General features: G+C 65.0%; 49 protein-coding genes and 1 pseudogene (1 of these 50 running past the window's edge). 21 read left to right on the top strand and 29 right to left on the bottom strand.

What is annotated here, in order from left to right:
• Together OB2597_RS01405 and OB2597_RS22785 are read left to right on the top strand one after the other, a co-directional pair.
• Positions 1–891, top strand: an 891-nt coding sequence (locus tag OB2597_RS01405; protein WP_009803715.1) for an IS30 family transposase, incomplete at its 5' end; no start/stop codon positions are given.
• A 67-nt stretch (positions 892–958) separates the two neighbouring features.
• Positions 959–1,081: pseudogene (locus OB2597_RS22785) on the top strand (IS30 family transposase); the annotation flags it as partial.
• 130 nt (positions 1,082–1,211) lie between these two features.
• On the opposite strand, the gene OB2597_RS01410 reads toward OB2597_RS22785, so the two are convergent.
• A complete protein-coding gene (locus OB2597_RS01410; RefSeq protein ID WP_009803716.1) occupies positions 1,212–3,281 on the bottom strand; it encodes a hydantoinase/oxoprolinase family protein in 2,070 nt (689 codons plus the stop codon).
• 12 nt (positions 3,282–3,293) lie between these two features.
• Entirely contained in the window at positions 3,294–4,928 is a 1,635-nt protein-coding gene (locus OB2597_RS01415; RefSeq protein WP_009803717.1) for a hydantoinase B/oxoprolinase family protein, read from the bottom strand.
• Between the two features lie 143 nt (positions 4,929–5,071).
• On the opposite strand from OB2597_RS01415, the gene OB2597_RS01420 reads away from it, so the two are divergent.
• The gene (locus OB2597_RS01420) at positions 5,072–5,830 is read left to right on the top strand and encodes an IclR family transcriptional regulator (RefSeq protein ID WP_009803718.1); all 759 of its coding nucleotides are present in this window, start codon (positions 5,072–5,074) and stop codon (positions 5,828–5,830) included.
• 17 nt (positions 5,831–5,847) lie between these two features.
• On the opposite strand, the gene OB2597_RS01425 is transcribed toward OB2597_RS01420, so the two are convergent.
• From OB2597_RS01425 to dctP, 6 genes are all read right to left on the bottom strand, one after another.
• Positions 5,848–7,146, bottom strand: a complete 1,299-nt coding sequence (locus tag OB2597_RS01425; RefSeq protein ID WP_009803719.1) for an aminotransferase class III-fold pyridoxal phosphate-dependent enzyme — start codon at positions 7,144–7,146, stop codon at positions 5,848–5,850.
• A complete protein-coding gene (locus tag OB2597_RS01430) occupies positions 7,143–8,765 on the bottom strand; it encodes a hydantoinase B/oxoprolinase family protein (RefSeq protein ID WP_009803720.1) in 1,623 nt (540 codons plus the stop codon). The genes OB2597_RS01425 and OB2597_RS01430 overlap by 4 nt, the downstream gene beginning before the upstream one ends.
• The gene (locus OB2597_RS01435; RefSeq protein WP_009803721.1) at positions 8,762–10,768 is read right to left on the bottom strand and encodes a hydantoinase/oxoprolinase family protein; all 2,007 of its coding nucleotides are present in this window, start codon (positions 10,766–10,768) and stop codon (positions 8,762–8,764) included. Before OB2597_RS01435 ends, OB2597_RS01430 begins: the two co-directional genes overlap by 4 nt.
• 30 nt (positions 10,769–10,798) lie before the next feature.
• The gene (locus tag OB2597_RS01440; RefSeq protein ID WP_009803722.1) at positions 10,799–12,115 is read right to left on the bottom strand and encodes a TRAP transporter large permease; all 1,317 of its coding nucleotides are present in this window, start codon (positions 12,113–12,115) and stop codon (positions 10,799–10,801) included.
• On the bottom strand, positions 12,108–12,617 hold the full coding sequence (locus OB2597_RS20775) for a TRAP transporter small permease subunit (protein WP_161601020.1): 510 nt from the start codon (positions 12,615–12,617) through the stop codon (positions 12,108–12,110). The genes OB2597_RS01440 and OB2597_RS20775 overlap by 8 nt, the downstream gene beginning before the upstream one ends.
• Positions 12,618–12,681: 64 nt before the next feature.
• Positions 12,682–13,701 carry a TRAP transporter substrate-binding protein DctP gene (dctP, locus tag OB2597_RS01450; RefSeq protein WP_009803724.1) on the bottom strand — a complete coding sequence of 340 codons (1,020 nt, stop codon included), beginning with the start codon at positions 13,699–13,701 and terminating at the stop codon, positions 12,682–12,684.
• A 338-nt stretch (positions 13,702–14,039) separates the two neighbouring features.
• On the opposite strand from dctP, the gene OB2597_RS01455 reads away from it, so the two are divergent.
• Positions 14,040–15,362: an aspartate aminotransferase family protein gene (locus OB2597_RS01455; RefSeq protein WP_009803725.1), complete on the top strand. Its 1,323-nt coding sequence runs from the start codon at positions 14,040–14,042 to the stop codon at positions 15,360–15,362.
• A 114-nt stretch (positions 15,363–15,476) separates the two neighbouring features.
• On the opposite strand, the gene OB2597_RS01460 is transcribed toward OB2597_RS01455, so the two are convergent.
• Genes OB2597_RS01460 through OB2597_RS01475 form a run of 4 tightly spaced genes read right to left on the bottom strand, consistent with a single transcriptional unit; the run spans position 15,477 to position 19,236 of the window.
• A complete protein-coding gene (locus OB2597_RS01460) occupies positions 15,477–15,878 on the bottom strand; it encodes a PaaI family thioesterase (RefSeq protein WP_009803726.1) in 402 nt (133 codons plus the stop codon).
• Positions 15,868–16,674 (bottom strand): IclR family transcriptional regulator, encoded by an 807-nt coding sequence (locus OB2597_RS01465; RefSeq protein WP_009803727.1) that lies wholly within the window; start codon positions 16,672–16,674, stop codon positions 15,868–15,870. Before OB2597_RS01465 ends, OB2597_RS01460 begins: the two co-directional genes overlap by 11 nt.
• Complete coding sequence (locus tag OB2597_RS01470) at positions 16,664–17,650, bottom strand: winged helix-turn-helix transcriptional regulator (RefSeq protein WP_148234640.1); 987 nt, start codon at positions 17,648–17,650, stop codon at positions 16,664–16,666. The genes OB2597_RS01465 and OB2597_RS01470 overlap by 11 nt, the downstream gene beginning before the upstream one ends.
• A 50-nt stretch (positions 17,651–17,700) precedes the next feature.
• Positions 17,701–19,236: a carotenoid oxygenase family protein gene (locus OB2597_RS01475; protein ID WP_009803729.1), complete on the bottom strand. Its 1,536-nt coding sequence runs from the start codon at positions 19,234–19,236 to the stop codon at positions 17,701–17,703.
• A 245-nt stretch (positions 19,237–19,481) separates the two neighbouring features.
• Here OB2597_RS01475 and OB2597_RS01480 point away from each other — a divergent pair, with 245 nt between their 5' ends.
• From OB2597_RS01480 to OB2597_RS01520, 9 genes are all read left to right on the top strand, one after another.
• Positions 19,482–20,204: an alpha/beta fold hydrolase gene (locus OB2597_RS01480; protein ID WP_009803730.1), complete on the top strand. Its 723-nt coding sequence runs from the start codon at positions 19,482–19,484 to the stop codon at positions 20,202–20,204.
• The gene (locus OB2597_RS01485) at positions 20,201–21,163 is read left to right on the top strand and encodes an NAD(P)H-dependent flavin oxidoreductase (RefSeq protein ID WP_009803731.1); all 963 of its coding nucleotides are present in this window, start codon (positions 20,201–20,203) and stop codon (positions 21,161–21,163) included. Before OB2597_RS01480 ends, OB2597_RS01485 begins: the two co-directional genes overlap by 4 nt.
• The gene (locus OB2597_RS01490) at positions 21,160–22,863 is read left to right on the top strand and encodes a class I adenylate-forming enzyme family protein (RefSeq protein WP_009803732.1); all 1,704 of its coding nucleotides are present in this window, start codon (positions 21,160–21,162) and stop codon (positions 22,861–22,863) included. The genes OB2597_RS01485 and OB2597_RS01490 overlap by 4 nt, the downstream gene beginning before the upstream one ends.
• Positions 22,856–24,094: an acetyl-CoA acetyltransferase gene (locus tag OB2597_RS01495; protein WP_009803733.1), complete on the top strand. Its 1,239-nt coding sequence runs from the start codon at positions 22,856–22,858 to the stop codon at positions 24,092–24,094. The genes OB2597_RS01490 and OB2597_RS01495 overlap by 8 nt, the downstream gene beginning before the upstream one ends.
• 65 nt (positions 24,095–24,159) lie before the next feature.
• Positions 24,160–25,167 (top strand): TRAP transporter substrate-binding protein, encoded by a 1,008-nt coding sequence (locus tag OB2597_RS01500; RefSeq protein WP_009803734.1) that lies wholly within the window; start codon positions 24,160–24,162, stop codon positions 25,165–25,167.
• 76 nt (positions 25,168–25,243) lie between these two features.
• Positions 25,244–25,744, top strand: coding sequence for a TRAP transporter small permease subunit (locus OB2597_RS01505; protein WP_009803735.1), 501 nt, complete (start codon positions 25,244–25,246; stop codon positions 25,742–25,744).
• Positions 25,745–25,747: 3 nt separating this feature from the next.
• A complete protein-coding gene (locus tag OB2597_RS01510) occupies positions 25,748–27,061 on the top strand; it encodes a TRAP transporter large permease (protein ID WP_009803736.1) in 1,314 nt (437 codons plus the stop codon).
• A gap of 334 nt (positions 27,062–27,395) precedes the next feature.
• The gene (locus OB2597_RS01515) at positions 27,396–28,550 is read left to right on the top strand and encodes an iron-containing alcohol dehydrogenase (RefSeq protein WP_009803737.1); all 1,155 of its coding nucleotides are present in this window, start codon (positions 27,396–27,398) and stop codon (positions 28,548–28,550) included.
• A complete protein-coding gene (locus tag OB2597_RS01520; protein WP_009803738.1) occupies positions 28,550–28,987 on the top strand; it encodes an acyl-CoA thioesterase in 438 nt (145 codons plus the stop codon). Before OB2597_RS01515 ends, OB2597_RS01520 begins: the two co-directional genes overlap by 1 nt.
• Here OB2597_RS01520 and OB2597_RS01525 read toward each other — a convergent pair.
• The 4 genes from OB2597_RS01525 to OB2597_RS01540 are packed head-to-tail and all read right to left on the bottom strand — an operon-like array spanning position 28,984 to position 32,793.
• On the bottom strand, positions 28,984–29,742 hold the full coding sequence (locus OB2597_RS01525) for an SDR family NAD(P)-dependent oxidoreductase (RefSeq protein WP_009803739.1): 759 nt from the start codon (positions 29,740–29,742) through the stop codon (positions 28,984–28,986). The two genes, OB2597_RS01520 and OB2597_RS01525, sit on opposite strands and share 4 nt — an antisense overlap.
• A 3-nt stretch (positions 29,743–29,745) precedes the next feature.
• Positions 29,746–31,257, bottom strand: coding sequence for a tripartite tricarboxylate transporter permease (locus OB2597_RS01530; protein ID WP_009803740.1), 1,512 nt, complete (start codon positions 31,255–31,257; stop codon positions 29,746–29,748).
• Between the two features lie 3 nt (positions 31,258–31,260).
• Positions 31,261–31,743, bottom strand: coding sequence for a tripartite tricarboxylate transporter TctB family protein (locus OB2597_RS01535; RefSeq protein ID WP_009803741.1), 483 nt, complete (start codon positions 31,741–31,743; stop codon positions 31,261–31,263).
• A 60-nt stretch (positions 31,744–31,803) separates the two neighbouring features.
• Positions 31,804–32,793 carry a Bug family tripartite tricarboxylate transporter substrate binding protein gene (locus OB2597_RS01540; RefSeq protein WP_009803742.1) on the bottom strand — a complete coding sequence of 330 codons (990 nt, stop codon included), beginning with the start codon at positions 32,791–32,793 and terminating at the stop codon, positions 31,804–31,806.
• A 139-nt stretch (positions 32,794–32,932) separates the two neighbouring features.
• On the opposite strand from OB2597_RS01540, the gene OB2597_RS01545 reads away from it, so the two are divergent.
• Both OB2597_RS01545 and OB2597_RS01550 read left to right on the top strand, forming a co-directional pair.
• Positions 32,933–33,655, top strand: coding sequence for a GntR family transcriptional regulator (locus OB2597_RS01545; protein WP_009803743.1), 723 nt, complete (start codon positions 32,933–32,935; stop codon positions 33,653–33,655).
• Positions 33,656–33,662: 7 nt separating this feature from the next.
• Complete coding sequence (locus OB2597_RS01550) at positions 33,663–34,535, top strand: isocitrate lyase/PEP mutase family protein (RefSeq protein WP_009803744.1); 873 nt, start codon at positions 33,663–33,665, stop codon at positions 34,533–34,535.
• Positions 34,536–34,670: 135 nt separating this feature from the next.
• Here the strand turns inward: OB2597_RS01550 and hisD are convergent, their stop codons facing one another.
• From hisD to OB2597_RS01570, 4 genes are read right to left on the bottom strand one after another with little or no spacing between them, the layout of a single operon-like run.
• Positions 34,671–35,981 (bottom strand): histidinol dehydrogenase, encoded by a 1,311-nt coding sequence (hisD, locus tag OB2597_RS01555; RefSeq protein WP_009803745.1) that lies wholly within the window; start codon positions 35,979–35,981, stop codon positions 34,671–34,673.
• A 26-nt stretch (positions 35,982–36,007) separates the two neighbouring features.
• Positions 36,008–36,994: an ABC transporter permease gene (locus OB2597_RS01560; protein ID WP_009803746.1), complete on the bottom strand. Its 987-nt coding sequence runs from the start codon at positions 36,992–36,994 to the stop codon at positions 36,008–36,010.
• Positions 36,991–38,589: a sugar ABC transporter ATP-binding protein gene (locus tag OB2597_RS01565; RefSeq protein ID WP_009803747.1), complete on the bottom strand. Its 1,599-nt coding sequence runs from the start codon at positions 38,587–38,589 to the stop codon at positions 36,991–36,993. The genes OB2597_RS01560 and OB2597_RS01565 overlap by 4 nt, the downstream gene beginning before the upstream one ends.
• Before the next feature lie 4 nt (positions 38,590–38,593).
• Positions 38,594–39,700 (bottom strand): sugar ABC transporter substrate-binding protein, encoded by a 1,107-nt coding sequence (locus OB2597_RS01570; RefSeq protein ID WP_009803748.1) that lies wholly within the window; start codon positions 39,698–39,700, stop codon positions 38,594–38,596.
• A 175-nt stretch (positions 39,701–39,875) separates the two neighbouring features.
• Here OB2597_RS01570 and OB2597_RS01575 point away from each other — a divergent pair, with 175 nt between their 5' ends.
• Complete coding sequence (locus OB2597_RS01575) at positions 39,876–40,874, top strand: LacI family DNA-binding transcriptional regulator (protein WP_238529693.1); 999 nt, start codon at positions 39,876–39,878, stop codon at positions 40,872–40,874.
• Between the two features lie 6 nt (positions 40,875–40,880).
• Here OB2597_RS01575 and OB2597_RS01580 read toward each other — a convergent pair whose 3' ends face one another.
• Both OB2597_RS01580 and OB2597_RS01585 read right to left on the bottom strand, forming a co-directional pair.
• Entirely contained in the window at positions 40,881–42,653 is a 1,773-nt protein-coding gene (locus OB2597_RS01580) for a hydantoinase B/oxoprolinase family protein (RefSeq protein WP_040608907.1), read from the bottom strand.
• A gap of 5 nt (positions 42,654–42,658) precedes the next feature.
• Positions 42,659–44,716 (bottom strand): hydantoinase/oxoprolinase family protein, encoded by a 2,058-nt coding sequence (locus tag OB2597_RS01585; protein WP_009803751.1) that lies wholly within the window; start codon positions 44,714–44,716, stop codon positions 42,659–42,661.
• A gap of 138 nt (positions 44,717–44,854) precedes the next feature.
• Here OB2597_RS01585 and leuC point away from each other — a divergent pair, with 138 nt between their 5' ends.
• From leuC to OB2597_RS01600, 3 genes are read left to right on the top strand one after another with little or no spacing between them, the layout of a single operon-like run.
• Positions 44,855–46,258 (top strand): 3-isopropylmalate dehydratase large subunit, encoded by a 1,404-nt coding sequence (leuC, locus tag OB2597_RS01590; protein WP_009803752.1) that lies wholly within the window; start codon positions 44,855–44,857, stop codon positions 46,256–46,258.
• Positions 46,258–46,884 carry a 3-isopropylmalate dehydratase small subunit gene (gene leuD, locus OB2597_RS01595; protein WP_009803753.1) on the top strand — a complete coding sequence of 209 codons (627 nt, stop codon included), beginning with the start codon at positions 46,258–46,260 and terminating at the stop codon, positions 46,882–46,884. Before leuC ends, leuD begins: the two co-directional genes overlap by 1 nt.
• Positions 46,881–47,849 carry a 3-hydroxyacyl-CoA dehydrogenase NAD-binding domain-containing protein gene (locus OB2597_RS01600; RefSeq protein ID WP_009803754.1) on the top strand — a complete coding sequence of 323 codons (969 nt, stop codon included), beginning with the start codon at positions 46,881–46,883 and terminating at the stop codon, positions 47,847–47,849. The genes leuD and OB2597_RS01600 overlap by 4 nt, the downstream gene beginning before the upstream one ends.
• A gap of 3 nt (positions 47,850–47,852) precedes the next feature.
• Here OB2597_RS01600 and OB2597_RS01605 read toward each other — a convergent pair whose 3' ends face one another.
• Entirely contained in the window at positions 47,853–49,589 is a 1,737-nt protein-coding gene (locus OB2597_RS01605; protein ID WP_084658514.1) for a thiamine pyrophosphate-requiring protein, read from the bottom strand.
• Positions 49,590–49,813: 224 nt separating this feature from the next.
• Here OB2597_RS01605 and OB2597_RS01610 point away from each other — a divergent pair, with 224 nt between their 5' ends.
• Complete coding sequence (locus OB2597_RS01610; RefSeq protein WP_040608890.1) at positions 49,814–50,764, top strand: TAXI family TRAP transporter solute-binding subunit; 951 nt, start codon at positions 49,814–49,816, stop codon at positions 50,762–50,764.
• Between the two features lie 61 nt (positions 50,765–50,825).
• Here OB2597_RS01610 and OB2597_RS01615 read toward each other — a convergent pair whose 3' ends face one another.
• The 6 genes from OB2597_RS01615 to OB2597_RS01640 form a co-directional block, all read right to left on the bottom strand.
• On the bottom strand, positions 50,826–52,763 hold the full coding sequence (locus tag OB2597_RS01615; protein WP_009803757.1) for a TRAP transporter permease: 1,938 nt from the start codon (positions 52,761–52,763) through the stop codon (positions 50,826–50,828).
• An 83-nt stretch (positions 52,764–52,846) separates the two neighbouring features.
• On the bottom strand, positions 52,847–54,028 hold the full coding sequence (locus OB2597_RS01620; protein ID WP_009803758.1) for an ABC transporter substrate-binding protein: 1,182 nt from the start codon (positions 54,026–54,028) through the stop codon (positions 52,847–52,849).
• A gap of 22 nt (positions 54,029–54,050) precedes the next feature.
• Positions 54,051–54,779 carry an ABC transporter ATP-binding protein gene (locus tag OB2597_RS01625; protein ID WP_009803759.1) on the bottom strand — a complete coding sequence of 243 codons (729 nt, stop codon included), beginning with the start codon at positions 54,777–54,779 and terminating at the stop codon, positions 54,051–54,053.
• The gene (locus OB2597_RS01630; RefSeq protein WP_009803760.1) at positions 54,772–55,545 is read right to left on the bottom strand and encodes an ABC transporter ATP-binding protein; all 774 of its coding nucleotides are present in this window, start codon (positions 55,543–55,545) and stop codon (positions 54,772–54,774) included. Before OB2597_RS01630 ends, OB2597_RS01625 begins: the two co-directional genes overlap by 8 nt.
• A complete protein-coding gene (locus OB2597_RS01635; protein WP_009803761.1) occupies positions 55,542–56,465 on the bottom strand; it encodes a branched-chain amino acid ABC transporter permease in 924 nt (307 codons plus the stop codon). Before OB2597_RS01635 ends, OB2597_RS01630 begins: the two co-directional genes overlap by 4 nt.
• Before the next feature lies 1 nt (position 56,466).
• Positions 56,467–57,384, bottom strand: coding sequence for a branched-chain amino acid ABC transporter permease (locus OB2597_RS01640; protein WP_009803762.1), 918 nt, complete (start codon positions 57,382–57,384; stop codon positions 56,467–56,469).
• A 278-nt stretch (positions 57,385–57,662) separates the two neighbouring features.
• Here OB2597_RS01640 and OB2597_RS01645 point away from each other — a divergent pair, with 278 nt between their 5' ends.
• Positions 57,663–57,671, top strand: the 5' portion of a protein-coding gene (locus OB2597_RS01645) for an FAD-dependent oxidoreductase (protein ID WP_009803763.1). The gene runs 1,197 nt beyond the window's last position; the window shows 9 of its 1,206 coding nt (coding positions 1–9); its start codon is at positions 57,663–57,665; its stop codon lies beyond the right edge, outside the window.

Consider the following 57,671-nt stretch of genomic DNA (forward strand, 5'->3'; position numbering starts at 1 on the left):
CGGTCGAGCGTGTATCGCGAGATCAAGCGCAACCGCTTTGCCGACGATGAGCTGCCGTATCTGAACGGCTACTATGGCATGGTCGCGCAGAAGGCCGCCCGCGACCGGCGGGCCAGGCGACGCAAGCTCATCCGGTTTCCGGAGCTGCGGAAAGCGGTGATAGCTCAGATGATGGAGGGTTGGTCGCCAGAGCAGATCGCCGGTCGCCTCCAGTTTGAAGGCCGGAGACCGCGCGTCAGCGACGAGACGATCTACACCTACGTCTTCGGCCCCGACGGCCAGTCGGCAGAACTGGCACGCCACCTGCCCAGCCGTCGCAAGAAGCGGCAGCCGCGATACGCTCGCAGGCCGAGTGGCCTTGTTTTCCCGCCGGACCGCTCGATCCATCAGCGCCCCGATCACGTGAAAATCCGCGAGACGTTCGGCGAATGGGAGGGTGACCTGATGATCTTCGAACGCGCCCAGGGCAATGCCAACATCGCCTCTCTGGTCGAACGCAAAACCCGCTTTGCCGTCTTGTTCCGCAACAACGAAAGGAGCACGACACATCTGATGAACCGGCTGATGACGGTCATGGAACCCCTGCCCCAGCCTGCCCGCCGCTCGATCACTTTTGACCGCGGGATCGAGTTCCGGAACTGGCGCAAACTGGAGCCCGGTATCGGCACCGAGGTCTGGTTCTGCGATCCACAGGCACCTTGGCAGAAAGGTTCCGTCGAGAACCTGAACAAGCGGGCGCGGCGCTACCTGCCACGGGATACGCCCGTGGCGGCGCTCTCAAATCGCAATATGAGGGCGATTTGCGACCGCCTGAACGGAACCCCCAGGAAGTGCCTCGGATGGCGTACGCCAACCGAAGCATTCAGAGAAGAGATGATGAAACTGAGATAGAGGAAACTGTCGCAACGACCCTTGAGCCCACATTGGGGCGCGCTACCTTGAAGCGCGAATCAGGGTCCGTCGGCAGCGCCGTGCGAGGAAGCGCCAGGCGCCATAGTTCGACCGCGATGACAGCATCCTGTTTTGGCCCGACGATGTCGCTCACCGTCGTCGGTTCGGGCACTGGGAACGTGATTTGATGCGTCGGGTACGTTCTGGTAGCTGACCGGCCTCGGGAACCGGCGGACCGCCAGCGTGCCGGCGGATGCCGCACCGAAGTGGTGGCATCTGCGATCCGCTCACGGCCAGGTGGTGTTCCTTCCGCGTGGCGCTCAGCCCGGCTTGGCCGCCACCGAGATGTCCAGCCAGCCTTGCGGTGTCACCGTCGCCTCGTCGCCCCGATGGAGGATAACCGTCGTCGTCTCCGCCTCGACCAGTGCGGGTCCCTGGATCCGGTGCTCCGGCGCCAGCGTCTCCATCGCATAGAGCGGCACCTCTTCGGGGCGGCCGCCGGTGAAGACGCGGCGGCGGCCGACCGGCGCGGGCAGCGATGCCCCGGCCGCAAGCGCCTCTGCCGCGGCACCGCGGGACACCTGCCCCACCAGAGCCACCCGAGCGTTGACCAGGTCGACCTCCTGATCGGGGGCCGCGAAGGTGTAGAGCTCCTCGTGCCGCCGGTGGAAGGCGCTGGTCACAGCGTCCACCAGCCCGGGCGCGCCGAAGTCGATGTGGTCCAGCGGTACGTCCACCTCGAAAATCTGTTCGCCATAGCGCATCTCGGCCGACCGCTCGACAGTCAGTGACGCGGGGTCGACGCCGGGCATGCGCGCCCGCGCCTGGGCTTCGAGCGTATCGAAGACGTCGCGCAGGGTCTCGTCGGCGAACTCCTGACCGTCCATCGGGCGGGATCGCGACATCTCGTAGCGCAAGTCCGACGCCAGCATGCCCCAGGCAGAAAGGACCGAGGCGATCGTTGGCACCACCACGCGTGCCACGCCCATTTCGCGCGCTACCTCCACGGCGTGAAGTCCCGCCGCGCCGCCAAAACTCAGAAGGGCGTAGTTGCGCGGATCGACACCGCGCCGCAGGGTCATCAACCGAATTCCGTCGGCCATCTTGACGTTGATCAGCCGGTGAATCCCCGCCGCCGTTTCCGGCAGACCCAGTCCCAGTTCCGCGCCAAGCGCGCCGACCGCGGCCTCTGCCGCCTGCAAATCCAGCGTTCCCTTGCCGGCGAAGGCCGTCGCGTCGAGATAGCCCAGGACGAGGTTCGCATCGGTGACCGTCGCCTGCGTCCCGCCCCGGCCATAACAGGCCGGTCCCGGAACCGCGCCGGCCGACTGCGGGCCCACGGTGAACCCTGTGCCGGGTCGATTCATCGCGATCGAGCCGCCGCCGGCACCGATCGACAGGATATCGTAGCTGCGCAGGGCGATCCGTTCGCCCGCCAGCCCGCGTTCCGATGTCAGCGCCACCTCGCCGTCGGTGATCAGCGAAATCTCGGTGGAGGTGCCGCCCATGTCGAAAGGAATGACGTTCCGGGCCTCGAGCAGCCCGGCACAGGCCCGCGCCCCTGCGATACCGCCTGCGGGCCCCGACAGGCAGGTGCCCGCCGCCAGCGCGATGGCATCGGCCACCTCGGTGATGCCGCCATGGGACAATATGATGTAGAGCGGCCCGTCATAGCCCGCCCCGTTCAGGCGGCCCGTCAGCCGGTCCATGTAGCGGCGCACCACCGGCCCGATATAGGCGTTCACCATGGTGGTGGAGAACCGCTCGTATTCCTTGATCTGCGGCAGCACGGTGGAGGAGACGGAGACATAGGCCTCCGGCATCACCTCGGCTACCAGTTCCGCCGCGCGGCGTTCGTGCGCGGCGTTACGGTAGCTGTGCAGGAAGCATATCGCGACGGACGTGACGCCGCGCTCCTTCAGTACCGCGATCTCCTGGCGGAGCGCGTCTTCGTCCAGCGGCGTGACGACACTGCCGTCCTGCTGGATCCGTTCCGGCACCGGACGCCGCAGGTCGCGCGGGACCAAGGGCTCGGGTGGAGGCATGAGCAGATTGTAGCGATCTGGTTTGAGACCTTCGCGCATTTCCACGATGTCGCGATGACCGGCCGTCGTCAGCATGCCGGTCAGCGCGCCCTTGCGTTCCAGCAGGGCGTTGGTCGCGACGGTCGTGCCATGGACGATCCGTTCGGTCCGGGCAAGCAGGGAGGCTAGATCGCTCTCCATCCGTTCCGCCAGCTTTTCCAGCCCGGCGAGCACGCCGACAGACTGGTCTTCGGGTGTCGAGGGGCTCTTGGCGATCACGGTGCGGCCCGCCCCGTCTATCGCGACGAAATCGGTGAAGGTGCCGCCGACGTCGATGCCGATGCTCAGTTTCTTGGACTCGGTCATGGGCTATCCTGCTCAGATAATCTCGCGATCTTCATCGCGTTTGCGGTCCTCGGCCCGGCGGTTGGCCGGGTCGCCCCATCCGCCACCGCCGGCCGAACGCACGCGGAAATGTGCGCCTTCGGGTACGGAGATCCCGAATTGCTTGGTAGCAAGCCTGGTCTCGCCCTCGTCGGTCACCATGCGGTAGTCGTGCGGCTTGCCGTCCCGCCCCCCGGCGATCCCGGCGGATCCGTGCCGCGCGCCTTCTCCCGCGGTGTGCGCATATGCCGGGACCTCGATGCGCAGGTCCAGTTCTCCGCCCAGCCCGCCGCGATAGGTGCCGTCGCCGCCCGATCCCGGCCGGAATTCGTGCCGGTCGAAGAAGAGCGGAAACCGCGCCTCGGACACTTCGACCGAGCCGAACTTGATGCCGCCGACCGTGTGCCATTCGCCCGCGCCCGACCAGCCGTCCCCCGCGGGCGAGGCGCCACCGCCGGGCCGGGCATGGAACATGTGCCAGATGAAGGGACGCCCGTTGCGCGGGTTCTGACCGGTGAACGAGATGCGGAAGCGGCGCGACCAGCCGCCCATGCAACGCTGCGGGCAGGCGGTCTGCAAGGCGCGGACCATCGCCTCCACGATTTCGTTCGATGGATGCGTGGTCGACAGGGTCACCGGCGCACCCTCTTCCGGATCGACGATGGTGCCCTTTTTCGTGGTGATATCGATCAGCCGGAACACCCCGTCGTTCTTGGGGATGTCCGCGTCGATCAGATACGCCAGCGCCATCGACACCGCCGCCTGCGTATTCGCGTGCGGCGAATTCACGAAGCTTTCCGACTGCGGATCGGAGCGCGTGAGGTCCACAGCGATCCGGCCGCCGTCGACCGTGACCGCGGCGCGGATCGCCACGTCCTGCCGTCCGCGCCCGTCGTCGTCCAGATAGGCCGTGCCCTCGTAGACGCCGTCTGGCCAACCCTCGATGATCGCCCGCGTCCGCGCTTCGGCCCCGTCGAGGATCTCCTCGATGGCGCGGTCCACCAGATCGGCGCTGAATTCGCCGTACAGCCGGTCGAGGCTGCGCCGACCCAGCCGCCCTGCCCCGATGATCGCATCCAGGTCCCCGCGGAACTCACGTGGCAGGCGGACGTTGAGCGCGATCATCTCGATCACGTCCTCACGCATCACGCCCTTCTCGGCCAGCTTCAGCGGCGGCAGGCGGAGCCCCTCATGATATATCTCGCGCGCGTCGGGATTGTAGCCGCCGTGCGTCGCGCCGCCGATGTCGCCCACATGTGCCCGGACCACGGTCCAGAGCCGCCGCTCGCCGCCGGCAAACACCGGCACGAAGACGGTCACATCCGGCAGGTGGCTTCCGCCGTGATAGGGATCGTTCAGCACGAAGACATCGCCCTCGTGCACGTCGTCGCCGAACCGGGCCTCGAGCGCCCGCACCGCCGCCGGCAGGGCGCCCACGTGGACGGGGATGTGGTCGGCCTGCGCGATCAGGCGGCACTGTCGGTCCACGATGCCCATCGAGAAATCGCGGCTCGAATTCAGGATTTGACTGTAGGCGGTGCGCAGCATGGCCTCGCCCATTTCCTCGACGATGGCGCTCATCCGGTGCTGGATCACCGAGCGCGTGATGGGGTCGATCTGGTCGCTCATGACATGTCCTTTCCGGGCACAGCGGCCCCGTGGTGCCGAACGGAGAGTGGCGAAGGCTTGACCTTTGCTTCCGATTTTCGGAATGAGTTCCAGAATTCGAAACCCCCTGCCGGGATGCGCCGGCCGGGCCGGGAGGATCCACCGTGACAGGACAGACGAGCAAACCGCTGGAGCGCTATTTCTCTACCCTCGAGCTTCTGGCAGAGGTTCCCGCGGGCATGACGCTGGTGAAAATTGCAGAGCGGCTCGACCTGCCGGGCGCGACGGCACACCGGGTGATCAAGGCGTTGATGGAGGCGCAACTCGTCGCGCGCGGCGCCAGTGACCGGCATTACGTGCTGGGTCCCCGCGCGCGGCGCTTCGGCACTGCGACCATTTCCGGGAGCACGCTGGAGGACCGTATCGGCAATATCGTCGATGCGCTGTCCCAGAAGCTCGGCCAGACGATCTTTATCGTCCGGCTCACCACCAACGTGGCCGAGACGATCCTTGTGCGCGAGCCCGCCTCCGGCGAAGCCATCGTACACCCCGGTCGCGTCATGGCGCTGCATGCGGGGGCCACCGGCAAGGCGATCCTGGCCTATCAGACCGAGGCGACCGTCGAGGCCTTCCTCAAGACGCCTCTGAAGCGGTTCACCGAGAACACCAAGGTCACGCGGGACGAGATTCTCACCGAGCTCGAGCATGTCCGCGGCGAGCGCTTCGCCATCTGCGACAACGAGATGGACAGCGGCGTGCTCAGCTATGCCACGCCGATCATGGCGGCGGACGGATCCGTTTCCCTCGCGCTTGGAACCTGCGGCCTCAAATCGCGCTTCACGACCCCCGGTCGCGACGAGGTGCGCGAGATGCTGATCGCGAGCGCGGCCCGCATTTCCCGACGTCTCGGCAACGTGGCCTGACTGAGAAGACCGGGCCATCACGTCGCCTCGTACAGGGCATCGGCGATCTCCAGTCCGGCCTCCAGCGCATCGATAATCTCGTGGATCTCCGGCTCGCTCACGATGAGCGGCGGCGCGATGAAGACCTGCGTCTCCTCGCCGCTCGTCGCCAGCATCACGCCCTTCTCGGCGGCGCGGGCCACGACCTTGGTGGCCAGCGGCACCTCGCTCGTATTGGCATAGAAGCTGCGCCAGTCGGGGCCGTGCATCTCGACCGTCCAGTGCAGACCGTTCCCGTCGATCCGTGCCACGCTGGGATGCCGGTCGTACAGCTCGGCCATCCGGGCCTCGACCACCTTTTCCATCCTGCGTACATGGACGAGCAGGTGTTCGTCCCTCAGCACCTTCAGATACGCGCGGATGCACGCCATGGTCACCGGATGGCCGCGGAAGGTCGAATAATTGCGCCAGGACATGCCTTGCAGGTTGTCGACCAGCTCCTGCGAGAAGATGACCGCGCCCACGGGCGAGCCGCCGCCCGCCAGCCCCTTGCCCATCACGACGATGTCCGGCCGCTCCGTGCCCGCCTGAAACGAGAACATCTGCCCGAAGCGGCCCGCCCCCGTCACCGTCTCATCCGCGATCCAGAGTGATCCCGCCTCGCGGCAGGCCCTGGCCGCCAGGTCCTGGTACTCCGGATCGTGGTAATAGCCGCCCTGGGTGTAGTCGATCAGAGTAGCAGAGACATCCGTCAGCAGTTCGGCCGCGTCCTTCAACCGCTCCGCTGCTGTTTCGTTCGTCCCGGGGTCGCCGAACTTGGCGCCCAGGGGCGCGGGCAACTGGCGGACCGGGAAAGGGGTCGGCGCGGGTTTCGAAGGCTGGTCCAGAACGGCCAGACCGCCATGCCACTGCGGTTGCACTGTGGCACTGCGCGACAGGCCCGCGAACCCATGATACGCGCGTTCGCGCGTGGCGATGGCAGAGCGTCCGGTATAGGCCTGGGCAAAGCTGAGAGCCATGTCGTTGGCCTCGCTCGCGCTCAGGCAGAACCGCACGGCACCGGCCCAGTCCTCGCCGGCGAAACAGGTCTCGAAAAGCTCGTCGCCCGCCTGCTCGCGCTCGATCCAGGGCCACCCCTCGTTGATCACGGGCAGTTCGGCGGCATGATGCAGCGCCTTGATCATCTTGGGGTGCCGGTGACCCAGAGGACCGCCGGTGTTCGATCCGTCCAGCATCCAGCGGCCGTCTTCCAGCCTGATCCGCACGCCTTCGCCACCCACCACGCGGGGCGCCGGCTTGCCACCGGCGATCAGGCTTGTCTGAAGCAGTCTGCTCATCCCTTGTCTCCTTCGGTTTCGGGCGCGCCATAGCCGCCGCCGCCCGAGGCGCGGACGGTGACCACGTCGCCGGCATTGATCCGGAGGTTCGCGCGGCCGGGCAGCGCGGTTTCGCTCGGTTCGCCTGCGCGCTGCAGTACCATGGCGAAGGGCGCGCCCGGCTCTCCGCCCTGCAGCCCGTAGGGCGGTACGTCGCGGCGATCGAACATCGTCGTCAGTGACACATCGTCGACGCGCATCCGGTAGGCCCGTTCCTGGCCGAGACCGCCGGGAAACCTGCCGGCGCCGCCCGACCCCTGCCGCAGCTTCTGAAACACGACGTCTATGGGATATTCCGTCTCGATCACCTCGGCGGAGGTGTTCATCACGTTGGCCATGTGCACCCGGATCACATCCGCACCGGAACGGTGCGCGCGTCCGCCCTCGCCTCCGCCATGGGTTTCGTACAGCGAGACCCATGTCCCGTCAGACCGCTGAGCCCCGAAGATGGCGAGTCCGGCAGTGGTCGGCCCCCCCGCCGTCAACCGCTCGGGCACGCAGTGTTCCAGCGCCTTCAGGGCGGCGTCCGCGATACGCTGGCAGGTCTCGTGGTTGCCGCCCACCACCGGCTTGTCGTCCCGCGCATCGCATATCGATCCGGGTCGGGTGAGGACCTGCACCGGACGGTAGCACCCGCCGGAGGGCTGTATGTCCGGCCCGCAGACCGCCTTGACGACATAGTAGGCCGACGCGGCGGTTATGTAGCGCGTGGTATTGATCGGCTCCGCCACCTGGTCGTCCGACGCGGTATAGTCAAAGACGATCTCCTCGTCCTTCACCTCCAGTCGCACCCGGATCATGGCGCCGGGCGTTGTTCCATCCGGCCCGTCCATTGCGTCCTCGCCTTCGTAGACACCGTTCGGCAGCTCGCGGATGGCCGCGCGCATCTGGCGTTCGGCCCCGTCATGCAGGGCGGCGAATGCGGCCTCGACGAAATCCGCGCCCCATCTGCGGAACATCTCCTGCAGTTTGCGCTCGGCGGTGCGGGTGGCGGAAATCTGCGCCAGCACGTCGCCCCGGCAATCCTCGGGCGTGCGAACGTTGGCCAGCACCAGAGCCAGCTTTTCCTCGTCGAGCACGTCACCGGCGACGACACGCAGGGGCGGAATGCGCAGCCCTTCCTGCCAGCAGTCGGTCGCTGCCGCGAAATAGCTGCCTGGAGCGCCGCCGCCGATATCCCCCCAATGGGCGAGGCTGATGGCGAAGGCGCGGATCCGGCCGCCCTCGAACACCGGTCTGATGCATTTCACATCCGGCAGGTGGTTGCCGCCGATCGAGGGCAGATTCAGCATCCAGACATCGCCCGGCTGCAGCTTCTCCTTCGGCACGAGCTTCAGGAACTCCGGCACGGTAAAGCTCATCACCCCCATGTGCATCGGGATGTCCTGCCCCTGGGCGATCTGCGCGCCATCGGCATCGGCGAGGTTTGAGGAGAGATCCCCTGCCTCCCGCAGAACCGGCGACCGGGCCGAGCGCATGACGGTCAGGGACATCTCCTCCGCGATGGATGAGAGACCATTTCGGATCACCTCCACCATGAAGGGATCGACCTGCGGGGTGACGTTGGTTTCGGCGTTCATTCTTCGCGGACCTCGATATGGACATGGCCGTGGCGGTCGGCGTGGAACCGGTCGCCGGGCGGGATCACGATGGTGGACCAGTCGTCCTCGACGATGGCGGGGCCGTCCATGACCTCGCCGGCGGGCAAAGCGGCACGGTTCAGAACCTGCGTCTCCACCGCGCCGACGCCCGGGAAATGGCAGGGGCGCGAGGATGTAGCCGTCACGGATCCGCTCTCCTGTCCCGGTGCGGCAATGACTTTGCGGTGGCTGTCTTCGGCGGTGGTGCGGACCGCCGAAAGCTCCCACTCCTCGTCGGTGGCGAAGCCGAACAGCGCCTCGTGCATCGCCTTGAACTGACGGCCGAGCGCCTGCGGGTCATCCAGCGCGGGATCGGCAACCGGCACCTCGTGGCTCTGCCCGCGGTAGCGCAGCAGGGCGACTTCGCTGATGTCGCAAGCGCCGAGGTTCTTTCCGGCCTCGCGTATCGGTCCCGTCACGGCCTCCGCCAGTTCGTCGCGGATCTGCGCGATGGCCGCGGCGTCCCAGGCGTCGCTGGACATATTCACCGTACGCTGCTGGCTGAGGCTCATCTGAGAAGCCACGCAGCCATGCGCGGAATAGCTGGAGGAGAATGCCGGGCAGACGACGTTGCGGATACCGTAATGCCGCGCGACGAAGGCTGCGTGCATCGGGCCACCGCCGCCATAGGCGATCAGCGTGCAGTCGCGCCCGTCGACACCGCGTTCGACCGTGACCTTGTTCAGCGCCCGCGCCATGTTCGAGTGGGCGACCTGAAGGATACCCGCAGCCGCCTCTTCGACCGTGACGCCGACGTCTGCGGCAATCGGTGCGACGGCCGCCTTTGCGAGGTCGTGGTCCAGCCTGATCGCGTTGCCCAGAACCTTGTTCGGCGCGAGATAGCCCATCAGGATATTGGCATCGCTGACCGTCGGTTCCGTTCCGCCGCGCCCGTAACAGGCGGGTCCCGGCTGGGCACCGGCGCTGCGCGGTCCGACCTGCATGACGCCCTGGTCGATCCGCGCGATCGATCCGCCCCCCGCGCCGATGGAATGGACCGAGACCATGGGCATGCGTATGCGCCGCTCTCCCAGTTCCCGATCCGAGGAAATCTCAGCCCGACCGTCCAGCACGAGACAGCAATCGGTCGTCGTTCCTCCCATGTCGAATGTCAGTGCGCGGTCGATACCGAGGGTCTTCATCGTGGCGACCGTGGCACTTACGCCCGCTGCGGGGCCGGACATGGCCAGCAGCAGCGGTTGCTGCGCAATGATCGGCGTGGCGGCCATGCCGCCCGCGGAATGAAAGAAGGTCAGATTGCTGCTCGCCGGCTTCTGCGCATCGATCCGCTTGAGATAACTGTCGACCCGCCCGATCACCGCCGCCGACAGGATCGTCGTATTGCTGCGCTCGTATTCGCGGATCTCCGGGCTGATCTCGTGACTCAGGCAAACATGCTCCACGACTTCTTGAAGCGCCCTGCCCAATTGCAGTTCATGTATCGAATTGCGATAGCCGTGCAACAGGCAGACGGCGACGGCACGCACGCCGCTGGCCTTCACCTGTGCCACGACGCGGGCGATCTCGTCTTCCGTCAGAGGGCAGACGACGCCCCCCATGTGGTCGATGCGTTCCGCCACCTCGAAGCGCCGGTCGGCTGGGACCAGAGGGGGCTGCTTCGGCAGCCGGTCCATGTGGTAGATATGCTTGCGCCGGACCCGGCCGATGGCAATCGTGTCGCCGAAACCCATGGTCGACACCAGTGCCACTTCGTCGATCCGGTTCTCCACGATGGCGTTCGTCACCATCGTCGTGCCGTGCGTCAGGTCCTCGACATCCTCCCATGTCAGCCCCACGGCGCCGATGGCTCCGACCAGCGCCGTGATCGGGTCGTTGTAATGGGAGGGCACCTTGCCCGACCGGACTTCGCCGGTCGCGGGGTTGGAGGCGACCACATCCGTGAAAGTGCCGCCGATATCGATGCCGAGCTGCCAGTCGCTCATGTCGAGGTCCTTCTGAAGTATTGGGGTGAGCTAGCCGAACAGTTGGTCGGGCAGCCACGTCACGATGCCGGGGAAGATCATGCACAGCGCGAGGGCGATCAGCATGAGCAGCAGGAACGGCACGACAGATCGGTAGATGTCGACCATCCTGACCGACTTCGGCGCCACCGCGCGTATGTAGAAAAGGTTGTATCCGAACGGCGGGCTGAGAAATCCCATTTCCATGTTGATGATGTAGAGGACGCCGAACCATACAGGGTCGAAGCCGAGCGCGCTGGCGATCGGCAGGAAGATCGGGGCGGTGATCAGGATGATCCCGGTGCTGTCCAGCACCATGCCCATGACGAGCAGCGTCAACTGCATGCAGATCAGGATGATCCAGGGATTGGCGTCCAGGCCCAGCACGGCTTCTTCGATCACCCGCGCCGCGCCCATGGCGGTGTAGAAATTGGCCAGCGCCGAGGCGCCGATGATGATCCAGAAGATCATGCAACTCAGCGAGAGGGTTTCCTGTAGCGCCTCTCCCATGACCTTGCCGGTCATCTGGCCGCGCAGCGCCGCCAGCAGCATGGCGCCCGCGGCGCCTACGGCCGCGGATTCCGAGATCGAGGCGTAGCCACCCAGGATCGAGCCCAGGACCAGCACGATCAGCACGAAGGGCAGCACGATGCCGCGCAGCGCCTTCAGCTTGCTGGGCCGGGGAAGCCCGGTATCCTCGGGAATGCCCCCTACGGTTTCCGGCCAGCGCCAGCCGCAGAAGAGGATCCACAGGCTGAATAGCCCTGCGATCAGCAGCCCGGGCCCGACGCCTCCGGCATAGAGCTGGCCGATGGATGTCCCGGTCACGAGACCGTAGACGATCATGGTGATCGACGGCGGAATGAGTATGCCCAGCGACCCGCCCGCCGCGACCGAGCCGACGGCCAGCCCCTTGGAATATCCGCGCGCCAGCATGGCGGGAATGGCGATCACCCCCATTGCGATGGTCGCGGCCCCGCTTATCCCTGCCATGGCGGCAAAGATCGTGCAGATCACGATAGTGCCTACCGCCAGCCCGCCGCGCAGCCGGCCGAAGAGGACCTGCATCGTGTCGTACATGTCCTCGGCGATCTTCGACCTCTGGAGGACAGTGGCCATCAAGACGAAGAGCGGCACGGCGAGGTATTCGAAACTCGAGGTGACGGCGAAGGATCGCACCGGCAGCAGGTTGATCGCCGCGTCGGACCAGAAGAAGTGGATGAAGACCACCGTCAGCCCGCCGAGGGCGATGGCGATCGGCACGCCGAGCCCCAGCACCGTGATCATCGAGCCGAATAGGAGGATGGTGAGGAGCGCCTGTTCAGACATCCGCGGCCCCCGCTCTGACGTCCACCCAAAGCTTCAGTACATGGGATATCCACGCCAGACCCAGCAGGGCCGAACCCAGCGGGATCAGCGCCTTCGCGACCCACACCGGCCCGTCCCAGGAGCCGGTGGCCGAAACCTCGCCGGTATTGAACGACTTCATGGCGAAATTGGAGCCCAGCCAGACCATCGCATAGAGGAAGCATGCCATCAGCGCGGTGCTCAGCACCGTGTCCAGCAGCGCCTTGGCGCGGGGGCCGTAGTGGTCGTAGGCAGCATCGACCCGCACGAACTCCCCGCGCATCAGCGTCGGCGGTCCGCCCAGAGAAACCACGGCGACCAGCAGCCACGAGGCCAGGTCCTCGACGAAGGTCAGCGATCTGCCGACAACGGCCCGATAGCCGATTTCGGCCAGGATCAGGACGAGGATGATCGGAACGAGCATCATGGCCAGCCGGCCCAGCCAGATCATGATCGTGTCTATTATGCGGATGATCCGGGTCATAGGCGCATGGTCCACCAACATGGGGCCGCCACTGGAAGGCGGCCCCGTTTTTCCACTTCGGCGATCAGCGACCCAGCTTCGCCATGTAGTCTTCCAGCATCTTGACGGCCTTGGCGGTCAATTCGTCCTCTTCGGCGTAGGCTTTCCAGAGGGTCTTGGCCTTGGCCTCCATCTCGGCCCATTCGGCATCGGGGATGGTCGTGACCTCGACACCGGCTTCCTTCATCTGGTTCAGGGCATCGGCATCGTTCAGTGCGGTGAGGGACATGTACTTGAAAGACGACAGCTTGGCGGCTTCCTCGACGACGGCCTTCAGATCATCGGGCAGGCTGTTCCAGACACCCGTGTTCATCGCGAAGAAGTTGTTCGGCACCGGCATCGGCGAGTTGCTCAGGTAGTATTTCGCGACCTCGTGGTAGGAGCTCTTGAAATTGCCTGCCGGGCTCGACCAGCGGGCGGCGTCCAGGACGCCCGTGGCCAGCGCGGTGTAGATCTCGCTGCCGCCCATGAAGACCGGAGAGGCGCCAAGCGACTCGAACCATTCTGCCTCCAGCCCGAAGGTCCGGATTTTCAGCCCTTCGAAATCGGCGGCCGAGGTGATCGGCTCTTTCGACATGATGTCCCAGGACGAGGACAACTGCGGCGCGACGTAATGGACGTCCTGCTTGGCAAAGGCCTCGCGGACCACGTCGATGAAGCCTTCCTCGTAGAAGAAGGTGTAGCGTTCCAGCGGCGTGCGAAGCGATCCCGGCACGCCCGTCTCGAGATTGGCGATGGGGCCCATCTTGCCCGCGAAGTAGCCACCCGTGAGAACGGCGAGGTCGGCGATGCCGAGGCTGATGGACTCAAGTCCGTCCGCCAGCGGGAACAGCGCGCCGCCGGGGAACATCTCGATCTCGATCCGGCCGCCGCTCATCCTGTTGACATTCTCGGCGAAGTCCTCCGCCGCGATGTAGCCCGGCTCGCCCGGGTTCAGGTTCGACTGCATCTTCCAGGAGAAGTCGGCAGCAAGGGCGAAGGTCGCCGTTCCAGTCAGGGCCAGCACTGCGGCAGAGAGGCCGGACAGTTTACGCATAAAGGTCATTTTGGTCTCCGTTCGGTCTGGTCTGGGTGACGCCTTCGGCGGCGCTGCCCGGGGCTCAATGGGATTTGAAACATTCCGATTATTGGAACACAATTCCTATTTTCGAGATTACGGGATTTGTGCATTCTGTCAAACGTTACGCTCACGATTGCCCGGATCGCGGGTAGGAACAGGCTGGAGAACGATGAGAATTTGGGCGGGGACCCGATGAAAGAATTACCGGCCCGTCGCGACGCCGCACAGCGTGGCTTTTGGAAAGATACAGGAAAACCGGTGGGTTATCCGGCTCAGACGCCGGAAACGCTTGACCACCCCAAACTGCGAAAGGACGAAACTACATGACCGACTCACCCAAGTCCCGCGATCTCTATGAACGTGCTAAACGTGTGATGCCCGCAGGAAACACCCGTCATACGGTCTACCGACAGCCCTACCAGGTCTATGCCGCCAGTGGAGACGGCTGCCGGATCACCGATGTCGATGGCACCGTGCGAATCGATGCCACCGGCAATTTCACCTCGCTGATCCACGGCTACGGCAACCCCCGTATCCGCGAGGCCGCGATCGGCCAGATCGAGACGGGCACCTGTTTCGGCATGCCCACGCCGGGAGAGGTGCGCCTGTCCGAGATCCTCGCCGAGCGGCTGCCGGCGGTCGAACAGGTCCGCTATTGCAATTCGGGGACCGAGGCTGTGATGAATGCCATCAAGGTCGCCCGCGCCTACACCGGCCGCCGGGTCCTGGCGAAGGTCGAGGGCGCCTACCACGGCACATACGACCCGGCGGAAACCAGTCAGGACGCCCGACCCGAAAGCTGGGGCGACGCCGACACGCCCGCCTCGGTCGCCACGGCACGTGGCACGCCGCAGGGCGTGCTCGACGATGTCGCGGTCATTCCGTTCAACGATGCGGCCCGCGCCGAACGCATCCTGCGTGCCAAGGGCAACGACCTCGCCGCGGTTCTGGTCGATGCCATGCCGAACCGTGCCGGACTGATCCCGGCCAGCGACGAATTTCTGTCGATGCTGCGTCGCGTGACGCGCGAGATGGAGGCGCTGCTCATCCTGGACGAGGTCATTACCTTCCGCCTCGGCTACCACGGGGCTCAGGGTCGCTTCGGGGTCGATCCCGACCTGACGGCGCTTGGCAAGGTCATCGGCGGCGGCTTTCCCGTGGGCGCCATCGCCGGAAAGGCCGAATACCTGTCTGTCTACGATCCCTCCGAGGGCCGGCCAGCAGTCCAGCATGGCGGCACCTTCAGCGCCAACCCGGTGACCATGGCCTCGGGCATCGCCGCGCTGGAAGAACTGACCCCGGCCACCTTCGACCACCTCGAGTCGCTGGGAGAGCAGTTCGCCAAGGGCGCCGCCGATTGTTTCGCCCGTCACGGAGTGAAGGCGCAGGTGACCGGCCTCGGGTCCCTTCGCCGCATCCATATGACCGACGCATCGCTCACGGATTTCCGTTCGCTCTTCGCCACGCCCGATGCGGCTCAGCAGGTCGCCGATCTTGCCAGGGCGGTGTTCGACGAAGGTGTCCTGATGGCGGCGAACGGCCTGATGGCCTTCTCGACCCCGATGACCCGAGACGATATCGAAGAGATTCTTTCGGCCTTCGATCGCGCGCTTCCCCGGGTTCTGGATGGATCCGACCGCGGCTGAGCCCCTGGCTCAGCCCGTCGCGGCAAGCCCGCTCCGGCACGCACGCTAGTGAATCGCGCCAATGGCTGCCGCGGCGGGTCCGACGCCCCTATCGCGAGGCGAAAGACGACCGCGTCAGCCCAGCAGCCGGAACGTGCCGCTGGCCCGGACCAGCAGGTTGCCCAGGTCGTCCCGTATGTCGCCTTCGGAAAAGTAGATGCGGCGGCCACCGCCTACGACGCGGCCCTCTGCGATCAGCCTGGTGCCCTTGGGCTGGCCCAGGAAACTGGTGTTGAGCGTCAGCGTGACCGCCGGCAGGATCCGGTCTCCGCCGCCGAAACACCCGGCCGCGCCGAGCGCGCTGTCCAGCATGCTGGAGTAGACCCCGCCATGCGGTATGCCGACCAGGTTCAGATGGGCGTCGCGGATCTCCAATTCGAAACGCGCGCGCCCCTTCTCGAACAGGGTCTTGCGGAAGCCAAGCAGGGACTGGAACGGGTAGGCCGCCGCGAAAGCGGTGTCATGATCATTTTGCATCGGTGTTCTGCCTCAGGCTCAGGTTGGCCGCCGCCGTCAGAAGCCGGTCGCCATGTTCGGCGATGAGAGTTTCCGGCGGGTTGAAAAAGCTCAGGCCCCCGACATTCAATGCAAGATTGCGGGACCTGTCCGGCAGGACGACCGGCGCGGCGATGCCGTGGATTTCCTTGCGCCAGTCACCGAACGAGGTGCAGTAGCCGTAGGCGGCATAATCCTCTCGCGCCTTGGCCAGCCAGCGCCCCAGCTTCTCGCGGGTGTCGAGCCGGGCGCGGTGACGGGCACGGTCCAGCAGGTCCTCCTGCTTGTCTTCCGACAGCGCCATCAGGGCGGCTCGTCCGATTGCAGTCGCGAAGAGCGGAGCTTCTCCGCCGAGGTTGAAGCTGAGCGCCAGCGCCCGCGGCTTTCGGTAGGTGGCGAGGTAGATCATCGACAGGTTGTGCCGTTCGCTCAGACCGCCGGCGACGTTGGCATTGTCCGAGACACACATCTCTTCCAGTTCGCGCATCGCGCGGTCCTGCAGATCGGTGGCGACCGCCGCGCTCAGCCCCAAGGTCATCGCGCCCGCGGCCAGACGATATTCGCCGGTGGAGTCCACGAGGGCGAGACAGCCCAGCTTGCACAGGGTATGGGTCAGACGGGTCACGGTGGCCTTGGGAATACCGGTATGTGCGGCCAGTTCCTGATTGCTGAGCGTGATGTCCGCGCGGCGAAAGGCGCGCAGAACGCCGATACCGCGCGCCAGAGCGCTGACGAACTTTGGATCGGATTCGTCTTCGGGCAGGCCGTCACCCTTCATCCTGTCGCTCCCCTGCCTGGTTCGGCCCCTCGTTCGCATCTCGGCCGTGCGGAACCACCCGGACGGACCGGCCGTCAACCCAGCCGTTGCAATGGTCGCAGCGGTAGCGCCCAGACAGGAGGTTGCCGCAGGCGTGGATCCGGACCTCGGGCGGCGGGTTTCCCCTGTTGCACCAGCGGTCGCCCCAGGCGGCGATGCTCAGGATGAGAGGCCAGAAATCCTCGGCACGTTTGAGCATGTGAAACGTGGACCGGCGTCCGCTTTTGGATTCTTCGACGAGGCCCAGTTCGCGCAGCATGTTGAGCCGGTTGCGCAGCACCGGCTGGCCGATCTGCAGGTCCCGGGATAGCGCCAGAAGGTGGAGCGGCCCCTGCGCCAGCCGATAGAGGATTTCGTTGCACACGATGTCGCCTACGAGAGAGGCGGCGATCATCCCGCTGCTTTCGGTACTGGCGGCGGTAACGGCTTGATCGTTGCGGCGTGACAGTCGCGGACGCGGTTCGGGATCGACCTGTTCGGGCTGCGTGCGCTGGATTGTCATGTTCCCGGGCGTGACCGGACCATCGCAGGCGGTGCAGCAATAGGTCGCCTTGAGCACCTGCCCGCAGGCGACGTGGACCAGATCGAAGGGAAGGGCCTCGACCGGGCCCGGGTTGGCCCGATGCCACAGCCAGACCGAATACATCGCGTCCCGCAGATCGAAAGTCTTGGCAGTCGGAACGTAGAGCACCGTCCCCGCGTTCGCGTTCACGTAGGAGCGGTAGAGCATCTCGTGCTCGCAAAGACTCGCCAGCCGCAGCGACAGGGTCTGCTTGGGAATGTTCAGGTTCCGCTGGAAATCGCCGAACCGCCGGGTGCCGTTGAAGGCATCCTTCAGGATCAGCATCGTCCAGGGATCGCCCAGCACGCCGAGCGCTCGGCGCAGGGAGGTCGAGGCAGGACGGGAGACGGCATCGGCGTCGAAATCGACTTTCATGCGCACAGAATTGCCGCCGTCCCCGGCCGGTTTCAAGGCCGATGCGGCGGTCAGGCCGCCCAAAGGTCCGACCCGTCGACCCAGGTCGTGTGGAAGCCGATGCTGATCCGGCGCGGAATTTTAACCCGGGCGATCGGGCGGGTTATGTCGGCAGCGTCGAAGATCAGGCAATGCGATTGCCAGGTGTTGCTGTCGGTCGTGAAGATCACCGGATAGGCGCGCGTCTCGTCGGCGCCCTTGCCGCTGCCCTGCGCCGCCGCCACCGGCGCCTCGGAACCATAGACTCCTTCGCCATAGTCGTAGCGCTGCGTCTCGCCGGTTTCGAGATCATAGCGCATCAGGCCGTTGAAGGTCTGGCATCGTCCCTCCAGTGTCCCGTCCTGCGGCACCGGGATGATCTGGTTAAAGCTGTAGCGGGTCTTGCGGCCGAGCATATGGGTGTTGACCGTCGGAAACTCGGTATTCGCCTCGTCGATCATCCCCTCGCGGGTCTCTCCGGTCTTCACGTTGAACGACCAGCGATAGAGGACATGGCTGCGGCGGCGGTAGGCCATCATGGATGCGAGGTGGTGGTCGCGCCCGTCCTTCTGCGGCATCGGGTCGTCCTGCCGGCAGCCGATCATGTGCACCCAGTCGCCCTCTTCCCAGCTGTTGGAAACGTGCAGGATGTAGCAGGGCTCGGCCTCGAACCACTGCACCTTGTCGGACCGGCCGAAGCGGTCGATCAGGCCGAAGCGGGCCGGCACGTCGCGGTGGAACCCCATGACCCGGCGGCCGTGCGCCTTGAGGATATCGACGTCGTGATAGAACGGCAGGTCGTGCAAGATGGCGTAGTTTTCCGTCAGGCCCATGTCATGCGGCGACCGGGGTCCGTTGAGGTCGATGTCGATGTCGAACTTCAGGTTTCCTTCGGCGTCGGCCATGCCGTAACTCATGTAGGGCGGCTGGTCCTGGTAGTTGAAGAAGAACAGCTCGCCCGTCAGCGGATCGGTCTTGGAGTGAGCCGAGAGGGAATGCTTGAGCTTACCCTTCAGGTTCTCGCGGCCCGTGGTCTCGAGCGTCAGGGGATCCACCTTGTAGGGATCGCCCGCCATGTACCACAGGGACAGAAGATTGCCGTTGTGATAGATGATGTCGGTGTTCGAGACGTCCTTGATCGGCGATCCGGGGAGGCGGAAATCATACGGCCCGGCCAGTCCCGGCCAGATCGCCTTGCCGGCTTTTTCCTCGACGATGAAGGCGCCGTTGCGCAGGTAGCGCTGACGGAACGTCGCCTTGCCATCGCGGAAGTAGATGGCCCGAAGCTGCGCGTCGCCGTCATAGTAGTGGTACTTCTTGTTGACCGGTTCGAAGCGCTGCGAGGGGCCGTTCATCACGTAGGCCCCGCAAAGATCCGTCGGGATCTCGCCTTCGACCTCGAGGTCCTCGGAATCGTACTCGACATCCGAGGGCGCGAATGCGCCGTGCAGGTAGGGGTGGTCGTAATCCCAGATCCAGTCAGGAGCATCCGGCGGCGGAGTTCCGTCCGGCGCGAACATGCGCACGTTGGCCTTGGTGACGGCAAGCGGTGTGTGATCGTCGGACATGGGATCCTCGGCTTTTGATTGCTTAACTAGACTATCATTCGGCGCGCCCCAATGCAAGCGCCGTCGATCACAGGGCGTATAGGCAAAAAGATCACGATATTTCACCCGAAATATCTGCAGATGACGTAGTTGAGCAGTTGGTTCTGGTGTCGTGCAGCGAAAAAATAAAACACTGTTCCGAAATTTTTGGTTTACGGAGGGATTTCTGCCTGTATGGTCTAGTAAAGATTTTATGAGGAATCGTGGTGAAACTGACCTGCATCCCCGGACTGTCGTGCACGGCCGATGTCTTCGGAGACGTCGCCGAGCGCCTGCGGGACCTGACTGTTCTGGACCTGCCCCGGAGTGCGAACTTCGACGAAATCGCCGACCTTCTGGCGCGCGACGTGCCGCGGGACACTGTGCTGTGCGGTCTCTCGATGGGGGCCTACCTCTCGTTGGCCATTGCCCGGCGAGTGCCGGAGAAGCTGCGCGGGATTGTCCTGATCAGCGGCTCCGCTGCGGCCGACAGCGCCGATGCCGCTGCACAGCGCGACAAGGCCGTCGCCTGGGCCAACAGAAAGGGCGTAAACGCGCTGGCGGCCGCACAGGCACACAACCTGCTGGCTCCGGCCAATCGCGAACGCGCAGACCTCAGGGAGAGATTGTTCGACATGACCTGCGCGATCGGGCTCGAGACTTTCGCGTTGCACCAGGCCGTCCTGGCCGGGCGGCCGGATCAACGCGAACACCTTGGGGAGATCACCTGCCCCACACTCATCCTCACCGGCGCCGAGGATACGGTGACGCCTCCCGAGGCCGCCCGCGTCATGGCGGATAACATCCCCGAGGCGCAGCTGCACCTTGTCGCGGGCGCCGGCCACATGCCCCCGATCGAGGCGCCGGACGCCGTTGCGGAATGCATCGCGGCATTCATGAGAGACCTGCCTGCAGCCGCCCGCCCCAAGACCGTCCAGGTGCCGACATGAGCCAGATCAGAGATCAACTCCGCCAGCTGCGGTTGCCCGCCTTCGCCGCACCCATGTTCCTGGTGTCCTCGCCCGAACTGGTCATCGCCACCTGCCGCAGCGGCATGGTCGGCACCTTTCCCGCCCCCAACCTGCGGACCAGCGCGGAACTGGGGGTCTGGATGACGCAGGTGAACGAGGGGCTGACCCGGCCGGCGACCGGAGACTGGCCCGTCGCCCCATGGGCTTTGAACATGGTGACCCATTCGACCAATCCGCGCCTGCCGACGGACCTCGAACAGGTGGCCGAGCATCAACCCCCGATCGTCATCACGGCGCTCGGCAGTCCGAAACCCGTGATCCCGACCGTGCATGGCTATGGCGGCATCGTCTTTGCCGATGTCATCAACGAAGAGCTGGCCCGCAAGGCCGCGGATGCCGGCGTCGACGGGCTGGTTCTGGTCTGTTCGGGCGCGGGAGGCCATACCGGCGATCTGAGCCCGATGGTGTTCGTAGAGCGGGTGCGCCGGTTCTTCGACGGATACATCGCTTTGGGTGGCGGCATCTCGTCCGGGGAGGCGATACTGGCCGCGCAGACGCTCGGCGCGGATTTCGGTTATATCGGCACCTCGTTCATCGCCGCGCAGGAGAGCCTGGCCGAAGATGAATACCGCCGGATGCTGGTCGAATGCACGGCGCAGGATCTGATGATCACCCGCGCCTTTACCGGAGCGCGGGCCAGCATGCTGATCCCTTCGATGATCCGCCAGGGGCTCGACCCGGCCGAGCTCGAGTTCAAGGTCGCGCAAAAGAACTTCACCGGGCGGAAGAACGAGAAGGTCAAGGCGTGGTCGGGCATCTGGGGGGCCGGCCAGGGCGTCGGCAGCGTCGAGAGGGTCGAACCGGCGGCCGCGATCGTCGATCGCCTGTCCGAAGAATACGAAGCCGCCCGCGCGCGTATGCGGGAGCTTGTCGCATGACCCGGCCCGTACCGTTCCCTGCGCAGGACATCGCCCGCTACCGTGCCGACGGCATGTGGGGCGACGCGACCATCCCCACCCTGTTCGCCGACACCGTCGCCCGCGTGCCGGACCGGCCCGGCCTGATCGATCCGCCGAACAGGGCCGCTCTGGACGGTCAGGCCCCGCGCCGCATGACCTACGGCGAAATGGCCGCCGAGGTCGACCAGTTGGCCGAGGCGTTGCGCGCTCAGGGGCTTGGCGCCGGGTCGCTGATCGCCACGCAGTTACCGAACGTCGCCGACCTGGTGCTGCTCTACCTCGCCATCGCGCGGATCGGGGCGGTTCTGTCTCCCATCTCGATTGCCTATCGCTCGGCCGAACTGGCCGCGGCTGCACGGATCGTGGATTTCGATGCCTACGTGTCGCTCGGCCGGCTCGCGGGGCGTCCGTATTACGAAGAGCGGTTCGACGCCCTGCCCGCCAGCGTGCGGCGCCTGGGTCTCGGAGGAAACCTTCCCGACGGGGTGATCCGGCTGGACGATGGCGTTCCGCGATCGGTGCAACCGCCCGCGCCGCGCTCGGCCGACGATCTCTTTTCGGTCTTCTGGACCTCCGGTACCGAGGGCGCGCCCAAGGCAGTTCCCAAGACCCACAACAACATGATGGCCTCCAGCCTCGGGGCGTGGCGAATCCTGGATCTGCCGGACGGCAGCAATATCCTGGCCCCCTTCCCCTTCGTGAACGCCGCCGCTATGGGCGGACTGATGATGTGCTGGATGCGCACCTGCGGTGCGCTCATCCTGCATCACCCGTTCGACCTCGACACCTTCGTCCGACAACTCGGCGAAGAGGAGGTGACTTACACGATGGTGGCCCCGACGGTTCTGGTGTACCTGCGCGAACGTTCCGACGACCCCGCCCTCGAAGCTGCCCTGCATCGGCTGCGCGCCATCGGCACCGGATCGGCCCCGCCCGACCCCGAGGTCTTCCGGTTCTTTCAGGACCGGTTCGACGTGCCTGTCCTCAATTTCTTCGGCTCGAACGAGGGCGCGCAGATGTGTTCGTCGGGCGAACGGGTGCCGGACCCGCGCAACCGCGCGCGGTTCTTCCCCCGTGACGGCGATGTGGACTGGCCCGGCGGAGAAGGCCGTCGTACGGCAAACGGCGGGTACTTCAAGCTTGTCGATCCTGTCACCCGTGCGCCGGTCACTCGCCCCGGCGCGATCGGAGAGATGATGATCACCGGGCCCTGCCTGATGCCGGGCTACTTCAGCCGAGACGGCTTCGATCGGACCAAGATCGACGACGACGGCTATTTCGCCACCGCCGACCTGTTCGAGATTTCCGCGTGCGGCAGCCTGATCCGCTTCCACGCCCGCGCGCGGGAACTGATCGTGCGGGGCGGGATGAAGATATCGCCGCTCGAACTGGACAACCTGATTTCGTCCATGCCCGGAATGCGCGAAGCCGCCGTCGCTTCCTATGCCGACGACCGCATGGGCGAGAAGGTCTGCGTCTTCGTGGTGCCGCAGGGCGACGCCTGCGTAACGCTCGCCGACGTGACCGCCTATTGCGATGCGCAGGGGCTGGCCAAGTTCAAGTGGCCCGAGCGCTTGATCACCCTCGAGGCTCTGCCCCGAACCCCGTTGTCCAAGCTGGACCGCAAGGCGCTCTCCCGCCTGCTCGTCCCGCAGCAAGAAGGAGCCGAACATGTCTGACGCCGTCTATATCCTCGGAGGAGCGCAAAGCGATTTTGCCCGCAACTGGTCGCGTGAGGGGCTGGGCATCCACGACATGATGGCCGAAGTCCTGTTCTCCGGCCTCGACGCCGCGAAACTGGAACCGAAGGATATCCAGAGCGCCCATATCGGCAACTTCACCGGCGAGCTTTTCTGCGGCCAGGGGCAGCTGGGCGGCATCTTCGCCTCGCTCCATCCTGACCTGTCGGGCGTCCCCACCTCGCGGCACGAGGCGGCCTGTGCGTCCGGTTCCATGGCGATCCTCGCGGCCGCGTCCGAGATCGAGGCGGGGCGGTACGACCTGACCTGTGTCCTCGGGCTGGAGTACATGCGAAACGTGCCCGGCAAGACCGCCGCCGACCATCTCGGCGCGGCGGCATGGCGGGGCCGCGAATACGACGACGTGAATTACGTCTGGCCCGCCGCCTTTGCCGACGTGATCGAGGCCTATTCGGAAAAATATGGCCGCGTCAGCTATGACCATCTGGGCGAGATTGCCCGGATCAACTATGAAAACGGCCGTCGCAATCCCAATGCGCAGACCCGCAAGTGGGAGTTCAACGACCGCAGCTTCACCGAGGATGACGAGGCGAACCCGGTCATCGAGGGCCGCGTGCGCCGCAACGATTGCGGACAGGTGACCGATGGCGCGGCCGTCGTCTTCCTCGCCTCGCGCCGCTACGCCGAGGAATACGTCAAGGCGCGCGGGATGAAGCTGTCGGACCTCGCACGGATCGACGGCTGGGGTCATCGCACAGCACCGATGACGCTGACCGACAAGCTGACCGAGAACCGAAATTCGCGCTTCGTCCTGCCCCAGATCAACACGGCCATCCGCGAATGCTTCGCGCGGGCCGGCATCGACAGCCCGTTCCAGCTTTCGGCAATCGAAACGCACGACTGCTTTGCCATGACCGAATACGCGGCGATCGACAGCTACGAGATCACCGCCCCGGGCGAGAGCTGGAAGGCGGTGGAGGACGGCACGATCGCTGCCGGAGGCCGTTTGCCCATCAACCCCTCGGGCGGTCTGATCGGGCTGGGCCACCCGGTCGGAGCCACCGGCGTGCGCATGATGCTGGACGGCTACCGCCAGGTCACCGGACAGGCGGCCGACTGCCAGGTCGACGGTGCCGAAAAGGTCGGACTGCTGAATATCGGCGGCTCGACGACGACGATCGCGACCTTCGTAGTGGGTCGACCGGGGTGACGCCCACCCCCGGCGTGAGCGCGCCGGGGCGACAGAAACCGAACACCTGACAGGAGGAGACAGGCATGTTCATCGACAAGATTACCAAATTGACCTTCGGGGCGGCGCTCGCCCTGAGCGTTGCCGTGCCACAGACGGCCAGCGCCAAGGAACTGGCTTTCGCGGTATTCATTCCCGCGGCCTCGCCCACGATCCGCGAGGTCTATCAGCCCTGGGTCGACTGGTTCAACGAACAGACCGAAGGCACCGACACCTCGATCAAGCTCTTTGCCGGCGGCACGTTGGGCCGCAACCCGTTGACCCAGGCAGACCTGGTGGCCAACGGCGTCGCCGATCTGACGCTGACGGTGCCGTCCTACACACCGGGTGTTTATCCCGACTATGACATCTTCGAGCTGCCGGGCTATGCCTCGAACACGGCCGAAGGCTCGACCGCGGTCAAGGAGATGTATGAGGAGGGCCTGCTGAGAGGCTACGAGGACTACTACATGGTCGCGGTATATTCCTCGGACGCCTACATGCTGCACAGCAAGCCGCCGATCGAAAGCTTCGAGGACATCAAGGACAAGAAGTTCCGCGTGGCCGGTCAGATCCAGACCGCCGTCATCGACGCCCTCGGCGGTGTGGCGCAGAACATGTCGGCACTCGAAATGGCCGAGAACATCGACCGCGGGCTGATCGACGGCGCGATGACCGACGCATCGGTCGCCAAGACCTTCCGGGTCGCGGATGTGGCAACGAACCACTATGACGCCAACCTCGGCATCCTGATCTTCGCGATCATCATGAACAAGGAGGTCTACGAAGAGCTCCCGCAGGAGGCCAAGGACGCGCTGGCCAAGTCGCGCCAGTTCATCATCGACCGCCAGATCGCGAGTTATTCCGCCGCCGTCGCCGCCAACAAGGAAGCCTGGGCGTCGGAGGACGGATCGACCTTGGTGGTGCCCAGCGAAGCCGACCAGGCCAAGATCGCCGAAGCGGTCAAACCGGTGGTCGAGATGGTCGGCGCCGAGGCGTCCGACGGTCTCATCGATGCCTATTCGGCCAAGCTGGAAGACATCCGCAGCCGCTGAGGCGCAGTTGACCCGCCGGTCCGGTGCGCCGGGCCGGCAAGTCCAACCATAGATGGCATCCAGGGCGGGGACGTTCATGCACCACATCGAAGCGATACTGATACGGGGATCGAGGTTGACCGCGTTCCTCGGCGCCCTCTTCCTGCTTCTGGTCGCGGGACTGTCGGTGGCCGACATCCTGGTACGGCAGATCACCGGGCGGCCGATCCACGGCGCCCACGACACGGCCGCCCTGCTGACGATCGTGATCGTGGCGGCCTGTTTTCCGGCAGGCCTGATGGAACGCCGCCAGATCAAGGTCACCCTGATCGAGGCCTTCGTCGGTCCGCTCGCCAACCGCATCATGCGGATCATCGGCGAGTTGGCGACCGGTTTCATGTTCCTCTGCATCGCCTGGTTCCTGACGCAGCATGCAATCAAGGTCTCGGGCCGGGCCGAGGTCTCGATGATCCTGCACTGGCCGGTCGGCCCCTGGTGGTGGGCTGCCGCGGTTCTCTTCTGGGCCTGCATCCCGGCCCAGCTCTACGTCATCATCGCCGAGATCATGGGCCGCGCGCCCGCAGCGGAAGAGGTCTGAACTTTGGAACCCTATCTCGTGGGAGTCATCGGCATCGTGGTGATGCTGGTCATGATATTCGCCCAGGTCCCGATCGGGGTGGCCATGGGAATAGCCGGGGTCGTGACGTTCAGCGTCATCCGGGGCAGCTTCGAGGCATCCCTGACCCTGTTCGGCACGGAGACCGTCGGAAAGATCGGCAGCCCCGAACTGGCCATTATCCCTCTCTTTCTCCTGATGGGGAGTTTCGCCACGGTCGGAGGGCTGTCCGGCGACCTCTACCGCTTGGCGCAATCCTTCATCGGGCATGTCCGTGGGGGTCTCGCCATGGCCACCATCGGGGGCTGCGCGGGGTTCGGCGCGGTCTGCGGGTCGTCCATCGCCACCGCCTCGACCATGACGCGTGTGTCGTTGCCGGAGATGATGAGCCGCAACTATTCGGAAAAGCTCGCCACCGGATCCGTCGCGGCCGGCGGGACCCTCGGCATGCTGATCCCGCCGTCGATCATCCTGGTCCTCTACGGCGTACTGACCGAGCAGTTCGTGAAGACCCTGTTCGTGGCCGCACTGTTGCCGGCGGTTCTTGCCGTCGCCCTGCATCTGGTGACGATTGCCGTCCTCGTGCGACGCAACACTGAAATGGGCCCCTCGGGCCCCCGCGAGAACTGGTCCGCCACCGGCGCCGCTCTGAAGCAGGGCTGGGCCGCGATCCTGCTGATGTTCGTCGTTACGGGCGGAATCTACGGCGGCATCTTCTCGGTCAACGAAAGCGCCGCAGTCGGAGCCTTCCTTGCCTTTCTCATCGCTCTTCTGCGCGGCCGCCTGACGCGCGCGAACTTCTGGTTGGCGCTGCGCGAGACCGCCAGCACCACCTCGATGATCTACCTGATGGTGATCGGCGCCTCGATCTTCACCTACGCAGTCACGGTATCGGGCCTGCCGCAGGTGATGGTCGACGGGATCCGGGCGACGGATCTGCCCGGGACCTGGGTCGTGTTGCTGCTCATGTTGATGTACCTGATCCTAGGGGCGATCTTCGACACGATCTCCTCGATGGTGATCACGATGCCCTTCGTCTTCCCGCTGATCCTCGATTACGGCTATGATCCGATCTGGTGGGGTGTCCTGACCATCATGGTGATCGAGATCGGGATGATCACGCCGCCGATTGGAATGAACGTCTTTGTCATCAAGGCGATGCTGCCCGACACGCGGATCGGCACGATATACTCGGGCGTCGCCCCCTTCATCGTGGCCGATATCATCCGCCTGGGCATCATCATCGCCTTCCCGGCGATCGCGCTTTTCCTGGTCGACTACTTCGGATTGCCAAGGTGACGCGAAGCCCCTTTCCGGAGATGGGCCGGCGGAGCGGGTCGATCAGCCCAGCGGATCCGGGGTCCGCGCCAGCCCCGTCACCTTGCACGAGGCGCCCCTCGTAAGCTCATCACGATCATGACCGTGGTGACTCGAAAAGATGCAAGGTCCGGTTGCGGTGTGGAAGCGCGCGCCTGCGGGCGCCGGATGCGGTGCGAGGTATCCTTCGGCGCGATTGGAGCGTAGATCCCGGTCCGGACAAATTGCCTCGGAGGGCGGGACAGGATAGACCGGTCGCGCGCGGCCCGCGCTCGCGATCGCGACGGGCTGGCGCACGAGAAACGGAGATCCGACCATGCAGCCATTCATCTTCAACACCACGAAGTCCATCGTCTTCCGGCCCGGCGCGTCGGCCGAGCTTGCCGATGTCGCCGGCTCGCTGCTCGGCGAGCGGGTGCTCTTCGTGACCGATCCGGGGCTGCGCGGTCTGGGGCTCTGCGACAAGGCGCTGGCGTCGCTGGAAGCGGCCGGGGGCGAGGTGGTCGTCTTCGACAAGGTCGAGGCCGATCCCTCGCGCGCGACGCTCGAGAAGGCGTGCGAGGCCGGGCGCGGCTGCACCGGCGTCGTCGGTTTCGGCGGCGGCTCGTCGCTCGATATCGCCAAGGTCGCGGCGCTGCTTCTGGGGTCGGGCGAGGATTTGGACGAGGCCTGGGGCGTGGGCCAGGCCAAGGGGCCGCGCCTGCCGCTGGTGCTGGTGCCGACGACCGCCGGCACCGGGTCCGAGGTCACGCCCGTCGCGATCATCACGGTCGGCGAAGAGGAAAAACGCGGGGTCTCCTCGCCGGTGATCCTGCCCGACATCGCCATCCTCGACGCGGACCTGACACTTGGCCTGCCGGCACCGATCACCGCGGCGACCGGGGTGGACGCCATGGTTCATGCCATCGAGGCCTATGCCTCTGCGAACGCCAACAACAACCCGCTGAGCAGGATGCTCTCGCGGGAGGCGCTGCGGCTTCTGGGCGGGAACATCCGGACCGTGGTAACGGATCCGGGCAATGTCGAGGCGCGGGGCGCGATGCTTCTCGGGTCGATGCTGGCCGGGCAGGCGTTCGCCAATTCTCCGGTCGCCGCGGTTCATGCGCTCGCCTATCCCATCGGCGGGACCTTCCACATCCCGCACGGTCTCTCGAACGCGCTGGTTCTGCCGCATGTGCTGCGCTTCAACGCGCCCGACGCCCATGCGCTCTATGCCGAGATCGCGGCGGATGCATTCCCCGCCCTGGCAGAGGTCGAGGGCGCGCAGGCCCGGTGCGCGGCCTTCATCGAGGCGCTCGCGGATCTCGCGGTCGAGCTCGGCATGCCGACCCGGCTGCGCGACGTCTCGATTCCCGAGGATGCGCTGGAAAAGATGGCATCGGATTCCATGCTGCAGCAGCGGCTTCTGGTCAACAACCCCCGCCCCGTGTCCGAAGCGGATGCGCTGGCGATCTACCGGGCCGCCTGGTGATGCCGGCGCCCCGTCCGCGCCGTGCCGACTACGTCGCCTTTCGGCAGCTGCAGACCCGCTGGATGGACAACGACATCTACGGGCACATGAACAACGTCGTGCACTATTCGCTGTTCGACACGGCGGTGAATGGCTGGCTGATGGATCAGGGGCTGCTCGATCCGAAGACCTCGGACAGCTACGGACTGGTGGTGGAGACGGGCTGCAAATATTTCGCCGAGATGCAGTTCCCCGACCTCGTCCATGCGGGGCTCAGGATCGCGCGCATCGGCGGCTCTTCCGTCCGGTTCGAGATCGCGCTGTTCCGCAACGAGGACGACGAGGCCGCGGCCGAGGGCTTTTTCGTCCATGTCTACGTCGGCCGCGACACGCACCGACCGGTCCCGATCGATGGCGCCCGTCGCGCGGCGTTCCAGACCCTGCTGGTCGAGGCTTAGTCGGCGGTCCAGCCACCGTCGAGCATGACCGAGGAGCCGGTCATCAGGGCCGATGCGTCCGAGGCGAGGAAAACCGCGGCCCCCACGATGTCCGAGGGTTGTCCGATGCGGCCGAGCTTGATCTTGGACAGCACCTGTTCCTTGAAGGCGGGGTCTTCGAAGAAGGGCGCCGTCAGCGGGGTCTCGATGAAGGTCGGGCAGATCGTGTTGACCCGGATGCCCTGCGGGCCCAGTTCGACCGCAAGTGCCCGGGTGAACCCCTCGACCGCCCATTTCGACGCGCAATAGAGCGTGCGGTTCGCGGCGCCCACGTGGCCCATCTGGCTGGACATGGTGATGACCGAGCCCGTCACCGCATCCTCCAGCATCCGCGAGACGACGGCCCGGGTCATCAGGATCGTCGCCCGAACGTTGAGGTCCAGGACCGCGTCGATATCTTCGTCCACGACCTCGGTCAGCGGTTTCGGGCGATTGGTCCCCGCGTTGTTGAGAAGGATGTGGTAGGCCTCGCGATCGGCGAGCGCTGCCGTCACGGCCGCCTGATCGGTAATGTCGAGTGGCATCACATCACAGGTCCCGCCAGAGGCGCGGATCTCCTCCGACAGCGCGTTCAGCTCTTCCTGCGAACGGGCGCAGAGCGTGACCTCGGCCCCCGCGGCGGCATAGCCCAGGGCGATGGCACGACCGATGCCGCGCCCTGCCCCCGTCACCAGGGCGCGGCGCCCGTCCAGGCGGAATGTTGGCAGGTCGGTCATGGCTCAGCCCTCCGGTTTCGGATTGTTCCGACGTTTCAGACGTTTCATCACGAAGGGTACAAGCACGGCGAGGATCAGCGCAACCACCAGCCCCAGCGAGATGGGCCGCTCGAGAAAGATCGTCAGGTCGCCGCGGCTCAGTTGCCATGTGCGCAGCAGGTTCCCCTCCATCATCCGGCCCAGCAGCAGGCCGATGACCATGGCGACCACAGGATAATTGTAGTGTTTCATGATCAGCCCGAGGATCGCGGCCGCCGCCAGCGTGATCGGGCCGACCATGGAGTTGGACACGGCGTAGCTGCCCAGCACCGTCAGCGTCGTGATCACCGGCAGCAGGAACTTCAGCGGGACCTTCACGATGGTCACCGCGACCCGCAGGAACAGCAGCCCCAAGCCGGCCAGCAAGAGCGCCTGGACCAGGTTCCCGCCGATGATCGCATAGACCACGTCCTTGTTATCCGAGATGAACCGCGGGCCGCCGGTGACATTGTGCATGGCGAAGGCGCCCAGCATGATCGCCGTGCCGGCGCCCCCCGGAATGCCGAGCGCCAGCAGGGCGACCATCGACCCGCCCTCGGAGCTCGAGTTCGCCGCTTCCGCGGCAACGACGCCCTCAGGGTGACCGGTCCCGAATGCGTCCCGGTTGGGCGACCGGCTGCGGGCGTAGGAATAGCTGACCAGGTTCGCCACGGTCGAGCCGACCCCCGGCACTGTACCGACCAGCGATCCGATCAATCCGCCGCGAAGGACCAGATACCAGTTGCGGAAGGCCTGGACGAAACCGCGTGCGATCAGCGACAGCCGCACCTCGCGGGCGCCCGCATCCGCCACGATGTATTCGCTCTTGACCAGGGCGAAGATCTCGGACGCGGCGAAGAGCCCGATGATCGCTGCCGTTGTCGATATGCCGTCCAGCATCCAGATCGAGCCCATCGTGCCGCGCATGACCCCGGAAGAGCTCATGCCGATGGTGCCGATCATGAGACCGAGCGCCCCGGCCAGAACGCCGCGCCAGAAATACCTGCCCGACAGTGCGGCGATCAAGAAAAGGCCGGCCAACGCGATCAGGAACAACTCGGGCGCGCCGAGTTTCAGCACCAGCCGCGAAATGGGTTCCAGGATCACGAAGAGCAGCGCATAGCCGATCACCGTGCCCACGGTCGACGCAGCCAGCGCCAGGCCGAGCGCCTCGTTGTGCCGTCCCTGACGGGACATAGGATAGCCGTCGAAACATGTGGCGATGGCAGCGGTGGTGCCCGGGACGTTCATCAGGATCGCCGGGACCGACCCGCCGAACCCGCCCCCGGTGAAGATGGCGGTGAGGAACAGGATGGCCGACAGGAAATCCATGTAGAGCGTGAATGGCAGGAAGACGGCCATGGCGATCGGCACGGAAAGGCCCGGCAGAACGCCGAAGACAAGCCCGATCAGCAGCCCGACCGGGACGACTGCCCAGGCGAAGGGATTGCTGGCGAGAAGCGACAGCGCGTCGCTGAAAGCGGCAAGATCGATCATGTCTCAGAGCACCAGCGTCGGAATGGGAATGGAGAGCATTTCCTCGATGGCCCAGACGGGCAACAGCCCAGCGGCGAGTGAGAAGGCGAGAACGATGCGCCAGTCACGGGCCCCCTGCAACACCATGCTGAGGGCGACATAAACCACCGTGGCCACGTCGAAACCGATCACGGGCATCAGCAGGACATAGACCGCCAAGAGCCCTGCGGCGATCGGAGTGCCGTATTTGGCGGCAAAGGTCGTTCGCGGAATGTCGGAAACCGGGGCGAGGTCGGTGCCCCGCGCGATCCGGCGCGCCTCGGCCACCGCGAGGACCAGGATCAGCGCCAGAGAGAATGCGGCGGCGGGGCCGATCAGAAGCATGTTCTGGACCTTGGCCTGCGCCGTCCACGCGTCGATCACGTACCAGATGCTGAAAGCGGCGAAGGCGGCAAGCAGGGCAAGGTGCCCTGCCCCGCCGGTCAGGTGGCGCGTAAGCCGTCTCATGTCATTCCCCCTCCCGGAACGTAGCGCGAGGGCGATCTGCCCCCGCGCCGTCGTCATGTCTTATTGCAGGGCATCGATATACTGTTCGAACACCTCGTAGCTCTGGTTCAGCGATGCGGCCGTAGCCTCGGGACCCATCCATTGACCACCGATCTGGCCCTCGGCGATGAAGGCCTTGAAATCCTCGCGTTCCAGCATCCGGCGGTAGGCGTCCTTCAGTTGCTCGTAGGTTTCCGGGTGGTTTTCGAAAAAGCTCTGATGCACCGTGAAGGTCCGCAGGTCGGCGGCCAGCAGCGGGATCTCGACGTCGTAGTTCGCGAGTACCTCGTTGATGTTCGGTGCCGCCCAGCGTTCGTCGGGCTGCTCCTTGATGACGGCGAGCGGGCGCACGTCTTCCGCAATGACGCTGGATCCGAGCGCGGAGATCACCGAGAATGTCACCTGGTTGCCCGCTAGTGCGGTCCGCATCGGCGCTCCGCCGTCATAGCTGATGAAGTTCACCGCATCCGCCGGCAGACCGAGCCGTTCGAGCATCACAACCGTGGCAAGATGTCCGCCGTCGCCGTTGATGATGGCCGAGCTCGCCTCGCCCGGATTTTCCTTGATGAAGTCGATCAACTCCTGCCCGGTCTGGAACGGCTGGTCCTTGTTCACCAGGATCACGTAGTAGTCCTGCCACTGCCCGTTTATGAAGTGGAACTTGTCCCAATCCAGCATTCCCTGGCCCCGAAGGATATTCGAGATCAGGTACGGGTTGATCGGCGAGACCAGCGCAACGGAACCGTCGTCGGGCTGTTGCAGGAAGTAGGTGTGGCCGAGGGCTCCGCTGCCCCCCGGCCGGTTCATCACGGTCACCGGCACCCCCAGCTCTTCGGGCAGGAACTGGGCGATGGCTCGGGCCATGCGGTCGGCCGATCCGCCGGGGTTGAACGGCACCACGATGGTCAGCCGGCCCGGCTCGTAGCTTTCTTGTGCGACCGTCGGAGCGGCAAGCATCGACAGTGCCGCGATCCCGCCGAGAACGGCTCTTCTTCCCATTTTCAGGAACATGGAATTCCTCCCTATATAGTTTCTCCCTCCGGACTGATTTGTCCGGACCATAACGATGGGAAGCTATTGATTGCATACAATACGTCAAGTATAAACTTTCGCAGGGTTACAAAATGCAACTTTGCATACAAGGACCACTGTGACAGCAGCGTTCGACAGCGGAAAGCCGACGGCGGCGGAGCGGGTTTACCGATCGGTCCGGGACTCCATTTCCTCGGGTCGCTTCTTCATCGGAGAGCGCTTGATCGAGGGGGCGCTTGCAGAGGAAGCCGCGGTGTCCCGCACGCCGGTCCGCGAAGCCCTGCGGCGTCTGGCCAGCGAAGGGTTCGTGACCCTTTCGCCACATGCAGGAGCCATTGTGAAGGGCTGGTCGGAGCGCGAGGTCAGGGATGTCTTCGAAACCCGCGCGCTGATCGAAAGCGCGGCCGCGGGACTTGCCGCGCGGCATGCCAATCCCGCCGACGTCGACCGATTGGCGGAAATGGCGGCCAGGATGGAGCCGCTGGCCAAGGCCTGCCCTCGCGACGTCATGGCCTATTCCGAGGCGAACCGAACCTTCCACGCCGAGATCCTCCGCATGTCCGGCAACCGCCGGATGGAGGAGATCGCGCTGAACCTCATGGACCTCGGTTTCCTTGTGCGGTCCTACGGCCAGTTCGAGACCGAGGATGTCGACCGCAGCCTGTCCGACCACCGCCAGCTGGTCACCGCCATCCGCAATGGCGACGAACGTTGTGCCGAAGCGCTGATGCGCGCGCATATCTTGGCCGCCGCACGGATTTTCCGCGGCACCGAGGGCCAGCTCACCCCGCGGGGCGTGCCGGAACGGCGACCCGGTCCGATCCCCGAAAACGAAAGGTAGAACCCTGATGACCAAACCGAACCTGCGGGCCGCGCTCGATGCCGGCACCTTCATCTGTGCTCCGGGCATCCACGACATGATCTCGGCCGTCATTGCCAACAAGGTCGGGTTCGACTTCATCTACTTCTCGGGCTACTGGGGCACGGCCTCGGCCGAAGGTCTGCCGGATGCGGGGATCACCACCTATTCCGAGATGCTCAAGCGCCTGACGATCCTGGGCCGCACATCGGAAGCCGGAATCATCGCGGATGCCGACACCGGCTTTGGCGGCCTGCTGAACGTCGATCAGACGGTGCGGGGTTACGAACGCGCGGGCGCTGCGGCGATCCAGATCGAGGATCAGGAGTTTCCGAAGAAATGCGGGCACACGCCATTCAAGCGGGTAATCCCTGCGGCGGAGATGGTGCAGAAGATCAAGGTCGCCGGCGCGGCTCGTGAAAACGCGCAGGAGACGCTGATCATCGCCCGGACCGACGCCAAGGCGATGGAAGGCTTCGACAAGGCCGTGGAGCGGGGGCTGAGGTATCGCGACGCCGGAGCCGATGTCATCTTCGTCGAAGCGCTGGATACCGAGGAAGAAATGCGAAAAGCATGCGAGAGGATCGACGCGCCGATGATCGCCAACATGGCCGACGGCGGCCGGACCCCGATCCTGAAGGTCGAGACACTGCGCGACATCGGCTACGATCTGGCGATCTTTCCTGCGATCTCCGGCCTCGCGGCGGCGGCGGCCGTGGAGAAGGCGCTTGTGACCCTCAAGGAGACCGGGACGTCCCAGTCGGCCGACGTGCCGCTCTTCGATTTCGAGGAATTCAACCGGCTGATCGGGTTTCCGGAGGTCTGGGAGTTCGAGAAGAAATGGGGCTCGGCGGGGGCTTGATCCTGCGCGGCGCCCCGCCAGTGAACGTGGAGCGGCCCGGCGCGGCAGGGCCCGGCCAACCTCTCGCGGCCGCGTGAGCGGCCCCGCGGATCCCGGCCGGGATCGGAGTGTCCGGCCGGGATCCGACGGAGGATGTCATTCGGCAGCGTTGCCGTAGGGTACGTTCCTGCCACCGTAGCGCCGCACCCGGACGTTGCATTGTTCGGCATGGCCCACGAAGCCCTCGAGCAGGCACAGACGGGATCCGTAGGCACCGATCTCGGCCGCCGCGTCGTCGCTGGTGATCTTCTGATAGCTGTGCGTCTTCAGGAATTTGCCGACCCACAATCCACCGGTGTACCGCCCCGCCTTCTTGGTCGGCAGCGTGTGATTGGTGCCGATCACCTTGTCGCCGTTCGCGACATTCGTCCGCGGTCCGAGGAACAGCGCACCGTAGGAGGTCATGTTGTCGAGGAACCAGTCGTCCCGGTCGGTCATGACCTGCACGTGTTCCGAGGCGATATCGTTGGCGACGTCGAGCATCTCGTCATAGGTGTCGCAGACGATGACCTCGCCGTAGTCCTCCCAGCTCTTCGCGGCGGTGTTGGCAGTCGGCAGGATCTTCAGGATGCGGTCGATCTCGTCCAGCGTCTCCCGGGCCAGCTTTTCGGAATTCGTCAGAAGGACGGCGGGGCTGTCATAGCCGTGTTCGGCCTGCCCCAGAAGATCGGTCGCGCAGAGCTCGGCGTCCACCGTCTCGTCGGCGATGACCATCGTCTCGGTCGGTCCGGCGAACAGGTCGATGCCGACACGGCCGTAGAGCTGCCGCTTGGCTTCGGCGACGAAGGCGTTGCCGGGACCGACCAGCATGTCCACCGGGTCGATGGTTTCGGTTCCGATCGCCAGGGCCCCGACGGCCTGAATGCCGCCGAGGACATAGATTTCATGTGCGCCGCCAAGATGCATGGCGGCAATCACCGCCGGGTTGGGTTCGCCCTTGAAGGGCGGCGTCGCGGCGGCGATGCGCGGCACCCCGGCAACTGTTGCAGTGAGGACGGACATGTGGGCCGAAGCCACCATGGGAAACTTGCCCCCCGGCACGTAGCAGCCGACAGACTGGACGGGGATGTTCTTGTGACCCAGGATCACGCCCGGCATCGTTTCGACCTCGACGTCGGTCATCGAAGCGCGCTGCGCTTCCGCAAAGCGTCTGACCTGTGCCTGGGCGAACCTGATGTCCTCCATGTCGCGGGTCGAGACCTTCTGTACCAGCGCCTCGATCTCGGAGGGCGACAGCCGGAACGAGGGCGGGGTATAGCTGTCGAATTTCTCCGACAGGTCGCGCACGGCGGCGTCGCCACGTGTCTCGATATCCGTCAGCGTTGCTTCGACCGTCTCGCGCACCTTCGAGGCGTCGCCCTTGCGGTCGGCTTCGGATTTGCCACGTTTGAGATACGTGATCGCCATGTCTTGTCCTTTCAGTTGAAGTCGTGTCAGCCGATGTCCGGGGCTTCACGTCCGCGCGTCAGCTGGGAGATCGTGACGGCCAGGATCAGTGCTCCACCATTGAACACGTTCGTCACCCAAAGTGGAATGCCGAGCATCGTAAGACCGGTGATTCCGGTCCCCAGGAAGTAGACGGCAACCATCGCGCCCCAGGGGTTGAAGCGCCCCGGCATGATCGTGGTCGACCCCAGGAAGGCGGCCGCGAAGGCCGGCAGGAGATAGTTCAGGCCGGAATAGGGGTCTGCCGAACCCAGAACCCCGGCATATAGGATGCCCGCGCAGGAGGCGACGACAGACGACGCCACCAAGGCCCCGACACGCACCCGTTCGACCGCGATTCCGTTCAGCCGTGCGACCTCTCTCCCCCGGCCGACGAACAGCAGGCGCCGCCCGAGCGGCGTGTAGTCGAAGACGTACCACAGGATGACCACGGCCGCGAAAGCGTAGTAGAACGCATAGGGCACACCGAAGAGGCGCCCCCCCACGACCGACATGATCAGGGCATTGTCGATGCCGCCGATCGTCGATGACTTGGTGAACCACTGCACGACACCGGAGATCAGCGAGGTCGAGCCCAGCGTGACCACCAGCGAGGGAATCCGCACATAGACGATAAAGAAGGCGTGGAAGAGACCCACGACCACACCGGCCAGGACCGCCAGCAACAGGCACAGCAGGATGGGCAGGCCCGCCCAGGCGTTCAGCACGGCGATGAGGCAGGACGACAGGGTCATCACCGCGCCGACCGAGAGGTCGTAATCGCCGGAAGTCAGCGGAATGATGATGGCCAGGGCCAGCAGGGCCGCCGGCGCGTAGGAGGCGAAGAGGATCGAAAAATTGCCCCACCTCGGGAACGAATTCGGCAGCGCCAGGCTGAAGCCGATGATCAGTAGCGCCCAGACGACCAGCAGGGCATAGCGTTCGAAAAGGCGCATCCGCCGGGCGGCGGCATGGGCGCGGGCTTGTGTGGTCATGTCGGGCTCCGGTCTGAGTTCTCGAGCGAGGCGTAGCAAGCCTGGGTGATGTGATCTTTGCTCACCTGCGATCCGGTCAGTTCGCGCACCACCCGGCCACGGGCGAAGACGAGGACGCGGTCGCAGATACGCGCCAGCTGCTCGGCATCGGACGAGGCGCAGAGCACGGACATGCCGGTCTCGGCCTCGGCGGCGATGGCATCGAAGATGCGCGCGCGGGTCCCGACGTCGACCCCCTGGGTCGGCTCGTCAAGCAGCAGCAGGCGAGGCTTGCGCTTCATCCAGCGGGCGATCAGCACCTTTTGTGCATTGCCGCCGGAAAGCGCGGCGAGAGGCAGGTCGGGATCGTTCGGACGCACCTCGTAGGCGTCGCCCAGTCGTTTTGCCTCATTCCGCATGCCGCGATTGCGCAGCAGACCGCCCCGGAACCAGTCGGAGACATCGGGCAGCAGCATGTTGTCGGCGATCGACAGACTGGGCACGCCGCTCTGCGCCTCGCGGTCGCCCGGCAGCAAGGCCAGGTTTTCGGCAATGGCCTTGGCCGGGGTCATCCCGGGCAGCGCCAGCTGTCGTCCGTCGATAGTCAGCTCGCCCGCCGTGGCAGGGCTGGCGCCGAACACCAGATAGGGAATGCGGTCGTAACCCGCTCCGATCAGGCCGGTGAGACCAATGACCTCGCCCTTGCCGATGTCCAGCGAAAAGGGTGCGATCCCATCCGCCTCGACGGACGTGATGGACAGGCCGGGGGCAAAGGCGGTCGCCTCGTTGGTTCGTTCCTCGGCGGGGGCGAGTGACCGGCCGATGATCAATTCGATCATGTCGTCATGGCTGGCACTCGCGGTTTCGACCTCTCCGGAGACGCGCCCGTCACGCAGGATCGTGGCGCGGTCCGTGATCTCCATGACCTCGTCGATGTCGTGCGAGATAAAGAGAACGGACGACCCGCTGGCCGCGATCTCTCTCATCAGCTTGAACAGCCGCGCGACGCCTTCCTCGGGCAGGAATGGCGTGGGTTCATCGAGAAGCACGAGCCCCGGCTTGCCGGTCGCTTCGCAGCCTTCACGGATTTCCTCGAAGGCGCGGACGATGGCCAGCAGGGCGCGGTTCACCGCGCTCAGTTCATCGACACGCCGCCATTGGGGAATGTCCAGCCCGTAACGGTCCAGCACCGCCTGCCCCTCGGCCCGCTCGCGACGCCAGTTCAGATGCATCCCCGGAGACAGGGCGATCTGTTTCAGCCGCAGGTTTTCGAGCACCGTCAGCGACGGCAGCAACCCGAGGTTCTGGTGCACGAAGCTCATGCCGAGACGGCGGAAATCGGAAGACGACAGAGGCAGGGAGACCTCTTCGCCGTTGAAGGTCATGCGCCCGCCGGGATCGGGCGCGTGATAGCCTGCAAGCACCTTGATCAGGGTCGATTTCCCTGATCCGTTGGTTCCGAGCAGGCCATGGATCTCTCCCGGCCTGACCTCGAGCGTCACGTGGTCGAGCGCCCGGGTGGCCCGGAAGGTCTTGGATATGCCCTCCAGCCGCAGGGTCGGCGACCCCCCGAGGGGGGCCGCGTTGGTCGATAGTTCGCCAGTTGCCGCAGTCACGAGGTTATTCCAGGCCCCAAAGCTTAGCGAAACCGGATACGTAGGCATCGCCATAGCCGGTGTCGAACTCCGCCGGCGTTCCGGCGTCCGTGGCGTTCGATTCATCGAAGATGTAGAACGGCACATTGAGCTTGTCCGGAACCGGCAGACCGCAGAGATCGCGCATGTGGCCATCCACCGTGGCGTAGGCGATCCAGTCGAGGCTCTCGCCGATATCCATCGACACGGCGCCCTGCTGGATGAAGTCGAGCACGAAGGGCGTGCCGTTGAACGTCGCCACCTTGACCTGGCCCAGCTTGCCGGTCAGGCGCAGCGCGGGCACGACGAACTGTGACATGGAGTCGTAGATCGGGACGACCACGTCGATGTCGGGATCCGCCTGCAGCGCGGACTGGACCGAGGGCTGGATCTTGGTGCCCCATTCCGCGACCCCTACGTTGATCTCCTGCGCGATCTCGCAGTCGGGGCAGTTTTCGGCCAGTTCTTCGGTGAAGCCATCGACCAGCGGGATCGTCGGGGGCACCTCGCGCGAGACGATCAGCGCGACGCGGCCCTTGCCGTCGGTGTTGACGGTGATCCAGTTGGCGAGGATGCGACCGATTTCGTTGAAACCGATGGGGAGAGAGCTGGAGAGAAGCGGATTCGGTTCGAAGCTGGGGTCGTAGAAATGCGAGGTCATCACCTTGATGCCGGCCTCGTTCGCCGCCTTGATCTGCGGTTCGACCGTGTCCGGCGAGATCCCCGAGATCAGGTCGATCACGTCGAACCCGTCGCGCACGGCATAGTCGAAGCCCTGCACCCACTGGCTGGGCTGGCCCTGGTTTTCCCACTCCACGACCTCGAGCCCGATCTTGTCACCGACGGTCTTCATGCGATCGATGATCCCTTTGAGGAAGGGATTGGCCGAGTTGTTCGGGATCGACAGCATCTTTTTCCCGGCGGCGCACTGCTTGATGTCGAAAGGCTCACCCGGGGCGACGAATTCTGGCTTGGATGTGTAGGCGGACAGTCTTTCCTTTGCGCGCGCCATGCCGTCTTGCGCGAGGGAAAGGGTCGGGGCAACGATCATCGCGGCTGCGGCGATCAGTGTCGTCGTGCGTAACTTGGTCATCGGAATACCTCCTGTTTGCCGGTCGATCGTCTTTCGCGACTCTATCCAGCGAGTTTGAATACGCATTCACATCTTTGCCATAGGGTTTCGATCTGTCAATGATCCTGAGCACAGATTGTACATCCGGCCCTGCGCGGGCGCTGAAGAACGAGTGACGATGCCCAGAAAACCACGAGTGACCTCATTTGATGTGGCACGGGCTGCCGGCGTATCCCAGCCCGCGGTTTCACGGGCCTTCAACCCGAAGGCGAGCATCACCAAGGAAAAGCGCGACCGCGTTCTGGCGGCGGCGCGAGAGCTCGGCTACGTGCCCAATGTCTTCGCCTCTTCGCTGTCGAAGAGATCCAGCAAGATGGTGGCGGTGATCAGCGGCAACCTGAACAATCCCTTTTATTCCGAAAGCCTTCAGGTCTTCGTGGAAAACTTTCAGAGAACCAGTCGGCAGGTTCTCGCCTTCTCGGTGCAGGATCAGCAAAGCAGCGACGAGGTGATGATGGAGGCGCTGCGCTACCCGGTGGACGGGATCGTCATGACCTCGGCCAAGGTAACTTCGGAGATGGTCAAGCTCTCCGAGGGGTTGGGCATCCCCGTCGTGATGTTCAACCGGAGCGTGCCGGGAACGGGGCTGGCGACGGTCCAGTGCGACAACCGCGCGGGCGGCGCCGCGCTGGCCCGGCGGATGGCTGCGGCAGGGGCGCGAAGCTTTTTGGTCCTGCGCGGGGATCCGCAGGGATCGACCAGCCAGGAACGCGTCGCCGGATTCCGCGACACGCTTGCGGCGCTCGGGCGCCTCGATCTGGAGGAAATCGAGGGCGGGTCGAATTATTCGGGCGGCTACGCGGCCATCATGAGCCGCTTCAACCGGCCCGCTCCCGACTGGCCGGACGCGATATTCGCAGTGAACGACATCATGGCGATCGGGTGCGCAGACGCCCTTCGGGGCAATTTCGGGTTGCGTATCCCCGAGGACATCCTGCTGGCGGGGTTCGATGGGATCCGGGAAGGCCAGCGCCACCCCTACCGTCTCACCACTGTTCGGCAGCCGATCGAGCGCATGGTCAGCGAGACGCTGGATATCCTGGACCAGCCCGATGGTGGAGAGTCGTCGCTGCGGCTGATCCCCGGGGATCTCATCCCGGGGACCACCGTCAAGGCACGGGGCGAGTTTCTCTGACGAGGCCTATTCGGCCGCGTGCACGCCCGGGATGAACCCGAAATCGAAGGGTGCCGGCTCTCCGCGCTCCTTCTTGCGGCTGGTGCGAAGCTTTTCTGTCGCAGAACTGTCGAGGACGTTCTTGTCGGATATCACGACGCCGTAATCCTCTTCGGCCTTCTCTCGCGACACCAGATCGTTCAGCACGTCGGCGAGGACTTTTTCGGGCGCACGTTCGAGCGGATCGCCCCAGCCGCCGGAGCCGGCGGTGATGAACACGATCCGATCGCCCGGTTCGACCTGCAGGTTGTCAAGCTTCGACTTGATCCTCTCCCGCTCGTCCGACCCTGCCCGGATCAGCCATTTCGACGAGGTGCCGCCGTGCAAGCCGCCGTTGATGCCCCAAGGGGGGACCACCTCGCGGTCGTCGTGGATCGAAACCGATCCGGCCTCGAGCACGCAATAGGTCTTCTCGATTCCCGCGCCGCCGCGGTGCAGTCCCGCACCGCCCGCGTCCTTGACCGGCCGATAGCTTTCGACGACCACCGGATAGTAGTTCTCGATATACTCGATCGGAGTCGCGGAGAAGAGCGGCCACCAGGCATGGCCGTCCAGCCCGTCGCCCCTCGGGCGCCCCGGGACACCGCCGAAGAGCAGCTCCATCAGCTGGAAGTACTTTCCGTTGCTGTCCTGCCCGGTGAAAATGAAGTGAGGCGAGGTGCCATAGCCCGCGGCCATGGACAGGTGCGGCGCCTTCTGGCCAAGCGCACCGGCCTGACAGTCGAAGAACCGGGTATGCGTGTTCAGCCGGTTCGACAGCGCCGCCGGGAATTTGGGATTCAGCAGCGAACCTTCGGGCAGCACGATCTCGAACAGGTCGTAGAAACCTTCGTTGAACATGATCTTCGGGTCGAAGGCCATGATCATGTACACGCCGAAGAACAGCTTGCAGAGCCCTTCGTGGATATGGAAGTTGATCGGCCCCTCGGCCTGATCGTCCGTCCCCGTCCAGTCGAAGACCGCCGTGTCGCCGCGCCGGTAGATCGATAGCTGCATCTTGAACGGACCGTTGCCGACGCCGTCGTCATCCACGTAATCGGTGAATGAGACCGGCTCTTCCGAGATGTACTTGTTGATCAGGACGCGCATCGCTTCGCGTGTCCGGTTCAGCAGCAGCCCGCACGAGGCGAGGTAGGTCTCGCGACCGAACCGGTCGCAGATTTCCTGCACCCGCTTCGCCGCCGTCCGGCAGCCGGCGACCAGCGCCATCAGGTCGGCGCGGTTCATGTCCGGCGTGCGCGTGTTGTTGAGCATGATCTTCAGCACGCCCTCGTTCATCACGCCCTTTTCGTAGATCTTCACCGGAGGAACCCGGAGCCCTTCTTCCCAGATCGAATACGCATCGGCGGGCATCGAACCGGGGACCTTGCCGCCCACGTCGACCATGTGGCCGAAGATCGAGGAAAAGCCGACATGCACCCCTTCGTGGAAGATCGGCATCATCACGCACCAGTCGTTGTTGTGCGAGATCGACCCCTTGCAGGCATAGGGGTCGTTCCAGACGAAGATGTCGCCTTCGTTGATGTCGGAATATTCCTCGACGATGGCCGGGATGTAGCTTCCGAACTGGCCGACGATCATTCGTCCCTGGGGGTCGCAGATCATGGGAAATTCGTCATGCTGTTCTCGGATCACGGGCGACAGGGCCACACGGACCACGACGCTGTCCATCTCGAAACGGGCGTTCAGAAGCGCGTTCTCGATCAGGTCGAGGACAATGGGATCGACGTCTTTTGTCATGGTCTTCACTCCCCTTTCTCGTTCGGCCAGATCAGCAGGTTGCCCTGATCGTCCACGATGGCGTGGTGATCTGCCAGAAGCACGGTGGTGGTGTCATATTGACGGATGATGGCCGGGCCTTCGACCCGGGCGCCGGCGGCCAGCCGGTCGCGGTCGATATGCGGCGTGTCCTGCCATTCGCCTTTGAAAAAGCCCTTGCGGGTTTCCATCACGGCCTCGCTGACATCCGTCGTGCCGGCGGAAGGCGGCGCCTCGTTCACGGCCGGGGTCGCCCCCGTCGCCACGACGCGCAGCGCGACCAGCTCGATCGGCAGGTCGAAGCGCACGCCGTAGAGCCGGTCATGCGTTGCGTGGAAGTCCTCCAGCACCGCGTCCAGACCCTTGCCGCTTTCGACCAGGTCGGCGGGGACGTCTATCGTTACCTCGAAGCCCTGCTGCTCGTAGCGCAGATCGACCGAATAGGTCAGGCCGCGGTCCGCTTCGGCGACCTCCTCCTCGTTCAGCCAGTCGACGGCCTGCCCGCGGAGTTCCCTGAACACTGCGAACAGATGTGCATCGTCGATCCCGGCGATCGACCCGATCAGGGTTCGCACGTTCTCGTTCTTGAACTCGGCCTCCAGGAAGCCAAGCGCCGATAGAACGCCGGGGTTGTGCGGAACGACGACCGGATAGCAGCCCAGGACCTGCGCCATGGCATTGGCATGAAGCGGGCCTGCACCGCCGAAGGCGACGATGCCGAAATCGCGGGGATCGAGGCCGCGCTGGACGGTGATCACCCTCAGCGCGCCGAGCATCACCTCGTTCGCGATGTCGAGGATGCCCTGCGCCGCGGCTTCGGGGCTCAGACCAATGGGATTGCCGACCTTGCTGACCGCCTCGCGCGCACCGTCGAGGTCAAGGCTCATATCTCCGCCGAGAAGTTTCGGCGGCAGGTAGCCCAGCACGACGTTCGCGTCGCTGACTGTGGGTTCCGTGCCGCCGCGGCCATAGGCGACGGGGCCGGGCATGGCGCCGGCCGAACGCGGACCGACCCGCAACGAATTGGTGAGCTCCGAGACCTCGGCGATGGAGCCGCCGCCCGCCCCCACGGAGCGCACGTCGAGCGTGGGCACCTTGGCCGGGAAATAGCCGACATCGGTGGACCGGGTGATGGTCGGCTCGCCGTCGATGATGACCGAGACGTCGGTCGAGGTGCCGCCCATGTCGAAGGCGAGCAGGCGCGGCAGCTTTGTCCGCCGAGCGATCATGGCCGTCGCGGTCACGCCGCCGGCCGGACCGGACAGCACGGTGTGGACCGGCCGTGCGGCAGCGGCCTCCGCGCTCATCAGCCCGCCGTCGGACCGGACGATGTGCAGGCGCGAGTCGACCCCCGTCTCGCCCAGTCGCTTTTCGATCCGGCCGAGATAGCGGGTCATGATCGGGCGGACATAGTCGTTCATCACCGTGGTGATGGCGCGGTCGTATTCGCGGAACTCGGGAAGAATGTCCGACGAAAGCGACACATGCATGTCGGGGAACCTCTCCTGCACGATCTCGCGCAGGCGGCGCTCATGGGCCGGATTGGCGTAGGAATGCATGAGCGAAATCGTTAGCGCTTCGATTCCCGAGCCGCAGAGGTCGTCGATCATCGCGGTGGCCGTGGCTTCGTCGAGCTCCGTCAGCACGTTGCCGCGCGCATCCATCCGCTCGGGGATGCCGCGTGTGTCCGAAAGGGCCGCCAGCGGATCGGGCTTGTCCATGACGATCCAGCCGAACAGCGGGCCCGGCGTCCAGGACTTGGCAAGGTGAAGCACATGCTCGAACCCGGCCGTGGTCAGCAGACCGACGCGCGCACCCTTGCCTTCCAGCACGGCGTTCGTCGCCACCGTGGTGCCGTGAAGGACCAGGCTGATGTCCGAGGGCGCAACCCCGGCCTTTTCGCAGATCAGTCGCACGCCTTCCGCCACGCCGATGGACTGGTCTTCGGGGGTGGATGGCGTTTTGGCCCGGTATGTTCGCTGTGCAGCATCGTCATGCAGAAGCAGGTCCGTGAAGGTCCCGCCGACATCGACTCCCAACCTCATGAGTATCTCCCTGTAATCGCGGTATTGCCGACCATGTCGAACCGCTTGAATGCGTATTCATGAGACAGTAACCTCGTCCCCAGATCAAGACAAATGTGAGTCTTGGGACCAGCGAGGCCGGAAGGGACCTGAGCCAGAATGACGGGCAAGACACTCTATGACAAAATCTGGGAGCAGCATGTGGTTGCCCCTTTCGAGGGCAGAGACTGCCTGTTGTATGTAGACCGGCACCTCGTTCAGGAAGTGTCGAGCCCGCAGGCATTCGCCTCTCTCGACCAGAACGACCGTCCGTTGCGGCGACCGGATCTGCACATCGCGGTCGCGGACCACGCGGTGCCGACACGGCGACGGGGACATCCCTTCGCCGACGGACTTGCGCGTCAGCAGGTCGATCGGCTTCGCGAGAACGCTGAAAAATTCGGCATCGCATACATGCCGATGAACGGAGACCGGCACGGCATCGTGCACGTCATCGGGCCCGAAACCGGCTTCACCCTGCCCGGTTGCACGCTGGTCTGCGGCGATAGCCACACGTCCACCCACGGCGCCTTCGGATGCATCGCCTTCGGCATCGGCGCCAGCGAATGCGCTTCGGTCTTCGCCACGCAGACGATCCGCCAGACCCGGCAGAAGACGATGCGCGTGAACCTCGAGGGCGGCCTTCCCGCCGGCGTCACCGTCAAGGATGTGATTCTCGCGCTGATCGCCGAGATCGGAACGGGGGGCGGCGTCGGATACGCCATCGAATACGCGGGATCCACGATCGCGGGGCTGTCGATGGAAGCGCGCATGACGCTCTGCAACATGACGATCGAAGCCGGCAGCCGCGTCGGCATGGTCGCGCCGGACGAGGTGACATTCGCCTATCTAGAGGGCCGCCCCCTGGCGCCCGAAGGAGAGATGTGGGATCGCGCCGTCGCGGCCTGGAGCAACCTGCGCAGCGACGAGGATGCCGTCTTCGACCGCGAAATAACTTTCGACACCTCCGTGCTCGAGCCTCAGGTCTCCTGGGGCACCACGCCGGAACAGACCGGCGCGATTACGGGCGTCGTGCCCAACCCCGAGCAGATGACCGACCGGGGCCGGGCCGCGCGGATCCGCAAGAGCCTGGACTACATGGACCTGACGCCCGGAACCCGGCTGAACGAGATCACGATCGACCGCGTCTTCATCGGGTCCTGCACCAACGGGCGCCTGGAAGATCTCCGCGCCGCCGCCCGGGTTCTCGAAGGGCGTCGCGTGGCCGGGTCGGTCAAGGCGATTGCGGTCCCGGGATCGGCCGCCGTCCGGCTGGCCGCAGAAGCGGAGGGCCTGCACGAGATTTTCCTGGCAGCGGGATTCGAGTGGCGCGATTCGGGTTGTTCGATGTGTGTCGCGATGAACGATGACCGTCTCGAAGAAGGCGAGCGCTGTGCCTCGACCTCCAATCGCAACTTCGAGGGCCGTCAGGGCAAGGGTGGACGCACGCATCTGATGAGCCCCCAGATGGCCGCCGCCGCTGCCGTGACCGGCCGCCTGTCCGACGTGAGGGAGCTATTGTAATGGACAAGTTCACCAGCCTGACCAGCCTGGCCGCGCCGCTGCTGGAAAACGCCATCGACACCGACATCATCTTCCCCGCCCGTTTCCTGCTGCTGCTGGACCGCGAGGGCCTCGGGAAACACGCGTTCAACGAATGGCGCGGGCCCGGATTCGTGCTGGATACACCGCCTTATGACAAGGCGCAGATCCTGGTGACCGGTGAAAACTTCGGCACGGGCTCGTCGCGGGAACAGGCTGTCTGGACGCTCGCGGACCTCGGAATCCGCTGTGTCATCGCCCGCAGTTTCGGAGAGATATTCTATTCCAACTGCTTCAAGAACGGCGTTCTGCCGATCCGCCTGACAGGAACCGAGATGGAGGCAGTCGAAAGCGCCGCCGAAGCGCAGACGCCGCTGACCGTCGATCTGGAAAGCAAGACGGTAAGCCTGCCGGACGGGCAGGTCATCCCCTTCGACATCGCCGATCATCATCGCCGCGCGCTGCTGGCAGGGTTGGACGAGGTGGGCATGATCCTGGCCGATCACTCGCAAACCATTGCAGAGTTCGAAGAAAGGCGCCGTACCGCCACCCCGTGGCTGGACCTGTCGCAGGACAAGCTCGATGCGCTGGCGGAGGACGGGGCGTGACCGGCCGTCGCGTCGCCTGCATCGGCGCGGGCACTGTCGGATCTGCCTGGGCCGTGGTCTTTGCCCGCGCGGGTTACGAGGTTGCGGTGTGGGACTCCGTCCCTGAAACGCTTTCGGAATTCGCCCTGCCCCGCGTTGCCCAGATCGCCCGTACCCTCGCCGAAGAGATGTCGACCGGCGAGGATGCGGAGACGGTCATCGCGCGCATCCGGGCGGCGACATCACTCGCGGATGCGGTGGACGGTGTCGAGGCGGTACAGGAAAGCGTGCGGGAAGAGCTTTCCGTCAAGCGCGCGGTCTTCGATGAGATCGGAGAGGCCGCACCACCGGATGCGCTATTGATGTCGTCGACCTCGGCCCTTCCGGGTTCTCAATTCCTGACCGAAGTGCCGAACCCGGAGCGCGCACTGGTCGCGCATCCGGTCAACCCCCCCTCACATATCCCGCTCGTCGAACTCTGCGGCACCGGAGTGACCGAAGAGGCGACGTTCGAACGGGCGCGGCAGCTGTTCCTTTCGGCCCGCATGGAGCCGGTCGTTCTTCGCAAGGAAATCGAAGGATTTCTGCTCAACCGTCTGCAGTACACGATGGTTAACGAAGCGATGCACCTCGTCGGCGAAGGCTATTGCACGGCCGAGGACATCGACCGCGTGCTGACCTCGGGCCTCGCGCTCAGGTGGGCTTCGATCGGGCCGTTCATGACCGCGCATCTGAACGCGCGCGAGGGGTTTCGCGGCTTTGTGGACCAGCTGGGGCCGATGATGAAGACCATGGGGCGCGAGGCGAGAACCGACTACGACTGGGGGCCGGACCTCGCCGAGAGCGTTCACGAGTCGGTGGCGCGAATTCTGCCTGTCGACAGTATTCCCGAGGCGCAGGCCTGGAGGGACGGGCGGATCCTTGCGACCCGCCGGATGCAGGCCGCTGACCACATGCCGGGCCGGAAAAAAGCCGACCCGGACTGATCCTCAACCTTCGATCACGAGGTCGATCAGGGCTTGCTGGCCTCCGGCCATGGCCGTCAGGGCCCGGTCGATGGCGCCCGGCAGATCCCGGGCCGAGTTCACGGTCTCGCCCGACCCGCCATGGGCCCGGCAGATCGCGGCATAATCGGGGGCCGGCGACAGGTCCGCCAGAAACATGCCGTCCGAGGCGGCTGCGGCCCCCTGCGGATACATCGCCAGAGTCGAGTTGCGCACGGCGCCCCATCTCCGGTTGTTGAAGATCACCGACAGCATCGGCAGCTGATGTGCGGCCGAGGCCCAGTGGCAAGCGACCGGATTGTTGAACATGTACGCGCCGTCGCCCAGCATCGCGACGACGGGCCGGTCGCGGACACCCTCGCGTGCATCGGCAGCCGCGATCCCGAGCGCCGCGCCCATGCCGAAGCCAAGCCCGCCCGCCGGTGTAAAGCCATAGAACTGCCCCTCCCCGTCGAACTTCGCCAGGTCCGTCCGGAAGGAATATTCGTTCACGATGACCGATTCGCGCGGCAGACGCTCTGCAAGGACCGCACTGGCGGCTTCGGCCGTGAACCGGTTCAGGTCGACCGTATCTCTCGACGTCCGACGGGCGCGGACCGCCTCGATCTTGGCCGCGCGGGCGGCGACACGACGCGCCTGATCGGCACCAGGCGAGCCAAGTGCCGCGTGCAATGCCCGAATGGCTGCAAGCGGAGAGGCGACGAGGGCCTCGGCCGCGCCGAAACTGCGCAACGGATAGCGCGAGAAAAGCGGGTCGCGGTCGATCTCCCACAACTCGGCTGTCGGACGCGGATTGGTTACGGCCGGTACGAAGGGCACGTCACATGCCAGCGAAACGACCAGATCGGCACCCAACAGAAGGGACTGCGGATCGAAACCGATGCACATCGGATGCTCGAACGGCAGGTTGACCGAACGGGCGTTGAACTGGATCACGGGGATCGCCCAGGCTTCGACCAGCGCGGCCAGGGCCGCGCAGCCACCGGCTTCGCGCCCGGAGTTGCTCGTGATGATAACGGGATATTCCGCGGCCTTGATCCTTTCCGCCAACCGGTCGATCGCGTCCGGATCGGGTAGCCCCTCGGTCACGCGGCTGCGCACGCGGCGCGGAACGTCCGGCGGCACCTCCCGTGCAAGCAGTTCCCGCGGGAGCGAAAGATAGACTGGCCCCGGCGGCGGTGCCTCGGCTATGTCGAGCGCCCGGATCGCGACGTCTCCGGCCTGCGAGGCGCTGCGCAGTTCGTAGTCCCACTTCACGGCCTCGCGGATCATGCCGCCCTGGTCGAACATCTCCTGCGCCCAGTGGATAAAGCGGGTTCGCGTGCCATGCTCGCCCTCTTCCGTCAGGGGGGTCCGTCCCGCGCTCAAGAGCAGCGGCACGCCATCACGCACCGCGTTCAACGCTCCGCAGACCATGTTCGCCGTTCCGACGCTGACATGGACCATCGCGACCTGCGCGCGGCGGGTCCGCAGCGCATCCCCGTGGGCCATCGCCACCGCGAGATTCTCGTGCGGCACGGTGTAGGGCCGAGGCAGGTCGATGCCGGATGGTCCTGCCTTTTCATAGCTTTCGATCACCGACGGAAAATCGGTTCCAGCCACCGCATAAAGTGCATCGACCCCACCTTCGGACAGAGTTTTCAGGTACAGGTCCGCTGCGATCTGCGGGCGCGAAGCCAAGGTGGTTTCCGGCGCGTCTGACATAAGATTTCCCTCGCTCATTTGTCCGTATCTTAGGGACAATTAGCGCCCAGAGATAGCCGCCAAATCACTTCTCTCCGCGATTGGATGTTTCGTATTCTCTTTTTCATCAAGTGGCTCACTCGCCCCTCCGCCCCATGCACGGCGTGGAATGAATCGGTGACATCGGAAAGCGAAAAGGTTACCCTGAATACGCATACATATCATGCGCAACAGGGATCTCAGAAGACAAGGAAAGGACAGAGATGATACTCTGCAACAGACACTTCTCCGCCGGAGCCATGGCCGTGGCGGGCTCGCTCCTCGCCACGACCGCCGGCGCGCAGACCCTCGGGCTCGGCACGACGCAAGGTGGCGCAACCGGACAGATCGGCACGGCGCTCGCGCAGGTGATCTCGATGAATTCGGACCTGCAGGTCATTCCGCAGATCAGCGCGAATACCTCGCAGTACATACCTCTGCTGGACCAGGGCAAGCTCGAGCTGGCGATCGCGAACTATCCCCAGACCTGGTACGCCGTCACCGGCACCGGAATGTCGACCGAAAAGGCCGAGAACCTGCGGCTGGTCGCGACGTTGATGCCCTTCCTCGCGGCATTGGTCACGGCGGAATCATCGGGCATCAAGACCTATGCCGACATCAAGGGCCACAAGGTGCCGCGATATTCCGAGAACTCGCTGGGCGATTTCGTGGTACGTGCCGCGCTCGCCGCCGGCGATCTGACTTACGACGATGTGGAATCGGTGCCGATCTCCAACTTTCCGCAGCAGTACGAGGCGTTCAAGGACGGACGGATCGACGTGTCCATCGCGACGGTCGGGTCGCAGGCGAGCTTCGACCTCGAGGCCACGGTCGGCGACATCCAGTTCATCCCCGTTCCCGAATCTCACCTGGCCAAGTCCAAGGAATACCTGCCGGGCGCCTACCTTCAGCCGATCGATGCGAACGAGGATCTGCCGGGTCTGGACGAACCGACCAGCGTGTTCGCCTACGATTACCTGCTGTTCGCCAATGCCTCGGTACCGGAGGAGCAAATTTCGCAGGTGGTCGAAGCGGTCTACGAGGGCGAGGAATTCCTGCGCAATTCCAGCCCGATCTGGTCCGCCTTCTCCAAGGAGGACATGGGCAAGGAAGCCGATATTCCCTACCATCCCGGTGCGACGGAATTCTACAAGGAAATGGGTCTCACGAATTGACAGACCGACCCTCGACGAAGAGAGGCGTGCCGCCGGCGCGCCTCTTTTTCGTTGAACTGCGTCAATCGCGCAAGGCGGTCATGGTGCCCGGCCCGGAGCGCATGCGCAGCACGTAGATCGCGATGACCGCGATACCCAGGGCGGATACGCCGAATTCCAGCGCCGCGGGGCCGATCTGGCGGAGAGGAGCAATCATCGCGATACCGAGCACGGCCGCCCCGATCCGTGCCGGCAGGGGTATCCGGCCAAGCGCATGGCCGATCAGCGCAGCCGACACCAACGCCAGCGCCGCGACCGAGCTCGCGAAGACATAGGCGATATCGTACCACGGCCCCGACATGAGCAACCCGGGTTTGTAGATGAAGAGGAAGGGAAGGAAATAGGCGATCCATCCGAAACGAAACGCCTGCACGCCGGTCCTGATCTGCGGCGCACCGCTGATCGAGGCCGCCGCATAGGCCGCAAGCGCGATCGGCGGCGTGATCATCGACAGCATCCCGTAGTAGAAGACGAACATGTGCGCCGACAGGGAGGGGATGCCCAATTGCACCAGGGCGGGAGCGGTCATCGTGGCCAGCAGCAGGTAGACGCCGGTGGTCGGCAGACCAAGACCCAGGACGATACCGACGATCGCTGTCACCACCAGCAGGCCGAACAGGTTCTGGCCACCGAACTGGATCAGGAACAGCGAAAGAGAAAATCCGAGACCCGTGGTCGCGAGAAGCCCGATGATCATGCCGGCGGCGGCGCAGATCAGAAGCACGTCGCAGACCTGACCCCCGGTCTTGGTGATGCCGGCGGCAAGCTCCTTCGGACTGACGGCGGGACCCCATGAGACGTTGACGACCCGCAGCACCCAGAAGCCAAGGGCCACCACGACAATCAGGCCGAGCGCCCAGATCGCAGCGACCTCGGCGCGGGTGTTCCAGGCGAAAATGCTGCCGAGCAGAACGACGAAGGCGGCGAGCGGCAGCCAGCCGTCCGCGATAACCTGGCGCATCGGGCGATGCTCGATCCAGTCCGCGCTCCTGTGGTCGTCACGGCGGGCGATGAAGTCGATCTGCACGTAGAGCGACAGGTAGTATATGACGGCGGGAAGAATGGCGGCCAGCAGGATAGACTTGTAGGGCATCTGCAGCAACTCGGCCATGAGGAAGGCGGCCGCGCCCATCACCGGCGGAGCGAGCTGGCCGCCGGTCGAGGCCACGGATTCGATCGCGCCCGCCTGATCAGGGCGGAACCCGGACCGGCGCATCATGGGAATGGTCATCACACCGGTCGACATCACGTTCGACACGGCGGAGCCCGAGATCGACCCGAAGAGGCCGGAGGCGACCACCGCGATCTTCGCCGTGTTGCCCGGGCCGCGCCCGGCGAAACGGGTGGCGATCTGAGTGAAGAAGTCTCCGCCGCCGACCGCCAGAAGAACCCCGCCGAACAGCACGAAAATGACCACGACAAAAGCGGCGATCTGGAGGGCAGATCCCCACGTTCCGGCACTGTCGGTGCCGATGAAGCGCATGACATCGGCGAACTCCTGCCCCCGCCCCCGCAGCGGGCCGGGCACCAGGTGGCCCCAGAGCGCATAGCAGAACATCGTCAACGTAATGATGACCAGCGTCCAGCCGACCACGCGCCGCAATCCCTCGAGCACCAGCAGCGCCACCAGCAGGCCGAGGATGAAGGCTTCGGTCGGGTAGAGGTGGCTGCCCTCCGACAGGACCGGGAAGCGGACGTAGACATAGGCACCGACACTGAGCGCGAGGATCGCCAGAACGGCGTCAATGAGAAGTTTGGGGCCCGAGGACGTCGCGGCATCGCGGCTGAATGCGACGCAGAGTGCCGCGCCCAGCATGAGGGCCGCCACCTGTTCGGGATAGATCAGGAACCCCATCCGTTGCGGGATCGCGAGAACCCAGATCACGGCCACCAGCGGCACAAGAAAGGCCAGGACCCTGGCTATGACCTGAAACAGATGACGGGCGGGGCTGTTGTCCATCGTGGGCTCCTGGAAAAGGGGCCCGGGCTGGGAACCGGCCCGGGCCAGTTGAAGACCCGGCGCAAGACCGGGTCCCCTCAGGATCACTCGCAGCTGTCTGCCGGAGCTTCGGCGAATTTCGTCCACTCGCCGTCCTTGATTTCGATGACGTATCCCGGAAGCTCTGCGTCATGGCCGTCAAAACAGATGTCGTCGGCAAGAATACCGGAAAAGCGGATTCCCTCCATGCCGTCGACAAGGGCTTGCCGTTCTTCCTCCAGCTTGTCCGGATCGCCGGTGGTACCTGCCGCTTCCATGAGCTGCTTCACGAGGTAGACCGTGTCATAGGCCTGCGCGTCCGAATGGTGTGCGCCCAGCTTGTGGATGCCGCGCGCCTCGGCCTCGGCGACGAACGCGTCGTTGAACTTCTGGCTCGCCTCGGTGCGTCCCTTCCAGAAGCCGGCGACCAGCAGCGTGCCCTCGCCCTCGGGGCCGAAGAGTTCCAGGACGTTGGGATCCGCGAAGATCTGCGATCCGATGACCCGGCCTTCGTACCCTTGGCGGTTCAATTCGGCGATCAGCTTCGACGCATGTTCGGGCAGCGCGGCCACGGCGACGAAATCGGGGTTCGACTGCACGATCTTGGCGACCTGGGCCGACATGTCGAAGGTCTTCCACTGTACCGGGATCGGGTCTCCGACCTCCACGCCGGCCTCGGCCAGGAGCGCGGGATAGAGCTTGGTTCCCGCGCCGTTCGCGACGACCTCGTCCGAGACGTAGACGATCTCGGCGGTTTCCATCGGGAGCCCCTTTTCCTTCATCGCGGCGAGCAGGCGGCCGAACTGCTTCTTCTCGTCTTCCGTCAGACGCCAGCCGTAGGTCTTGCCGTCGGTCAGGCCCGGGGCGGAGGACGACGTGGGCAGCATGAGCACCTTCAGGCGTTCCGCATCGTTCAGCGCGACATTGGCCTCTCCGGACGAGAACGGCCCGACGATGGCGAGTACCTCGTCATCCTTTGCCAGCGTGCGCGCCGCGACGGCAGCCTGCTTGGGATCCGAGCCGGTATCGTACCGGAACAACTCGATCGGCTTGCCGTTGATGCCGCCGGCTTCGTTGATCTCTTGCACCGCAATGTCGACGGCGACGTTCGAGGGCTCGCCCACGGACTTCAGAAATCCCGAGCTGACCGAGATATGCCCGATCTTGAGAGTGTCCTGCGCCAGGACCGGGCCGGTGGTGGCCAGCGCTGCCGCAGCTGCGAATAGGATACGTTTACCTGATATCATGTTAGGTCTCCCTAGAGGTGGTTCATGCGCCCGCAGTTTCGGGCATGTGGCCGCCGCCGAGGTATGCCTCGGTCAGCGCGGTGTTTCTCGCCAGGGCGGCGGCGGTGTCCTCGAGAACCACCTTGCCCAGTTCCAGCACGTAGCCACGCGACGCGACTTCCAACGCCATGGTGGTATTCTGTTCGACCAGCAGGATGCTGATGCCGTCGCGATTGAGCTCTCCCAGAAGCCCGAAGAGCCGCTCGACGAACAACGGCGAGAGGCCGAGCGAGGGCTCGTCCAGCATCACCAGCCGGGGTCGGGCCACCAGGGCGCGACCGATGGCTAGCATCTGCTGCTCTCCGCCCGACAGCGAACTGGCGCTGGCGTATTTCCGTTCCGCGAGATTGGGGAACCGGTCGTAGATCGCTCCGAGATCGCGCGCCTCCTTGCCGTCGCGCCGCAGGTAGGCCCCCATGAGCAGGTTCTCGTGCACCGTCATGGAGACGAAGATCTGCCGCCCCTCGGGGACCAGGACCATGCCCGAGGCGACCCGCGCGGCAGGGCTCTGGGATGTGAGGTTGCGGCCTTCGAAGACCACCTTGCCGCCCGTCGGCTTCACCGCACCATGCAGCGCGCGCAGCAGCGAGGTCTTGCCCGCGCCGTTGGCCCCCAGCACGGTGACGATTTCTCCGGACTCGACCCGCAGGTCCACGCTCTTGACCGCATGGGTGCGGCCGTAGACCACATCGAGATTGCTGACCTCAAGCATGTACGGCCTCCTCTGCATGGCGGCTCCCGAGATAGGCTTCGAGAACCTGCGGATCGTTCTGCACGTCACGGGTGGAGCCGTCATAGATCAGGCGCCCGAAGTTGAGCACGACGGCACGGTCGCAGAGGCTCCGCACCAGGCTCATGTCATGCTCCACGATCAGGATGGTCGTGCCGGTCTCGGAGATCTGGATGAGGAAGTCTCGCAACGCCGCCGTCTCGGAGGGGTTCAGGCCGGCGGCCGGTTCGTCCAGCATCAGCATCTTCGGCTTGGCGGCAAGCGCGCGCACCACCTCGATCTTCTTGCGGATGCCGTAGGGCAGCGTGGCCACGACCTCGCCGGTATAGGTGTCGATGTTCATCTCCGACAGCAGTGCCTCGGCCTCCTGCCGCCAGCGCGACCGACGCCCGAGCGGAGCTATCATCGCGCCCGGCCCGCTCACCCGGCTTTGCTGGCCGAGCATGATGTTCTCCACCACCGACAGGTGCGGCATCAGGCGGATGTTCTGGAAACTGCGCGCCAGGCCTCGGCCGATCCGCTTGCGCGACGGCAGGCCCGTGATGTCCTCGCCGTCGAAGATCACACGGCCCTCGTCCGGCGTGTAGACCCCGGACATCAGGTTGAAGATCGTGGTCTTGCCGGCGCCGTTCGGTCCGATCAGGGCCATGCGGGTGCCCTGCGGAACGTCAAAGCTGACATCGTCGATCACCTGGACCGCGCCGAACGCCTTGGACAGTCCTTCGAGTTTCAGGATCGGGCGGCTCATTCCGTGACCTCCTTGAAGCGCGAGGAGGGGCGTCGGAACGTGAGCCGTTCGACCATCGTGCGGGTGACGAGTCCTTCGGGTCGGATGGCCATGAAGCCGACCGCCAGAACGCCGAGGATGACGAACCGCCAGCTTTCATCCGGGCGCGAGCCGTCGGGCACGCCGCCGAAGAGGGTGATGAAGAAGTCCTTCAGCGCCGGCAGGACCTCGCGCAGGACCTCGGGCAACAGCGTGAAGAAGGCCGCGCCGACCAGCGGACCCCAGGCCGTCTGCGTGCCGCCGAGCAGCACGTAGAGCAGCACGTAGATCGATACCAGGGCGTTGAAGCTCTGCGCTTCGATATAGCCGAAGTTGTGTGCGTAGAAGGCGCCCGACAATCCGGCCAGAGCGGCCCCCAGGCCGAACGCCGCGACCTTCACGTTGCGGATCGATACGCCCATCAGTTCCGACACGTCCTCGTCGTCGTGAATGGCGCGCAGGGTCAGACCGAAGCGGGTGGCCATGAGGTAGAAGACCAGCAGCGCCACGAGGATGGCCCCGATCATCGGGATCTGCCACTCGACATAGCCCGGCACCGACATGCCCATGGCACCGCCGAGAGCATCGGTGTTCAGGATGATGCCGGCGACGACCTCGGCGAAGGCGAAAGTGGCAAGAACCAGGTAGACGCCGCGCGTCCTGAGGATGGGAAAGGCCAGCGCCACGCCGACCAGTCCGGCGACGACCGCCCCGGCAAGAAGCGTCAGCGCCACGGGCAGCCCGAGCGAGGCCGACAGCAAGCCGGCCGCATAGGCGCCGACGGCCTGGAACCCTACCCCGCCAAGGTTCAGCTGGCCCGAGGCCACGGCAAGGAAGATGCCGTAGGCGAAGATGATGTTGATCGAGAGGATCGCGATGATCCCGGCAAGGTAGCCACTCATGTCACAGTTTCCCTTTGCCGATGGAATGGTGGCCGAGGAGCCCCTTGGGATAGGCGATGAGCACGATCAGCAGCGCCCCCCAAACGACGATCTGAACGGTGTCGGCCCCGAAGAAGTGGACTGTCATGAGTTCGAGCAGTCCGACGCAGAGCCCCCCGAGGACGGCACCCCAGATCGAGCCGAGACCGCCGATGACCATGCCGGCGATGGCCTTGGCGCCGATGTCTTCGCCCATCATCGGAGCGACCTCGCCGTAATTCACAGCAAAGAGAGCGCCGGCGAGTCCGCAGAGCATCCCCGTCAGCATGAAGACGACCGGCACGATCCGCTTGGTGTCGATGCCCAGGATGTTGGCGGCGTCGGGATTCTCCGCGATTGCGCGCAGGCCGCGACCGATACGCGAGCGCTTCATCATCTGCACAAGCCCGATCACGATCAGGATCGTGATGATCAGGCTGACAAGCTGCGGGATGCGGATCAGGATTCCGCCCACGTCCATCGTCATGTTCGCGTCGGGCCCTTCGAAGCGGCGCGCCTCGGTGCCGTAGCCGATCCGGACGAGGTTCTCGACAATGAGCAGGAAGCCGAGCGAGCTCACCAACGGGATCGCATGTTCGGTACTGTCGCCGTATTTCGTCTTGAGATAGCGGAAAGTGAACCGCTCGACGATCAGCGACACGACGATCGCGGCCACGATTCCCATGGCAAGGGCCAGCGGCCAGGGCAGCGGCCCGGAAAGGCCGAACGGAATGCCCCAGTAGCTCAGCGCCCAGCCGACCATTCCGGCCAGCATGAACAGCGTCGGAATGGTGAAGTTGAGGAAGTTCAGGATCCCGATTGTCAGGGTGAACGCGACGGCGACCGTCACATAGACGCTGCCGAGCATCAGGGAATTGACGAGTTGCTGCAGGAATAGCATCAGCCACGCCCCCGCTTCTTGTGTACAAATTCGGCAGATCTATGATCGACGGAGCTAACGTGACTCATCTTTTCTGCTCCGGGATTCTCGGGTCCGGCCCGGAGGCGCCCGCCAGTACTGGCGTACATGTTGCTGTTTTTGTTTGCATACTTTCGGCCTATCCCCCGGTTTTTGACATGCTGTTTGGAAAAACAACTTGCCGATTTGTCCAAATCTTTTGTACACACTGCGAAGGTCCAATCGACCTGTCAAGCGCGGATAAGGAGGCAAGGCCAGGAATGAACACG

This window comes from Pseudooceanicola batsensis HTCC2597 (assembly GCF_000152725.1).
GTDB classification, from domain to species: Bacteria; Pseudomonadota; Alphaproteobacteria; order Rhodobacterales; family Rhodobacteraceae; genus Pseudooceanicola; species Pseudooceanicola batsensis.

Bases quoted from the DNA above. Each gene is read 5' to 3' on its own strand.
- OB2597_RS01410 (WP_009803716.1), bottom strand. From the start codon at position 3,281: ATGACCGAGTCCAAGAAACTGAGCATCGGCATCGACGTCGGCGGCACC.
- OB2597_RS01415 (WP_009803717.1), bottom strand. From the start codon at position 4,928: ATGAGCGACCAGATCGACCCCATCACGCGCTCGGTGATCCAGCACCGG.
- OB2597_RS01425 (WP_009803719.1), bottom strand. From the start codon at position 7,146: ATGAGCAGACTGCTTCAGACAAGCCTGATCGCCGGTGGCAAGCCGGCG.
- OB2597_RS01430 (WP_009803720.1), bottom strand. From the start codon at position 8,765: ATGAACGCCGAAACCAACGTCACCCCGCAGGTCGATCCCTTCATGGTG.
- OB2597_RS01435 (WP_009803721.1), bottom strand. From the start codon at position 10,768: ATGAGCGACTGGCAGCTCGGCATCGATATCGGCGGCACTTTCACGGAT.
- OB2597_RS01440 (WP_009803722.1), bottom strand. From the start codon at position 12,115: ATGTCTGAACAGGCGCTCCTCACCATCCTCCTATTCGGCTCGATGATC.
- OB2597_RS20775 (WP_161601020.1), bottom strand. From the start codon at position 12,617: ATGACCCGGATCATCCGCATAATAGACACGATCATGATCTGGCTGGGC.
- dctP (WP_009803724.1), bottom strand. From the start codon at position 13,701: ATGACCTTTATGCGTAAACTGTCCGGCCTCTCTGCCGCAGTGCTGGCC.
- OB2597_RS01455 (WP_009803725.1), top strand. From the start codon at position 14,040: ATGACCGACTCACCCAAGTCCCGCGATCTCTATGAACGTGCTAAACGT.
- OB2597_RS01460 (WP_009803726.1), bottom strand. From the start codon at position 15,878: ATGCAAAATGATCATGACACCGCTTTCGCGGCGGCCTACCCGTTCCAG.
- OB2597_RS01465 (WP_009803727.1), bottom strand. From the start codon at position 16,674: ATGAAGGGTGACGGCCTGCCCGAAGACGAATCCGATCCAAAGTTCGTC.
- OB2597_RS01470 (WP_148234640.1), bottom strand. From the start codon at position 17,650: ATGAAAGTCGATTTCGACGCCGATGCCGTCTCCCGTCCTGCCTCGACC.
- OB2597_RS01475 (WP_009803729.1), bottom strand. From the start codon at position 19,236: ATGTCCGACGATCACACACCGCTTGCCGTCACCAAGGCCAACGTGCGC.
- OB2597_RS01485 (WP_009803731.1), top strand. From the start codon at position 20,201: ATGAGCCAGATCAGAGATCAACTCCGCCAGCTGCGGTTGCCCGCCTTC.
- OB2597_RS01490 (WP_009803732.1), top strand. From the start codon at position 21,160: ATGACCCGGCCCGTACCGTTCCCTGCGCAGGACATCGCCCGCTACCGT.
- OB2597_RS01495 (WP_009803733.1), top strand. From the start codon at position 22,856: ATGTCTGACGCCGTCTATATCCTCGGAGGAGCGCAAAGCGATTTTGCC.
- OB2597_RS01500 (WP_009803734.1), top strand. From the start codon at position 24,160: ATGTTCATCGACAAGATTACCAAATTGACCTTCGGGGCGGCGCTCGCC.
- OB2597_RS01505 (WP_009803735.1), top strand. From the start codon at position 25,244: ATGCACCACATCGAAGCGATACTGATACGGGGATCGAGGTTGACCGCG.
- OB2597_RS01515 (WP_009803737.1), top strand. From the start codon at position 27,396: ATGCAGCCATTCATCTTCAACACCACGAAGTCCATCGTCTTCCGGCCC.
- OB2597_RS01520 (WP_009803738.1), top strand. From the start codon at position 28,550: ATGCCGGCGCCCCGTCCGCGCCGTGCCGACTACGTCGCCTTTCGGCAG.
- OB2597_RS01525 (WP_009803739.1), bottom strand. From the start codon at position 29,742: ATGACCGACCTGCCAACATTCCGCCTGGACGGGCGCCGCGCCCTGGTG.
- OB2597_RS01530 (WP_009803740.1), bottom strand. From the start codon at position 31,257: ATGATCGATCTTGCCGCTTTCAGCGACGCGCTGTCGCTTCTCGCCAGC.
- OB2597_RS01535 (WP_009803741.1), bottom strand. From the start codon at position 31,743: ATGAGACGGCTTACGCGCCACCTGACCGGCGGGGCAGGGCACCTTGCC.
- OB2597_RS01540 (WP_009803742.1), bottom strand. From the start codon at position 32,793: ATGTTCCTGAAAATGGGAAGAAGAGCCGTTCTCGGCGGGATCGCGGCA.
- OB2597_RS01550 (WP_009803744.1), top strand. From the start codon at position 33,663: ATGACCAAACCGAACCTGCGGGCCGCGCTCGATGCCGGCACCTTCATC.
- hisD (WP_009803745.1), bottom strand. From the start codon at position 35,981: ATGGCGATCACGTATCTCAAACGTGGCAAATCCGAAGCCGACCGCAAG.
- OB2597_RS01560 (WP_009803746.1), bottom strand. From the start codon at position 36,994: ATGACCACACAAGCCCGCGCCCATGCCGCCGCCCGGCGGATGCGCCTT.
- OB2597_RS01570 (WP_009803748.1), bottom strand. From the start codon at position 39,700: ATGACCAAGTTACGCACGACGACACTGATCGCCGCAGCCGCGATGATC.
- OB2597_RS01580 (WP_040608907.1), bottom strand. From the start codon at position 42,653: ATGACAAAAGACGTCGATCCCATTGTCCTCGACCTGATCGAGAACGCG.
- OB2597_RS01585 (WP_009803751.1), bottom strand. From the start codon at position 44,716: ATGAGGTTGGGAGTCGATGTCGGCGGGACCTTCACGGACCTGCTTCTG.
- leuC (WP_009803752.1), top strand. From the start codon at position 44,855: ATGACGGGCAAGACACTCTATGACAAAATCTGGGAGCAGCATGTGGTT.
- leuD (WP_009803753.1), top strand. From the start codon at position 46,258: ATGGACAAGTTCACCAGCCTGACCAGCCTGGCCGCGCCGCTGCTGGAA.
- OB2597_RS01605 (WP_084658514.1), bottom strand. From the start codon at position 49,589: ATGAGCGAGGGAAATCTTATGTCAGACGCGCCGGAAACCACCTTGGCT.
- OB2597_RS01610 (WP_040608890.1), top strand. From the start codon at position 49,814: ATGATACTCTGCAACAGACACTTCTCCGCCGGAGCCATGGCCGTGGCG.
- OB2597_RS01615 (WP_009803757.1), bottom strand. From the start codon at position 52,763: ATGGACAACAGCCCCGCCCGTCATCTGTTTCAGGTCATAGCCAGGGTC.
- OB2597_RS01620 (WP_009803758.1), bottom strand. From the start codon at position 54,028: ATGATATCAGGTAAACGTATCCTATTCGCAGCTGCGGCAGCGCTGGCC.
- OB2597_RS01625 (WP_009803759.1), bottom strand. From the start codon at position 54,779: ATGCTTGAGGTCAGCAATCTCGATGTGGTCTACGGCCGCACCCATGCG.
- OB2597_RS01630 (WP_009803760.1), bottom strand. From the start codon at position 55,545: ATGAGCCGCCCGATCCTGAAACTCGAAGGACTGTCCAAGGCGTTCGGC.
- OB2597_RS01635 (WP_009803761.1), bottom strand. From the start codon at position 56,465: ATGAGTGGCTACCTTGCCGGGATCATCGCGATCCTCTCGATCAACATC.
- OB2597_RS01640 (WP_009803762.1), bottom strand. From the start codon at position 57,384: ATGCTATTCCTGCAGCAACTCGTCAATTCCCTGATGCTCGGCAGCGTC.